Origin of the sequence: Pseudoalteromonas pernae (genome assembly GCF_039831865.1) — a bacterium.
GTDB lineage: Bacteria > Pseudomonadota > Gammaproteobacteria > Enterobacterales > Alteromonadaceae > Pseudoalteromonas > Pseudoalteromonas pernae.
This window is the reverse complement of record NZ_JBDODM010000004.1, coordinates 346,029-403,699: the sequence shown is the minus strand read 5'-3', so window position 1 is coordinate 403,699 and position 57,671 is coordinate 346,029. Positions and strand designations below refer to the sequence as shown.

The window sequence follows — 57,671 nt, the reverse complement described above, 5'->3', positions numbered from 1 at the left end:
CTCGCCTAAGTGCAAGGTAAACTGCGTAGCATTGGGGTGAAATGCACTTTGTTTAGTGCGAATGCGCAGTAAATTAAGCATGCCTTGATGCACTTTGTGGTGCAGGCTATTTTCATCTGCGAGCTTTTCTTCCAAACAATCGAGATGCCAACGATGGCGATTTATGGCGCGGTTGTGCTGAGTATTGTTAAAACGTTCTACATCATTCTCCGTGCCAACAAGGCTGTGTATATACAGCCCAGGGATCCCCTCTAACGCGAACATGATCGCGTGAGCGCACAAGAACCGTGCAAGCGTGTGCTTGTCCGGGCCATGCTCCGTACCTTGCATCGCATCAATCAGCGCAATATTTATTTCATAGGGTGACACGCTGCCGTCATTGTTACTACGCAGGCTAACTTTGGCACCAAAGCGCTGCATGCAGGCCACCAGCGAGTTAATCTGCCCCTCCGTTAGTAGCCCTTCAGCAGGGCGCAGACCAATACCGTCGTGCGATGCGATAAAGTTGAAATACGCTGTGCCATTTTGCGCTGGAGGCATGCCCATCATCCATTTTTTCAGTGCCGTACAATTGCCTGTTGTTAGGGTATGGAGCAGCAAGGGGGGCAAGGAGAAGTTATAAACGCAGTGCGCTTCATTAGCGTTACCAAAATAAGCCAGGTTTTGCTCATTAGGAATATTGGTCTCGGTAATGATGATAGCCGATGGCTCCACGTGCTCTATGAGGGTGCGAAGTAATCGCACCACTTCATGAGTTTGCGCAAGGTTAATGCAACTGGTACCGATCTCTTTCCATAAAAAGGCTACAGCATCAAGGCGAAATAGGCGCACGCCATTTTCTAAATAGAAGCGAATAATACGCACAAACTCAATGAGCACTTGCACATTGGTAAAGTCAAAATCAACCTGATCGTGGCTGAACGTACACCACACATGTTGCTCTCCCTGAGCCGTATCTACCTTTTGTAGTAGTGGCGATGTACGCGGACGCACCACTTGGGATAAATCACTATCAGGTGCAGCCGTTTTGAAATACCCTCGACCTGGGTCTTTGCCATGGATGAAGTTATCAAACCAGCGACTTTTAGAAGAGCAGTGATTGATGACCAGATCAGCCATCAACCGGTAATCTTTGGCAATGGCATTGATATGTTGCCAGCCACCCAGCGACTCATTCACTTGTACATAGTTCATTACCGCAAACCCCTCATCAGAAGAATACGGATAAAACGGTAAAATATGCACTGAGTTAATGACGCCTTGCGTGTATTCATCAAGGAAATACTTGAGCGTCAACAATGGCGGTTCAATGGCTAGAGTATGCGGCTCATAGTGAGCCGTTCTATTCACCGAATCACCATAGCAAATAAGCACAACATCACTCTCATCCCAGCGGTTTTTATGCGGTGTGGGATTGCGCACTCTGTCGCTGCGTAGCATCTCAGCTATCAACTCAGCGGCTAAGTCCTCTAATTCCTTACTGGTAAGGATATCACGATAGATATTAGCCAGCTGATGACTGACCCGAGCGTGCAGTTCAGTTTCAGACGCAGCCATAATTAGCCTGCCTTGCGCATCGACGCAGCAAATTCTTGGTTGTCGAGCTCAACGGCTTCTTTTAACCGGGCAAAGACATCCGGCTTAGCTGAAACCACGCGGTTCCAACTGGGCACAAAAGGCGTCTCCATTGGGTTTTCCAAAAAGTGCTGACCCGCATGCATGATGTTTTGTGCAAACATCTCCACCGCTTTTTCCTCTTGGTGAATATCTAAGCTCAACCCATTCATAAGTGCATCATTGTGATAGGTCTCAACGAAATCGAGGGCGATACGATAATAGGTCGCTTTGAGTGAACGAATCGTTTCTGTGGTAAACGTCTGCCCCTGTGTTGCCAACTTTCTAAACATGGCTTTCGTGATATCCACAGACATTTTTGATAGACCCGCATTTTTGTCATCCAATGATAAGTCTTGGTGTTTGTGGTCGTACGTTTGCGCAATATCAACCTGACACAAGCGGTTATGAGCATAGTTGCGATACATTTCTGAGAGCACACCAATCTCAAGTCCCCAGTCACTGGGGATACGAATATCATTGAGTACATCTCGACGGAAAGAGAACTCCCCTGCTAATGGGTAACGAAACGAGTCCATGTAGTCGAGGTAATCAGTTGTGCCCAGCACTGTTTTAAACGAACGCAGTAAAGGTGTAACAAGCAAACGAGATACTCGGCCGTTAATTTTCCCTTCAGCGGTACGAGCATAAAAGCCTTTGCAAAACTCGTAGTTAAAACGTGGGTGAGCAACGGGGTATATGAGTCGCGCCAACAATTGGCGGTCGTACGTTAGGATATCGCAATCATGAAGCGCGATTGATTCTACCTTTGACGCAGCCAACATATAGCCCATGCAGTACCAAACATTTCGGCCTTTGCCGAGTTCTTTAGGGGCAACGCCGAGTTCTTGCAACTCTTTATCTAGCGCCTGTAAACGCGGGCCATCGTTCCATAATATACGGTGTTTTTGTGGTAACTTTTTGAAAAACTCCAAGGCATAACGATACTGCGCTTCATCGGCTCTATCCAATCCGATGACAATCTCATCGAGATAAGGTACGTCACACAAATGATCAACAATATTTCCCAGAGCCGGTCCCTCAAGCTCAGAGAATAAAGACGGAAGAATCAATCCCATCGGCCGTTCTTTTGAGAACTGAACTAACTCACTTTCGAGCTCCTGCGTGGAACGTTGCGCTATGTTATGTAGCGTAGTTACTATGCCATTTTGATGAAAATCAGCCATATTCACGCACCTCCGATGCATTGATTTGATCTTTAATGAGCGCTAAGTTTTGCAGTGTTTCTCGCCAGCCACGCGGGCCAGTTTGTACACTGAAAATTGCGCACTCTCTACTGAGAATAGGGGTTTTGTGGGTTGGGTTGGCGATAACAATCGCGGTGTCTGCCACTTCGAGCATAGCCACATCATTGTGACTGTCTCCCAGGGCAATACTGTGTAACTGGCGGTTATATTGCTGCTTCATCAGCCCCATAAAATAACGCAGCGCCACACCTTTATCCGCACCTTGAGTTAGGTGCACAAAGCGCCCGCCTTTGAGGACGGTGAAGCCCAATGAGCGCGCCGCTAACGTAAATTCTCGCAATTGCGAAGTACTACCATGCCAATACAGTGGCTCTGAATACTCACGTGTTAAAGAATGCTCCAGGGCATCTCCACTGAGTCCCGTTAAACGCGCTACACCTTCGAGCCCTAAGTCAGTGAAACTCTCAAAGTAAGCACCAAATTGTTGCTTTAACACGTTGAGCACTTTGTGGATGGTCGTTTTACTCGGGCTAAACGGAATAACCCAGTAACTGCCCTCATTACGCGCTCCTTCTGGTGGGCTATCAAACCAGTTTTTAGGTATATACAGCACCGCCCCATTCTCAGCGATGAAAGGGTCATGAATATCGAGCTGCTGACAAATCGGAATAATTTCAGCGGCGGTTTTACTGCTGTTGATAATGACCGGCACCCCTGCCTGTGCCAACTTAGTCAGCAATTCCTGCGCTTCATCGCACTGGTAGGTATTGTGGTCAAGCAAAGTACCGTCAAGATCGGTGAAAATGACTGGTAGGGTACCGCCTTGTGCAGGTAACGCATTGTGATAGGCCGTGATGGTGCGTTGTGCGTCCAATTCAAAGACCACTTCGCACATATGCGGCAGCTTACACAAACTGTGTCGAGTCAAACGCTCAAAATAACTAATAAAATCTGCTATTTGATCCTTACTCATTGTTTGTGCGGTTTCGCCCACTTGCTCTATCAGCTTTTGCTCTTGTTGCCAGCGCCACGCCAACACCGTATCGAAACTGGGCGCCTTGAGCATGATGCGGATATCTGCGCGGTTAAATACATCTTGATATTCATTGGCCAAACAGGAATTAACGCATCGACGCCAACTTCCTTGCGTGTCTTGCTCTTGTTCCAGTTGATTGATGGGCTGCGCTAGTGCACTACTCCCTTGCGCCGGTGTACTGACACACCATCCTTCTAAGATAAAGATATCTATGGGCTTAGTGTGTTGCTGCCACTGCTCAGCACTGGCTCTGTCATCGTAGGCTTTATCAAAACGAGGAATGGCTACGGGAGATTTCCCCTGCGTAATTTTGTCTAACACTTGCTTCAACAGGCGTATATCGTGAGTACCTGGGACACCTCTGGTGGCAAATAAAGGGTGAACTTCTTTCGCTAACTCTAACCTTTTTGCTTTGGGATAGTAAAAGTCATCGATGGAGCAAGCGCAGGCATGATAGGAAGTTTCACTGCAAATATATTGCGCTAAGAATTCTGCCAATGTGCTTTTACCAGACCCCTGTGCACCATTGATTGTGACAAACAGTGCTTTGCCCTGTTGCTTATTTGCCAACACCTGTTTAGCGAGTGGCTCATAGTATTGGGCAATTTGCTGAGCATAGTGAGAACCCAACTTATGTCGCATTAAAAATGCATTGATGTCCATCATTCGACATCCCCCTTCTCATAGCGCTCCTAGTAACAAAGCTTATTGCATTAGCTAGGCCAAAAAGTTAAACGTAATAAAAACAATACGTTAAAAACCACAGATAATTTAAGCGCACTAAAATAGTGCAATTTTCAACCTGTCGTGCCCCAATATATAAATTCGGCCTTAGCGTCATAGCCAAATCCTTAGCCCACAACTAAGATTAAGCGACTGTTTCTAAAATAGTTGTACAGATGTTTTTGCATTCTTATGGAGAAGGTTTATGAAAAAAACATTACTGGCACTGAGTCTTTGTTTATCCACCAGTGCCCTAGCCCAGACTGAATTTGCTGATTCGATATATGTAGGTGGTGACATCATCACTGTCAATGATCAGCAACCTACCGTTGAAGCACTCGCTGTGAAGGAAGGAACTATTCTAGCTGTAGGTGATAAAGCAGATATCCTCAAGTTAAAAGATAACAACACGCAAATGGTCGACTTAGCTGGAAATACCCTTATTCCCGGTTTTATAGACGCTCATGGACACGTCTTTAATACGGGTATACAGGCACTTTCCGCAAACTTGCTCGCGCCACCGGATGGCAATGTTACTGCAATTGCTGGCGTTCAAGATGCATTAAAAGCATGGGCCAAATTGCCACAAAATGCACAACTCGATGTAATTATGGGTTTTGGTTATGATGATTCACAACTCAAAGAACAGCGCCACCCAACCCGCCAAGAGCTAGATGCAGTAGCAAAAGATGTTCCTGTGATTATCATCCACCAATCTGGGCACCTCGCTGCAGTCAATACCAAGGCACTAGAATTGGCGGGATTAACTGCCGAAAGTAAAGATCCTAGCGGCGGTAAGATTCGCCGTGAAAAAGATGGAGAAACCCCTAATGGCGTGCTTGAAGAAACGGCCTTCTTCGGGTTACTTATTCCTCTATTTTCGAAACTTGACGCACAAGACAATGAAATTATCTTCAACGCTGGTGTCGAGTTATATTCCCGCTTTGGCTATACAACCGCACAAGAAGGACGAGCGTCTAACGACGCCGTTACCACCATGTATAACGCGGCCAAAAAAGGCAAACTACTTATTGATGTGGCCGCTTATCCAGATATTCAAATCGCCCAAGACAGCTTAAAGCCTCCGTACTATTCAAAAGAGTATATGAATGGCTTTCGCGTTGCTGGTGCCAAGCTCAATTTGGATGGCTCGCCGCAAGGCAAAACCGCATGGCTAACTAAACCCTATTTAGTCCCCCCTGAAGGTCTTGACGCAGATTACACGGGTTACCCAAGCCTATCTGACGAAAAGGCAGCTGGATACATTGCGCTCGCACAACAGAATGGATGGCAATTACTTACCCATGTCAACGGTGACGCAGCGATAGATCAGCTCATCAAAGGTGTTAAAGCCAGCGAAGCAAAACATGGCGTGCCTGATCGTGGATTTGTGGCGATTCACGGACAAACCACGCGAAAAGACCAAGTTAAGTCCTTTAAAGAACTCGGCATATTCCCATCATTCTTCCCGATGCATACTTTCTATTGGGGGGATTGGCACATGGACTCAGTTCTCGGTGGCGAGCGAGCACAAAATATCTCACCAACAGGCTGGGCCAGAGAATTGGATATGATTTTCACCTCGCACCATGACTCTCCTGTGGCATTACCGAACTCGCTGCGTGTCTATTCGGCAACAGTAAATCGCGTCAGCCGTACTGGTAGAGAAATCGGCCCAGAGCAAAGAGTCTCAGCCCTTGAAGGGTTAAAGGCACAAACTTTATGGGCTGCAATTCAATATAAAGAAGAAGCAAATAAAGGCTCGCTCGAACCCGGTAAGCTAGCGGATATGGTGATCTTGTCAGATAACCCGCTGACCATTAAGCCAGAGGATATCGCTGATCTTGAGGTGCTTACCACTATCAAAGAAGGGCGCACTATTTATCAAAAAGATAAACATGAAGACGAAGCTACCGCAAATGCACAATGCATCCAGTCTGAGCGTTGCTCTAAAATTGCGACCAAGGCAATGGCGTCTGCCAACCTGCTCCACAGTCATCCTCAGTAGGTATGGAGGTAGCTAAACGCTACCTCTACTGCTATTGAGCATCTATTAAGCATTGCGATCACTACCTTTTCTCCAATAAATGCTCCACCCTAAAAGGAAATCATGTAAAATTAACCCTGCTTTTTAGCGGGTTATTTCGCTGTAATATTTACTTACTGATTTGCTTAGAGAAAATGGCTTTATTAATCAACGACAAATGCATCAACTGTGATATGTGTGAGCCTGAGTGCCCTAATGGCGCGATTTACATGGGTGAAGAGATTTATCAGATTGAGCCATCAAAATGCACCGAATGTGTGGGTCATTATGATAATCCGACCTGTGTCAGTGTGTGCCCTATCGACTGTATTAAGCCCGATCCAGAGCATAAAGAAAGCTTAGCTGAGCTCGCTGATAAATACGTGTCTCTCACACAATCGAGCTAACTCAGCTAAATAGCATCGCATATTACTTCGCTTTTTTAGTTGCTTGTTCAGGCACTGGCTTTGGCTGAGCCTTACTGTCTAAGACCCAATTCATCGCTGTCTCTTTTAGCGACTTTTTCTGTGATTCCACCAATTGCACCAACGCTTCTTGCGCAGCTTGTTTTACCGCGCCTTCAATTTCCTGAGTTAACGTTGCCGCTTGGCTCGCGGTGCTCATCATTAGTACGCCTGCAAATAAAGTGATGTAACGTGTTTTCATGTCTATATCCTTGATAATAAGTAAGTGTATTGAAACTACGTTATGTTTATATCAAGCTACGTGCCAAAAATTTAAATACAATAAAAACAATGATTTATATTGTTTTTAATTTTTCAGTGGGGTTTAAACCTGTCCGAGTTCGGACACTAAAGTGTCCATGGCCGGACAGGTTTTAGTAAAGAAGGATATAAAAAAGCCCAACAGAGTAATTGGGCTAAGCGGTTATGCGTTGCAAATAAGTGCCTTAAGTGAGTCTTGCTGTGCCACAACACTGCGATACAGGGCAAACTGATTTTTTGCTCTATCAAGATTATGACGAGGATGTTTAATCCCAAAGTAATTATCACCATCGAGATAATCAGTTAAGAAACGCACACCAATCATAAATGGCATCACTTGAGCGCCAAGCCAAAAGCTCGCCTTTTCTTGTGCGGTAATGTGCTCTTTTAGTGGCTCAATGTAACCTTCAACCAGTGCAGCGAAGATATCTTCACGCACTACAACTTTATCTAGGTTGGTACTGTCTTCAGCCTCTGGAGAACAAAAGGTGCGTACCATGTCGCCAAAATCAAAAAGCCACAACCCTGGCATGCAGGTGTCCAGATCAATCACGGCTTTGGCACTATTATCGCGGGTGCTAAAAAGCATGTTATTGATTTTGGTGTCGTTATGACATGGGCGCAAAGGGATAGAACCCTCCAATAGGGCCAACTCTTCGACTAAGTGCATTTGCTGACGGCAAAATGCCAGCTGCTCTTGCACTTCACTCACACGGCCAACCTTGTCTTCAGCCACGGCTTGCTCGAGCATATCCATGCGCATGGCTAAGTTATGAAAGTTCTTAATCACGGGGTACAGAGAATCTGCATCAAAGTCTTGCAGTGCGGCTGCGAACTGACCAAACGCACTGGCCGCTGTTTTCGCTTGCTCAGCACTTTGCACTACCTCTTCACTACGACTTTCACCGATGAATACAAGCGCCCGCCACGTATCACCATTAATATCCACACTGTATGTGTTATCTACACTGGGAATATGCTCAATGATTTCTAAGGCATAGTCACCGCTATTGCGCTTGTCTTTGAGGTGCTGCTCAATTTTACGCGCATTGGCCACTAGCTTGTCTGGCTCAGGAAACACTTGTGTGTTTAGCTTTTGCACCACAACGGCACCTTTGCTGTGTTTAAGCAACAAGGTGGTGTTGATGTGGCCATTACCAATAGGTTTGACGCTAACGCTGTGTGGCTCAAAGCCGTAATCTTGCGCTATAGCCTGCGCATAACTTTCTGTATTCATGTATTTATTCTTCGATGACGTGCTGTACGTCGGTCAGTCCCTTAAGTGCGGAAATCTTTTGAGCCAACACGGGAAGTTCATCTTTATAGGTCATACCCAGCCAAGGTTGCTGTGCAGGGTAAACGTCAACAGCGATACCCAGTGTATCGATACTGTATTGAATTTGATCAGGAAGATAATACTCCTTTTTGACACCGTTGTCATGAATTGACAAAAACTGGTAGAAATTTTGTTCCAATATAGTAAACAAACGTAAATCAATTCCCCAAAACGTCATAGACGCAAGGGCATGCTCATCTAATTCAACACGAGTTTGCTGTGCATTTGTTCCGACAAGAGTATTGCCTTCAAATTGTATATCGAGAATTTCGTCTACTCTAAGAAGTTGCTTCGCGTGGTTAAGAGCGCAAATCCCCCGATTTACACCTCCTTGTTCTGACAAGGTATTTAGCAATGGATATGCGACACAGCCCCAGTTTTCACTGCGACGAAAATGTTCAGTGATTTGTTGAAATGCAATGTCACCGTAATAGTCATCAGCTGTGATCACAATGGCTTTGTCACGTATCACAGATTTTGCGCACAATAGCGCGTGCCCTGTGCCCCAAGGCTTTGAGCGCTGCTGTGCCAAAGCAGCAAACTCGCTGGGCACATCGCTAATACGCTGCTCAACCAAGTCGACATCAAGGTCTGCGGGTAAATTTGGTAAGATTTGCTGCTCTATCGCATCACGCACCATGGCGTTAATAATAATAATAAGATGGCGCACGCCAGCATCGTATGCATCAGCGATACTTAATTCCATGATGGTGCTGTCAATACCCGGTAAACGGGCAATTTGTTTAGCTCCCCCAAAGCGTGAACCTAGGCCCCCTGCCAATATCACTAAGCTAATTTGCGGCTCCATAGCCCTCTTCCATTGTACAAAAACAGCAAGTTTACCTAGCCTCAGACTAATGTCCACTGACGAAAGAAGATATAGCACTTTGGCATGCATGAACTCATCAGACAATAAAAAAACCGCGGCTACTAGGCCGCGGTTTTCAGTGATTATGCGAAGTGCTTAGTGCTCTTCGTTAACGATATTTAGGTTGTATTTAGGGATTTCCACAACCAAATCTTCGTCAGCAATTTTTGCTTGGCAACCGAGGCGCGATTCAGCTTCAAGGCCCCACGCTTTATCAAGCATGTCATCTTCAAGTTCATCACTCTCCTCTAGAGAGTCAAAACCTTCACGAACAACGATGTGGCATGTTGTGCAGGCACATGATTTCTCACATGCATGAGGAATACTGATGCCATTTTTCAACGCTACATCAAGCACGGTCTCGCCAGACTTCGCTTCAATCGCAGCGCCTTCTGGACATAATTCTTCATGGGGTAAAAAGATGATTTGTGGCATTACTTAAACCTCATCAACAGACTGGCCTGTTAAGACCTTTTTAATAGATGCATCCATACGGCGTGCTGCGAAATCGCTACTTGCCGCATCCACTTTTTCAATTGCGTTCTTAATCTCTTGCGGCTCACTTGTTGTTTTGCTGATTTGTTTCAGCTCTGCCATAGCCTCACGCAAGGTAGTGAGCTCCTGCTCATCGAGTAAATCGCTGTCAGTCGCCAATGACGCTTCAAGCGCTTCATTTACTCGCAGCGCTTCAACTTGCTGCTCTTTGAGCATACGCGCTTGCATGTCTTCTTTAGCGTTCGACATTGACGCTCTGAGCATATCGGCAACTTGGTCATCAGACAAACCAAATGAAGGCTTCACTTGAATTTCGGCTTGCACACCTGTGGACTTCTCCATCGCCGTAACACTCAGTAAACCATCGGCATCGACATTAAAAGTAACGCGAATATGAGCAGCGCCCGCCGCCATTGGAGGGATACCTTTGAGGCTAAATTTAGCCAATGAGCGACAATCATCCACTAGCTCTCGTTCACCTTGAAGTACGTGTAACGACATGGCCGTTTGCCCGTCTTTAAAAGTAGTGAACTCTTGCGCTCGCGCGACAGGAATTGTGGTGTTACGCGGAATGATTTTCTCAACCAACCCACCCATGGTTTCTAAACCAAGAGACAAAGGCAACACGTCGAGTAGGAGCATGTCAGATTCTGGTTTATTGCCCACCAGAATATCCGCTTGAATTGCAGCACCGATGGCAACAACACGATCCGGGTCGATGCTTGTTAATGGTTCTTTTGCAAAGAACTCACCCACTTGCTCACGTACTATTGGCATGCGAGTAGAACCACCGACCATCACCACTTGTAGCACTTCTTCTGTGCTGATGCCCGCATCTTTAATAGCACGACGACAACTGCGCAGAGTTTTCTTAACTAGCGGTGCCGCCAATTGATCGAACAACTCTCGGGTGACTTCAACCATGTGTGATTGACCGTCAAATTCCAAACCCACATTGACTTTAGCATAGCTACTCAATGCTTCTTTACAGGCTCTGGCTTTGTTAATGAACAAACGCAAAGTATTGGCTGATAGAGCTTGCACTGCGGTTTGCTGTTTAAAGTACTCAACTAATAATGCGTCAAAATCATCACCGCCGAGCGCTGAGTCACCGCCTGTTGAAAGCACTTCGAACACGCCTTTATTCAAACGCAATATGGAGATATCGAAGGTACCGCCACCTAAATCGTAAACGGCAATCACGCCTTCTTGACCTGAATCCAGACCGTAAGCCACCGCTGCGGCTGTCGGCTCGTTCAATAAGCGTAATACTTTAATACCCGCAAGCTGCGCGGCATCTTTAGTGCTGTGGCGCTGGGCATCATCAAAGTACGCAGGCACTGTGATAACCGCACCCGTGATGTCGTCACCACCGAAACTTTGCTCTGCACGTTCGCGCAAGGCTTTAAGGATATCGCTTGATGCTTGTACTGGACTAATATCACCTTGACGAGTGCGAACACGCAAGCTGCCGTCAGTATCGGTGAAATCGTAAGGTAACTGGCCGTAGCTTGCTTCAATTTCAGCTTGCGTTTTGCCTAGAAAACGCTTCACAGAAACCAAGGTATTGTGCGGATCTTCAGCTGCTTTTGCCGCTGCCTCTTGACCTACCACATGCCCTTCTTCGAGGTAGCGTACGACCGATGGCAGCATGGCGTTGCCAAGCTCATCAGTTAGGGTGCGTGCTTCACCGCTTTGTACGGTTGCAACCAGAGAGTTAGTGGTACCTAAGTCGATACCCACTGCGAGTTTGTGTTCATGAGGTGCCGTGCTTTGCCCCGGCTCAGCGATTTGCAGTAATGCCATGTGTGTTATGAAACCTTTATGCTCAATGCTGTTCAGTCATCAAATAATTCGTCTTCAACGCGCTCTAGCTCATCTTTTAATTTATAGACAAACTTGAGTTTGCGCACGTGATCCGCTGCCTTTTGCCAATCATTTTCGTCGTTACTAGCTAACAAAGTACGTAGCTGGTCACTGTATTCGCTGTTTAATTCTTTAATATGCTGCTCGAGGTTGGCGATAGCGGCGTCAGGATCACTGCTGGATTTGATATCTTCAAGCTCCTCACGCAGCTCCATTTGCTGCATTAAGAACATAGGATCTTGCAATGTTTGTTGCTCACCACGAATTTCCACGCCCAACTCTGCGAGCATATACTCCGCGCGTTTTACGGGGTGCTTCAAAGTTTGTAATGCGTCGTTTATCTCAGCTGTTTTTTGCACTGCCAGCAGCTTGTCTCGCTCACTGCCGCCGCTGTGGCGATCAGGGTGTGCTGCACGTTGCAGTTCAAGATAATGGGCACTGACTTTTTGTAGGTCGATGTCATAATCCACAGGGATTGAGAACAATTCAAAATAACGCATAGAAAACCTTTATAACGAAAAGCCCTACCTAGGTAGGGCTTAAGCAAATACGAAACCTAATTTAGCGCAAGGCTCGCTCGATAAGTGCTTGTTAAACAGTAAAACTCTCGCCGCAACCACACTCGCCGCTTTGGTTCGGGTTGTTAAATTTAAACCCTTCGTTGAGGCCTTCTTTAGTGAAGTCCAGCTCAGTGCCGTCAATGTACACTAAGCTTTTTGCATCAACGATAACCTTTACACCCTTGTGCTCGAAGGTTTCATCACCTTCGCTAAGCTCATCAACAAACTCAAGGACGTAGGCAAGTCCAGAACAGCCAGTGGTTTTAATACCCACACGTAAACCCAACCCTTTACCGCGGTTGTCTAAAAACGCTTTTACGCGCTCTGCTGCTGCATCTGTTAATGTGATTGCCATACTACTACTGCCTTATTTTGCGTGTTTGCTCTTGTAATCTTTGATCGCTGCTTGAATCGCATCTTCTGCTAGGATTGAACAGTGAATTTTCACTGGCGGTAATTCTAGCTCTGCGCTGATATCAGTGTTTTTGATAGTCGCAGCTTCATCCAATGTCTTACCCTTCACCCACTCAGTTACAAGTGATGAAGAAGCAATCGCGCTACCACAACCATAAGTTTTGAACTTCGCATCTTCGATTACGCCGTCTTCAGAAACCTTGATCTGTAGTTTCATTACGTCACCACACGCTGGTGCACCCACCATACCTGTCGCTACGCTCGGATCATTCTTGTCTAAAGAACCAACGTTACGTGGGTTCTCTACGTGATCAATTACTTTATCGCTGTATGCCATAACCTTTACCTCGCTACCTTGTTACTACCAAGGCTTAATGATGTGCCCACTCAACCGACTCTAAATCGATGCCTTCTTGATGCATCTCCCAAAGAGGAGACATTTCACGTAGTCGGCCAATTGAGTCTTTAATTAGTTTGACGGTGTAGTCGATTTCTTCTTCCGTTGTGAAGCGACCGATGCTGAAACGAATTGAGCTATGTGCTAGCTCATCGTTGCGGCCCAGTGCACGCAGAACGTATGAAGGCTCAAGGCTTGCTGATGTACATGCCGAACCAGAAGAAACTGCGATGTCTTTCACCGCCATTAACAACGACTCACCTTCCACAAAGTTGAAGCTGATGTTGACGATGCCAGGCACTGAATGCTCAGGAGCACCGTTAAAATACACTTCGTCCATGTCCTTCATGATGCCGTTGATTAGACGCTCACGAAGCGCACTGATGTGTGCGTGATCTTTATCGAAATCTTGTTTAGCAACACGAAATGCTGCGCCCATGCCAACGATTTGGTGCGTCGCTAATGTACCAGAACGCATACCACGTTCGTGACCACCACCGTGCATTTGCGCCTCTAGACGAGCACGTGGCTTACGACGTACGTAAAGCGCACCGATACCTTTAGGGCCATATACTTTGTGACCAGAGAACGACATGAAATCAACTTTCAACTCTTGTAAGTCGATTTTTACTTTACCTGCGCTTTGCGCCGCATCTACGTGGAACATGATTTTGCGCTCGCGACACATTTCACCAATCGTCGCGATGTCTTGGATCACACCAAGCTCGTTGTTTACGTGCATTACGCTTACCAGCACAGTGTCATCGCGCATTGCTGCTTCAAGCTTTTTCAGATCAAGTAGGCCGTTTTCTTCAACGTCCATATAAGTTACTTCAAAACCTTGGCGCTCAAGTTCACGACAGGTGTCGATAACCGCTTTATGCTCAGTACGCACAGTAATAACGTGCTGACCTTTCTTCTTGTAGAAGTTTGCCGCACCTTTAATTGCAAGGTTGTTAGATTCTGTTGCGCCCGAAGTAAATACGATTTCACGTGGGTCAGCATTGATCAAGTCAGCGATATCGTGACGCGCTTGGTCAATCGACTCCTCGGCTTGCCAACCGAAACGGTGTGAACGTGATGCTGGGTTACCAAAGTTGCCATCCATTGTCAGGCACTGCATCATTTCTTCGGCAACACGCGGATCCACTGGTGTTGTTGCTGCATAATCTAAATAAATTGGTAACTTCATTACTCTCTCCGCTTCACGGCAACATCGACGTTGCTTACAATTGACAGCTAACTTCTATGTTTTCTAACTGGCTCAGGGCATCACTTAGGCTTTTATCTTGGCGTATTGCCACTTCTTTAATGTCGGATTTATTAACCAACTCAGCTAAGGTGATACCGTGTAAAAATTCTTCGATTCGTTGGCTTAACTCAGACCACAATGTGTGTGTTAAACAACGCATGCCACTTTGACATCCGCCGTTGGCACCATGACATCGCGTCGCATCAACCGACTCGTTCACAGCACTTATTACATCACCAACTGAAATGTCACTGGCTTGTTTTCCAAGCAGATATCCGCCACCAGGACCACGTACGGAGGTCACCAGACCTTGCTTACGTAGGCGTGCGAATAACTGTTCTAAATAAGACAACGAGATTTCTTGCCGTTCTGAAATATCGGCAAGGGGAACGGGCCCAACATCTGTGTGTAGAGCAACATCGAGCATCGCGGTTACCGCGTATCTGCCTTTAGATGTTAACTTCATAGCGCCCCCATTCTCATCAAGAGTGTGAATTTTAATTACCTGAGTATTAGAGTCAAGTATTTACTCGAAGTACTTGAGTAAAATACTCAGGTATTAGTTGCTATTGTAATTACCTGACTAATTTAGTCAAGTATTATCACTATTCACATAGGTGATGAAACGGGCTATTTGTCTGCTTTTGTGTGCTTATCCACCGAGGTCAGCATACCGCGCAAAATATTTAACTCTTGCTGCTCAGGACGAGCACGATTAAACAAGCGTTTAAGCTTTGTCATAACTTGCCCTGGATGCTGTTTGAGAATGAAGCCAGTGTCACCAAAGGTTTTCTCAAGATGCTCATAGAAACGTTGCATTTGCTCATTGGTGGGGTATTCAGCTTCATCGATTTCAGGTGCTTGTTCTTGACGATCAAGGAACTGCATGCGCGTTTCATAGCACAGAGTTTGGACCGCCATTGCCAGGTTCAATGAGCTGTATTCAGGGTTTGCAGGAATACACACATGGTAGTTACACAGTTGCAGTTCTTCGTTAGTGAGACCACTGTTCTCACGGCCAAAGACAAGCGCCACTGGACCTTGTTGTGATTCGGTCACGAGTTTGTCGCCACACCCTCGAGGGTCAACCATCGGCCAACTCAGGGTGCGTGAACGCGCACTCGTACCTATGGCTAGACTACAACCTTCTAGGGCTTGTTCTAGTGTCGAGACAATCGTTGCCTTACCGAGAATATCGGTTGCACCGGCAGCCAATGCACTTGCATGACTGTCAATTTCACAGGCTGGGTCTACCAAATAAAGGTTACTAAACCCCATTGTTTTCATAGCTCTAGCAGCAGAACCGATATTTCCTGAATGGGAAGTGTTCACCAGAACGATGCGAATGTTCTCTAACGCCATAGAAAGTGTTTACTCTATCAATAATCAAATTGGCGGATATTTTAGCACAAGCATTGCAGCGGTGGTGATCTTTGTCGTACACGCTTTGTTCACCAAAGGTCAGCGCCACAGTGAAATATCTTCATATAAAATCAGTGAGTAACAAAGGTGTACAAAAAAACACCGATTATTTTTTCGAACTTTATTTACTTTGTCGATAAAACCTTTAGAATACGCCCGCTCTGAATATTGTTCTTTTACAACCCAAAGGTAATGCTATGCATCCAATGTTAAACATTGCGATTCGCGCTGCGCGAAACGCAGGTAAGGTGATTTTGCGCGCCTGTGAAGATTTATCAAAAGTTGAAGCCACTCAAAAAGGCACCAACGACTTTGTTACTAGCGTCGACAAAGAGGCGGAAGCCGTTATTCGCGAGACCATCTTAAAAGCGTATCCAAACCACAGTATTGTGGGTGAAGAACTTGGTCAACATGAAGGTTCAGATGCAGATTACCTATGGGTTGTCGATCCGCTTGATGGCACAACCAACTTCATTCAAGACATTCCTCATTTCGCTGTTTCTATTGCTTTAAAAGTAAAGGGCCGCATCGAACAAGCTGTTGTTTATGACCCGATCCGTGGTGAACTATTCACTGCAAGCCGTGGTCAAGGCGCACAGCTAAACAGCAAACGTATCCGTGTTAGCAATGCAAAAGATTTGTCTGGCACTGTGATTGCAACGGGCTTCCCGTTCAAACAAAAGCACCACATGGATGCATACCTAGACGCATTTAAAGCGCTATTCGTACACACTTCTGATATTCGTCGTGCGGGCTCTGCTGCGCTGGATATGGCGTACGTTGCTGCGGGTCGTGTTGACGGCTTTTTCGAAATTGGCTTGAAGCCATGGGATACAGCTGCTGGCCAACTACTTGTTAAAGAAGCAGGCGGTTTGGTGATGGACTTTGCCGGTGGTGCAAACTTTGAGAAAAGTGGCAACATCGTGTGTGGTTCACCAAAACTAGCACAAGCACTTGTAAAAGAAATTCGTCCGGTACTGACTGAGTCATTGTTGAAATAATCACTGAGTCATCGGCAATAAAAAACGCGAGCCTTCTATATGAAGTAACTCGCGTTTTTTTATGTCTATTTAGCGCTAGGCTTAGAGCTCATAGCTAAAGCTGACACCCGCAACACGCGGCTCACCATATTGCACATAAGTTTGTGTTGCGTATTCATTCACTGGGTTATTGCCGAACTCGAAACCACGATTGTAGGTGTCTTCATCCAGAGCATTACGTACCCAGAAGTTCAAACCCCAGTAGTCTGCTTGATAGGCGATGCTTGCATTGAGCAAGTTCGCACTCGGCGCTTGGGAGTTATGGCTATCTGAGAAATAGTACTCATCCTTGCCTTCCATACCCACATTAACAGCCAAGGCATCAGTGATATTGAAACGGGCGTTCACAGCGTATTGATAATTTGGCGCTTGAGCTTGTTCACGGCCACTTTGGTCAATACCATCGGCGGTGAAAAAGCCATCAATTTCACTTTCTAGCAAACCAAGGCTGCCACTGAGGGTTAAACGTGGAGACAACGCGTATTCACCTTCAATTTCTAAACCGTAGTTTTCACCACTACTGCCGTTATCGAAGTAACCTGCAAACTGTTGCCCTTCAGTTTTCCACGCTTTCAATTGAATGTTGTCGCGATACATATAGAAGGCAGTAATGCGCAGATTCAAACGTTGATCAGCCGATTTACCTTTCACACCAAATTCGGCATTCCATAGATATTCAGGATCAAACGTACGATGGTTTAAGAAGAACTCTGCATCTTGGCTCAGCCCTTCATCATTCGCTTTGGCAATGGCTTCAGCATTGATGCCACCGGCTTTATAACCACGACTAACGCTAGTGTAAATCATGGTGCGAGGTACCACTTGGTACTCAAGCGCAACTTTACCACCGACCATAGTGTCTTCTACAGACTCATTAACGCCATAAATGTCGCTGTAGTCACCTTCATTACGCTCCACGCGTAAGCCCGTTACCAAACGTGTTTTATCACTAATGTGTGTTTCAATCTGCCCGTATAAAGCCAGGTTTTCACTTTCGTAGTTGGATTTAAAATCACCGTCATTCCACGTGTATTGACGCAGTAAATCAACGTCACGAGACTGATAATACAAACCCGTTACCCAGTTGCCACCTTTACTATCAAAGCGCAACTCTGCCGTGTTGTCTTGTCTGTCACGCTGATAACTATCCGTTGAGCTATAACCCCAAGGGTGCAGACCCGCTTTACACAATGCTGGCTGGTCTGGGTCGTTACATACCCAGTCTTCGTCGTAGCTGTACAGTAAATCTGCATCTAATGTGGACAGGTTTAGCTCAACGTCCGCAAAATCAAATCCAGTGAAGATATTGCTCAGGCTAAAGGCATTACTCTCTTGCTCATCTTTACCTGGCTGATCGGCGACACTGGTGCGGCTATTATCTAATGTGAAGGCATCATAACCATTGTCGATATCCATGAAATGAGCCACGAACTCAGTACGCCAATGCTCGGTTAACTGAGAGTGTAATTTAATACGTGCTACTTGCTCATCGATACCTTGGGTATCATCACGCCCAAGGTAGGCGTTTTTCATATAACCGTCTGATTTGTTTTGATAGAAGCTGGCGCGAACACTGCTTTTTTCGCCAAAACCAGTGGCAGCAGCAACACCTGCATCCCATGAGTTGTACGTGCCCATGCCCAACTTCACTTTGAGGCTTGGTTCAAGCGTTGGGTCAGCACTTTCCATGTGGATCATACCTGCTAGAGCATCGGCACCGAAGCGTGTGCCCTGCGGTCCACGATAGATTTCCACTTGGTCAACGTCGAACAACATAGCCGCGCCACCAAGACCTGAATAATTAATGCCATCAATGATCATGCCCACAGATGGATTAATTGGGTCAACAAATTGCGAACGCAGGCCAATACCACGCACTTGCACGAATCGGCCACGTGAGGCACCGGCGGTAAAGTTAACATTGGCAGCTTGGTTTAATAGTTCATCCAGATACTTGGCATCACGAGACGCGATTTCGGTATCAGAAAAAAGGCTAGCACTAGCGCTAAGCTCTTGAATAGATTCGCTTTTAAAATCACCTGTCACAATGATACGTTCAATATCGCTATCATCTGCGAAGGCGCTAAAACTCAGGCTTTGGGCAACAGCCGTTGCCAATAAACATAAACGTGCATTCATGCTGGGGGTGGTGTCCCTACTGGATTTAATTAGGACACTGAGTCTAGCAAAATCAAGTCACTAAATGAACAACTGCAGGCAAAGTGTTACGCATCCAGCTTAGAGCGTTTTCCTTTAAGGTATGCGCCTCGAAACGCAATAAAGTGTTCTTCCAGTTTGAGAGCAGCTTGATGTTCGCCCGCCAGAGCCAGCACCATAATGGCGACTTCAGCCGTACCCAGTTGATGAGCGTGTGGCGCAACGCGTAAACGGTAGTCTGATAAACGCTCAGGAGCGATTGATAACACAGGTAAACCATCAAGATAAGGCGATTTACGGATCATTTTTTTGGCTTCTCGCCACGTGCCATCTAAAAAGATAAACAAGGGCTTCTTGCCATCATGGCGCTCAACGCTCGTACACACTCGCAGAGGCTCAATTCCCTCGCTTGGGAAGACCACGAAAGGTTGATAATCTGGATTGGCAATCAGAGCTAATAATGCCTCGTCTGGATCTGTTCTATCCCAGCGAAAGGCATAGTTATCCGGCACAATATCGGCAATAAGGCGACCTGTATTGGAGGGCTTAAAACTTTCGTTGTGATACATCAGCATGCACACCGCCGATTCACATTGCGCCTGCTCCACACCATCACAGATGCACAAAGATTCAGCTAACAAACAGCTCTCGCAACGACTGAGTTTACTACCCCGCGCCTTATATTCACGCTTTGCCATTGCTATTTGTTGGGCCCGCAGTTTTAATACTGAATTCGTCACTCGCCTATTTCTCTGGTGTTGCACTTTGATAGGGGCGCGTATTGTAGAGCAAATAAGGAGCAAATCATATGATAACCATTACAGACAGTGACCGCTTAACCTATCGCCTGATGACCCTTGAAGACGGCGATTTATTTTACGAGCTAGATCAAGACCCCGCCGTGATGAAACACATCAATGGCGGTAAGGCTAGCACCCGAGAAGATATAGAGACTATCGCTTTACCGCGTCTTGCCAAATACCTTAACCCTGAAAAAGGCTGGGGCCTGTGGCAAGTAAACGAAAAGTCGACACAGCAGTTTCTTGGCTGGATTTTGGTTCGACCTTATCAGTTTTTCTCAGAGCAGCCACATTGGCACAACTTAGAGCTCGGCTGGCGCTTTAAACAAATTACTTGGGGCAAAGGATATGCAACAGAAGCAGCGCAACACATTCTAAACGCTCTCACAGAACAATCCGATGCCACCCATTTTTGCGCTATCGCTGAAGAGGCGAACCTTGGCTCGATAGCAGTAATGAAAAAGCTCGGCATGGAGTATGTACGAAGTTATACCCATCACGATCCTATGGGTGATTGGGAAGTCGTTTACTATGAAAAAAATGCTGCCCTTTGAGCATCTTATAAAATGTAATCTGATGTAATGTTCCTTTTTGGTTTCCTTGGACTACACTGTTAAAAGTTTGTAAATAAATTGTTTTACAAAAATTAACAATATAGTTTCAAGGAGCCCCTATGAAACGTTCCATTCTCAGTGCCGCCATCGTGTGCGCCTGTGCAGCAGCGGCATACTTAACTAATGCCAAGCAACCTCAAGTCGGCACTACCAGTTCGCTGAGTCCTATTCTTCCAGTAAATATCAACCCAGATGGAGGCTCTTTAGACGCGCTACAACATGCGTTCGATGTTTTCTCGTGGCAATCCTTTATTGCGTTAAATTGGCCAGCAACCGCAGATGGGCAAGCCGATTCCTCCAAAGTGATTGGCCAATCAGGCGATATGGTGGTGTGGCAACATTATAAAGAAAGTCGCGACATCTTCTTACCTCAAGGAAAAACGCCGCCTGCTTGGGGGGAGCATAATCCACCACCTAACGAATGCAATGCACCGAGTAATGCAATATTACTGTCTCAAGTAGGCAAAACCCCAAACGTACTAGATGAAAGCGGCGAGCCTTTCCAAACTGGGCCACTGATTGACCAAAACGGCATGTATACCCGCTTCGAGATACTCACCAACGAAGTGATGTTTAATTACATCGTTAATAACGCTTTGTATAACCAAGAAGGTCAAAGTAAATTTGCCAAAGAGGCTGACTTCCCACAAACAGCCACTGGCAAAGATGGCGCCATCATGATCAAAGCCGCATGGAAAATCATCGGCGCAGGCGATGAGGCTAGCACCTTTTACACCACTAAAGCGTATGTGTATGACAACCCACATGAGAATGCAGGAGTCAAAGCTCATTGTTCAGAACAAGTTGTGGGCTTAGTTGGTTTCCATATCGGCACAAAGATGGAAGATACACCACAGTGGGTATGGTCTACATTTGAACACATAGACAATGTACCGACTCAAGGCCAAACTGCGGATAAATCTCGCTACAACTATTACAAAGCCAATTGCGATGACTGCACCGCAGTGAATACACCACCGCCACGCCCTTGGAACCCGAGTAATAAAAATACGCCCCCCTCACAAATTGAGCGCGTTATAGCTATTGATGAAGCAACCACAGCCCTCAATGCAAAATACCATGCCATGCTACAACAAGCGCAAAGTGATTCGGTGTGGGTTAATTATGAGCTCGTCAGCACCCAATGGCCGACTGACGCAAACAGCACGACCGATCCCACAGGCGCACCCGCCCCTAAGTTCCTCGCTAACACCACGTTGGAAACATACATTCAGGGCAAGGTTAAACAAACATCCTCTAGCTGCATCAATTGCCACAACAATGCCACCATGACCAATGGCAAGCCCTCTGACTTCACCTATTTATTACAGCGAGCCCAAGCAAAAGGAGGCAACAATGAGTGATATTACTAACTTTGTCGAACTCAGCGCACTGCTCACTGGTTTTAATAAGAGCATCATTGCCCCCTCACTGGATGTTGACGACATGAAAACCGTGTATCTACAGGTGTGGCAAGAAAAAATCGACGCTCATCAGGCGGGGCTTACTAACGATATTCTCAGTGCCTATGAAGTACTCAGCAGCCAGGGGAAAACGCCAACACAAATTGGGGAGTATTTACTTGATGATGCACGTGGGTCTGATTTTATATTTGCCTGTCGGGCGCTTATCTATCTTTGGTATATGGGTGCATGGCCGACGGTAGCAGCGGACAACAGCCGCACTGATTTTGATCTTGTGTCAGCGACCTCTTATAGCAAAGCACTCGTTTGGCAAGTGATGCAAGCACACCCTATGGGAGATTCAGACCTGCGCTATGGCTATTGGGCACAAGCCCCGGCGCCACTGAGTGACTACACAGGAAATACCGATGATGATGAGGGAGCACAATCATGAGTAACACAGATTATGACGTGGTAATTGTTGGCGCAGGTATTGGTGGCGGCATTGTCGCCTATGAATTGGGTAAAGCAGGTAAAAAAGTACTGATCCTAGAAGGAGGTCCTGCTATACCCGCTGATCGCTCCAAGTACATGGACACCTTCTACAGAGCCGCAGCAAAAACACCCGAAAGCCCTTATCCGCCAGCCACTCAAGCAGCGGTGCCTAGCAGCGCTGATAACCCACTGGGGTTGCCAGATCCAGCAAAAGAAAACACGCCTCGTTACACTGTGTTGCAAGTGGGTTCGTGGCGCAAACCGACGCAGTGTTATTTCGATTATCCAGACCAGGACCCAGGTGTCACAGGTACGAGCCTCAATGCCAAATTTGCCTTCGCTAGTTCATATGAGCGTATCGGCGGTGGTACCACATGGCATTGGCTAGGCACTTGCTTGCGTTTATTCCCTCAAGACTTCGCTTTGCACACTCTATATAAACAGGGCGTTGATTGGCCCGGGGGAGAACAGTTTTATCAAGACCTTGTGCCTTTTTATGAAAAGGCCGTCAATGAAATCAACGTCGCTGGTGACAAAGTACAAATTGACAAACTGTACAGCCAATTTAATGTCGACCCTACGGGTCAGTATGGCGCGAACTACGACTACCCGATGCCGGGGATCACCCCTGCGATGCAAGATATGGCCTATCAGAATGCTGTTACCGGCTGGAGTTACGAAGGTAATCCTGTGTACGTAACACCCACCCCACAGGGACGCAACTCTCGCCCCGGCGAGCGTCGTCAATGCGCGGGCAACACCAACTGTATTCCGATTTGTCCCATTCAAGCTAAATATGATGCCACGGTGACACTGGCCAGAGCACAACAAACGGGCAATGTAGATATCTGGTATCAACATGTAGCGTGTAATATTCAACTCGACCCCAATACCCATCAAGTCAGTGCAATTGATTATCTGAGTTACACCGCAGCAAACGGCATTGCTACCGGCCAAGGCTCAATCACCGCGAAGCAATTCCTACTTGCAGCCCACGCAATAGAAACCCCTAAACTCTTGCTCATGTCGAACAAAAATCCTGGATTTGAATCCGGTGTGGCAAACAGCAGTGACCAAGTCGGCCGCAACCTGATGGACCACATAATGTATCTTGGCTGGGGATTAGCAAAAGAGCCCGTTTACCCCTACCGCGGCCCTCTCTCAACGGGTGGTGTCGAGTCTTTACGTGATGGTGAGTTTCGTCATCAACGTTCCGCTTACCGCATTGAAATAGGTAATGAAGGATGGCAATGGGCCGCAAATGATCCGGGCACTACCCTCGCCGATTTTGTGTTTGGACAAAATAATTCGCAACTTAATGGTGATTCAGTAAACGAGCAGGGTCAGCCATTGCGCTTTAATACCAAACTGCCTGCGAACGCCAAATTATTTGGCAAACAACTGGTGCAAACCCTTAATCAGGTATACACCCGCCAACTACGCTTGGGGTATTTAATTGAGCAGCTTCCGGATCCTGATAACCGCGTTGAGTTATCGGATACCCTCAAAGATAACCTTGGTTTGCCGCGCCCTAAAGTGACCTATCGATTAGCCTCGAATTATGAGCGTGAAGCTTTTGTATCGGCAAAGAAAATTACCACTGAAATTTTTAATAAGATGGGCGCTACCGAATACACCCAAGATCCTGGGGAGCCTGATCTCAGCAATACCCCAGATGCGACATCGAATAACTTTCAATATCGAGATACTACTGGCACCTTACACAACTTTAAGTTTTATGGTGCTGGGCATATTGTTGGTACCTACCGGATGGGTTCAGACCCCAAAACATCGGTGCTAAATCATCGCCAACAATCATGGGATCACAGCAATTTGTATATGGTTGGCAGCGGTGTATTTCCAACGATAGGCACTGGAAACCCAACACTCACCATTGCTGCTTTAGCATTTCAAGCTGCCAGCTACATGCTCGAAGATGCAAAAGGAGCATGCTAGTGATTAAAGGAGCGCGATTCATACTCGCTTGCTTTTTGGGGTGCGCCACTTTTGGCGCACACGCAAGCAACACTAAGCCACTGCAAGCGACTGATTCATTTAAAAGCCTCAGTGAGCAGGTCCTTGCATGGGGGAAGCCGACCAATACTCTGGTAGTGATGGACAATGACGACACCCTTACCATGATCGCCTGTCCCAACGCTAAGGACCCAAATAACTGCCAGTATTTAGGTGGCGCAGCCTGGTATTCATGGCAAAGTGATTTAATCAAAGTCGATGACCCTATGCGCATCGCCAATAACAGTGCTGATTTAATTGAAGCGTCCGACTTGCTCTTTGCACTCAACACTATGGTGTACACCAAAGACGATGTCCCTACGGTGCTTAAGTCGCTGGCTGAGATGGGGGTTCATCTTATGGTGGAAACGGCGCGCGGTAATCAAACTATTTCCGCAACAGAAGACCAATTTACTGAATTACACGTTGCTTCTGCATCCAACTTACTTTCTCATATTGATAAATATGCCCCTAAATTTGCAGGTTTAAGCAGTTTGGCCAGTCCTTACAGGTCGTGTGATTCAGGTTCTACGCGCAGTATTTCCTACCGCGCAGGTGTCATGTATCTCGCAGGTCAGGATAAAGGCAAAAATCTTGTGTGTTTTTTACAGCAATACAACCAAGGTAAAGCCGCCGATCAGCTCTTAAGCCACGTGGTGTTTATTGACGACACGTTAGAGAATGTCCAAAGTGTACATGAAGCCTTTGCATCACAAGATGAGTACACTCTAGCTGCTTATCACTACACTGCTTTGGCAGCGCACAAAAAAGCACTTACGCACGGTGACATGGCCTCTCGCTATCAAGCAAAAGCGACCGAGCGTTGGTGCAATATCATATCTGGTATGACGACAAACTTTTTATTGCCGAGTTACTCACATCCCTGTTCATAAAAATTAATTTGTAACTTTTTATGCCCAAATGAGATGCATCAAGTAATGCATCTCTTTCTTTTCGCTGTGCTTTGTCTGTTTCTCAACTGCTACCCCTTCCCCTTTGCGCCTCGCCTTTGTAATAGCCTGTAATAAACTCTTGGCAAATTTAGGCTATATTTTGAACTACCCACTTAAATTAACACAGGCTTAATGAGGGAATTGAAGCCATGAATAGAACCGATTGCTTTATGTCGCTAAGCAGCACGCTTTTGCAGTGCAATGCTAGCCAACCTATGCACTATTTAGACGATAGCGTCATTTGTTATGAATACATGCCAGTGTGGGTTGAGAACACAGAGCAAGAGCGCCAAGGTTTATCCGAGCGCGTTTTGAGTACATTTGAAGCACTGCAAGAAGTGAAGCCTAAGCTATCCGAGGAACAACTCAGTGATGCCATGTTATCTGAGAGAAATGGCTCAGACTTTGTCAAAGCGTGTCAACAATTGATGTACTTGTGCCAAAGAGGCTATTGGCCTTCGAATCGCCATCTTGGTTAGCTCTGGGCAAGAAAAGAGTCTCATAAAGTGCTTCACCAGCACACACAAAAAACCCGGTATCAAACCGGGTTTTTTATTCAGTGTGAAAAAGTAATTACTTTTTCTTTACTGCTTTTTTGTTTGGTAGGTCAGTGATTGAACCTTCAAAGATTTCCGCAGCTAGACCGATAGACTCGTTCAGCGTTGGGTGAGCGTGGATAGTTAGCGCGATGTCTTCACCGTCTGCGCCCATCTCAACTGCTAGGCCGATTTCGCCAAGCATTTCACCTGCGTTAATACCAACCATAGCACCACCAATGATACGACCTGTGTCTTTATCAAAGATAAGCTTAGTTTGACCTTCAGTACGCGCTGATGCGATTGCACGACCTGATGCCGCCCATGGGAATACCGCAGTTTCAATCTTCAAGCCTTGCTCTTTCGCTTCTTTCTCAGTAACACCAACCCATGCAATTTCTGGGTCTGTATACGCGATTGAAGGAATACACTTAGGATCGAAGAAGTGTTTCTGACCAGAGATAACCTCTGCAGCAACGTGACCTTCGTGAACCGCTTTGTGCGCTAGCATAGGCTGACCTACGATGTCACCGATTGCGAAGATGTGGTCTACGTTTGTCTTCATTTGCTTGTCAGTGTTGATGAAGCCACGCTCGTCAACATTAACGCCCGCTTTGTCAGCGTCAAGAAGCTTACCGTTAGGAGTACGGCCTACAGCAACGAGTACTTTGTCATAACGTACTGGCTCAGCTGGCGCGTTCTTACCTTCGAATGTTACGTATAGACCGTCATCTTTAGCGTCAACAGCAACAACTTTAGTAGAAAGCATTACGTTGAACTTGTCTTTTACGTAGCGTTGGTAAATCTTGATAACGTCTTTATCAGCCGCAGGTACTAGCTGGTCAGCAAATTCAACAACGTCGATTTGTGAACCTAGTGCACGATAAACAGTACCCATCTCAAGACCGATGATACCACCACCTAATACAAGTAGTTTCTCAGGAACATCTTTAAGCTCAAGAGCACCAGTTGAATCGATTACACGATCATCTTCTGGGATGAAAGGTAGGTTAACAGGCTGAGAACCCGCTGCGATAATAGCATTGTCAAACGTAATCGCTGTGCCATCAACGTCGATGGTGTTGCTGCCAGTGAATTTACCGTAGCCATTCACTACTTTCACTTTACGCATCTTCGCCATGCCGTCTAGACCACCAGTCAATTGACCGATTACAGACTCTTTCCAATCACGGATTTTGTCTAGGTCGATTTCAGGCTTGCCGAAAGATACACCGTGAGACGCCATTTCGCTTGCGTCATCAATAACTTTAGCAACGTGAAGTAGTGCTTTAGAAGGGATACAACCAACGTTCAAGCACACACCACCTAGCGTGTTGCGTGACTCAACTAGAGTTACTTCTAAACCTAAGTCTGCAGCGCGGAAAGCTGCAGAATAACCACCAGGACCACCGCCTAGTACAACGACTTGTGTTTTGATTTCGTTGCTCATGCTATTACCTTATTTTGTCCGAACGGGAAGCAATAACGAATAATTTCATTAAACGGTCATTGCTCACAAAAATTGTGCAAAGATTGTATCATTGCCATGTATAAAAATCCCAGTAAAAACCGTTTACTGGGATTAAAGATGTCTTACATTACCAAGTTGCGAATATCGCTTAGGTAATTTGCCAACGTCACAGTAAAGCGTGCTGCCAACGCACCGTCAATTACACGGTGGTCGTATGAACAGCTCAACGGCACCATTAGGCGCGGCTCGAACTCTTTACCGTTCCACTTCGGCTTAAAGTCAGACTTAGATACACCAAGAATAGCCACTTCAGGGGCATTCACGATAGGTGTAAACGCTGTACCACCGATGCCACCTAGGCTCGAAATGGTGAAACAGCCGCCTTGCATATCCGAAGACGTTAACTTGCCATCACGTGCTTTTGCAGAGATTTCCATCAGCTCGCGAGATAATTCAATGATGCCTTTTTTGTTTACATCACGAACTACTGGCACAACTAGACCGTTTGGCGTATCAACTGCAATACCAATGTGTACGTACTTTTTCAGGATCAGGCTTTCACCGTCTTCTGATAGCGACGAGTTAAAGGTTGGGAATTCTTCCAACGCTTTCGCTGCTGCCTTCATAACGAACACAAGAGGGGTAATTTTCACACCTAGCTTTTTCTTCTCAGCAAGCGCGTTTTGCTCTTTACGGAATGCTTCTAGGCTAGTGATATCAGCTTCATCGTATTGTGTAACGTGTGGGATATGCACCCAGTTACGATGCAGGTTTGCACCCGATAGTTTTTGGATACGTGAAAGTTTCTTCTCTTCCACCTCACCGAACTTGCTGAAGTCCACTTTCGGCCATGGAATAAGATCAACACCAGCACCGTTACCGCCTTTGCCAGCATTGCCTGATTCAACTTGCTTCACTAGCTCTTTCACATAGTTCTGCACGTCTTCTTTTATAACGCGGTTCTTACGGCCTGTGCCTTTTACTTTTGCAAGGTTAATACCGAATTCACGCGCAAGACGGCGAACAACTGGTGACGCGTGTGCATAGTCACTGTTCTCTACGAAGTCTTCACGTTTCGCTGGCGCTGGGCCACCTGCTTTTTGAGCAGGAGCTGGCGCCGCAGCCGCTGGTGCACTTGCTGGAGCTGCAGCCGCGGGTGCAGCCGCAGTCGCTGAGCCTTGTACTTCAAAGGTGAAGATAAGCGAACCTGTGCTTACTTTGTCGCCTACGTTCACTTTTACTTCTTTAACTGTACCAGAGAAAGGAGCCGGCACTTCCATTGATGCTTTGTCGCCTTCAACGTTCAGAATAGATTGCTCTTCTGACACGCTGTCACCAACACTGACCATCACTTCAGTCACTTCAACTTCGTCGCCACCGATATCAGGCACGACAACTTCTTTGATTTCAACACCACCACTTTGTGCTGGAGCAGCCGCTTCAGCTGCAGGTGCTTGCGCTGGCGCTGAGCCAGCAGTTTCAAAGACAAACACAAGCGAGCCGGTTTTCACTTTATCGCCTACGTTTACTTTGATTTCTTTAACAACACCCGCTTGTGGCGCTGGCACTTCCATTGAAGCTTTGTCGCCCTCAACACTCAGGATTGATTGCTCTTCTTCAACGGTATCACCAACACTTACCATGATTTCAGTGACTTCAACTTCATCATCACCGATATCTGGTACATTAATTTCAACACTCGCGCCGTCAGCCGCACTTGCAGCCGCACTTGCAGCTGGTGCTTCTTGTGCAGCTGGTGCAGGAGCAGCGTCTTGCGCTGCACCTTCAAAAATCATGATCAAGGTGCCCGTTGATACCGTGTCACCTTCAGCAATCTTGATTTCTTTAACTACACCCGCTTCGCTTGCAGGTACTTCCATAGAGGCCTTGTCGCCTTCCACAGTGATAAGCGATTGCTCAACTTCAACCTTGTCGCCAACAGCCACAAGAATTTCAGTAACTTCAACTTCATCGCCACCAATGTCTGGTACTTTAATTTCAATAGTCATTGCTAACCTCTTAAGCGTACAGCGGGTTAATCTTGTCTGCGTCGATGTCGAATTTCTTAATTGCATCTGCAATTACAGACTTCTCAACATCACCACGTTTAGCTAGCTCAGTCAGTGCAGCAACTACCACGTAACCTGCGTTCACTTCAAAGTGACGACGTAGATTTTCACGGCTATCCGAGCGACCGTAACCGTCTGTACCTAGTACGCGGTATGACTCAGCTGGGATGAAAGCACGAATTTGCTCTGCATAGTTCTTCATGTAGTCAGTCGCAGCAATTGCTGGTGCGTCGCCCAACACAGTTGCAAGGTAAGGAGCTTTTGCATCTGCTTCAGGGTGAAGCATGTTGTAACGATCTGCGTCTTGCGCATCACGCGTGATCTCATTGAACGACGTCACTGAGAATACGTCTGAAGCAATACCGTACTCGTCGCTAAGAATTTGCGCCGCTTTACGTACTTCATTCATGATAGTACCTGAGCTTAGAAGCTGTACTTGGCCTTTGCTGCCGGTATAACTTTCTAGCTTATAAATACCTTTACGAATACCTTCTTCAGCGCCTTCTGGCATTGCTGGTTGATGGTAGTTCTCGTTCATCAGAGTCAGGTAGTAGAACACGTTTTCTTGGTTCTCACCGTACATGCGACGGATACCGTCTTCGATGATTACTGCAACTTCGTAACCGAATGTTGGGTCGTAAGAAATACAGTTAGGCACTGTGTTTGCAAGAATATGGCTGTGACCATCTTCGTGCTGCAGACCTTCACCGTTAAGCGTAGTACGACCAGCCGTTGCACCTAGAAGGAAGCCACGTGCTTGTTGGTCACCTGCCATCCACGCCATGTCACCTACACGTTGGAAACCAAACATTGAGTAGTAGATATAGAACGGGATCATAGGTAGATCGTTGGTGCTGTATGATGTTGCAGCAGCAACCCATGAAGACATTGCACCTAACTCGTTGATACCTTCTTGCAGTACCTGACCACCTTGGTCTTCTTTATAGTAAGAAACGATGTCACGGTCTTCTGGGCTATAGTTCTGGCCGCGCGGGTTATAAATACCGATTTGACGGAACAGACCTTCCATACCGAATGTACGCGCTTCATCAGCAATGATTGGCACGATGTTTTTGCCAATGCCTTTGTCTTTTAACAATACATTTAATGTACGTACGAAAGACATGGTCGTTGAAACTTCACGCTTTTGCTCTTCAAGTAGTGGCTTGAATGCATCTAACTGAGGTAATGCCAGCTCTTCGCTAAAGTTAGGAAGACGCTGCGGTGTGTAACCGTGTAGAGCTTTACGACGGGCATGTAAGTATTCGTATTCTTTCGAACCTTCTTCGAGCGTTAGGTACGGAAGATTTGCTAAATCATCTTCAGATACCAAGTCATCAAGACCGAGACGACTGCGCAGGTGCGCTACGTGCGTCATGTCCATTTTCTTAACTTGGTGCGCGATGTTCTTACCTTCAGCCGCATCACCCATGCCGTAACCTTTTACTGTTTTCGCAAGGATTACAGTTGGACGACCTTTGGTTTCTTGCGCTGATTTGAACGCTGCGAATAGTTTCGAAGGCTCATGACCACCACGCTTAAGCGCGAAGATCTCTTCGTCTGTCATATCAGCAACAAGTGCTGCTGTTTCAGGATAACGACCGAAGAAGTGCTCACGTACATAGGCACCATCTTTGGCTTTATATGTTTGGTAGTCACCATCAACTGTTTCGTTCATCAGCTGTAGTAGCTTACCTGTTGTGTCTTTAGCAAGAAGTTTGTCCCAACCACTGCCCCACACAACTTTAATTACGTTCCAACCTGCACCTTTGAATAGACCTTCCAGCTCTTGGATGATCTTACCGTTACCCATTACTGGGCCGTCAAGTCGCTGCAAGTTACAGTTAACTAGGTAGCATAGGTTATCTAAGCCTTCACGAGCAGCGAAAGAAATCGCACCACGTGATTCTGGCTCATCCATCTCACCATCACCTAGGAATGCGTATACGCGTTGATTAGACGTGTCTTTAAGACCACGACCATCTAGGTATTTTAGGAAACGTGCTTGATAGATAGAAGCAATTGGACCAAGACCCATAGATACTGTTGGGAATTGCCAGAATTCAGGCATCAATTTCGGGTGTGGGTATGAAGGAAGACCTTTGCCATCCACTTCTTGACGGAAGTTATCTAGTTGCTCAGCAGTTAGACGACCCTCAACAAATGCACGGGCGTAGATACCCGGTGAAATGTGACCTTGGTAATAAACTAAATCACCGCCGTCTTGCTCATTAGGCGCACGGAAGAAATGGTTAAAACACACTTCGTAGAATGCTGCTGACGACTGGAAAGACGCCATGTGTCCACCTAAGTCAAGATCCTTCTTAGACGCACGCAGAACAATCATGATCGCGTTCCAACGGATGATAGAACGAATACGACGCTCAATGTTTACATCACCCGGGTACGCAGGTTCTTGGTCTGCTGGAATGGTATTAACGTAGTTAGTTGTTGTGCCAGTTGGCATGTCAACGCCATCTAAACGCGCTTGCTCTAACACTTGCTCAAGAATAAATTGCGCTCGCTCAACGCCTTCTTCACGCACTACAGACTCAAGGGCTTGTAACCACTCTTGGGTTTCAAATGCGTCTACGTCAACTTTATTGACTTCAGACATATGGAGTTTTCCTTATGTTTAAAATACGAATTTAAAATGCCAAAAAGCCCCCGTGCGAGCATGGCTCCACAGGGGCTTACAGCTTATTTTATTGTGCTCGGGTACGTCTAAGTGAACGCTCAATGCGTGAGTGTTCTCTGGTTGCTTCAAGCAATGCTTCTTCGATAAATGCTAAGTGAGCATTACTTGCTAGACGTGCCTCTTCAGGGTGCCCTTCAATGACGGCATCCATCAGCACTTGACGATGCTCAGCAAGTTGCTGTGACACCGCAGTTTTCTTCATCAGTACTTGCAAGTTTTGCAGTACATTTTGTTCTAGCAAAGCCTGCATGCCGCGCACTAGGTGCAGTAACACCACATTGTGTGATGCTTCGGCAATACAAAAATGAAATGCGTTGATGGCCTTGGCCTTCGCAGACAAATCATCACTGGCTTGTGCAATCTTGTCGAAACTTTCTTTGACCTTAACAAAGTCAGTTTGAGTACCACGCAAAGCTGCATAGTAGGCAGCGATCCCTTCGAGGGCATGACGGAACTCAAGTAAGTCAAATTGTGACTCAGGGTGTTTACTGATCAACTCAAACAGTGGATCACTCAACCCTTCTTCAAGTTGGTTCTTTACAAAAGTGCCACCACCTTGACGGCGTGTAACTAGCCCTTTTGCTTCCAACTTCTGAATAGCCTCACGCAGCGAAGGACGGGATACTTCGAATTGCTTGGCCAACTCACGCTCAGGAGGAAGCTTCTCTCCAGGCGCCAGTGACCCCTCCAGAATCATGTTCTCAAGTTGCGCTAGGATCACATCTGAAAGTTTCGCTGCTTTGACTTTTAATGACATTGTTATTTTTAGCTTTGGGTAAATTGGTCATACCAAAAAGTGCAGATAAGGTATCAGATTCGCCCTAGGCTGTCAAAAATGCCCATGAATGACTCAAAATTTGTTCACATCAGTATGGAATATATGGACAAAAATTAAAGTCTTTTTATTGCCATAGCAAATGGTCATACCAGTTAGTAAGTTTTCAACGAACATAAAAAAGCCCCCACAATCACATTGCAGAGGCTTTTTGTTGTTCTAGAACTGCGTCTAAAACAAGACTAACTAATTAATATAGTTAGCTTATTTATTCATGAAGTCGACACCTTCTTGGATGTCTTTGTTCAGAGTTGCAAGCATGTCGTCTTTTGCTTTTTGCTCAAACGCGCTTAGCTCACCGTAAGAAAGAAGTTCTTCAACACCATTCTTACCTAGGCGTACTGGCTGAGCGAAGAATTGTGCATCTTCACCGTTGCCTTCAACGTATGCGTACTCGATTACGTCTTCACCTTGTAGGCCTTTCACTAGTGATAGGCAGAAACGTGCTGCCGCCGCACCCATAGAAAGTGTAGCACTACCGCCACCCGCTTTAGCTTCAACAACTTCAGTACCCGCGTTTTGGATACGAGTAGTCAATGCAGCAATTTCTTCATCAGAGAAAGTCGCACCTTCAACTTGTGAAAGAAGTGGAAGAATAGTTGTACCTGAGTGACCACCGATCACTGGTACTTTTACCGCACTTACGTCTAGACCTTTAAGCTCAGCTACGAAAGTTTCAGCACGGATAACGTCAAGAGTCGTTACACCGAATACGCGAGCTGGGTCATAAGTACCCGCTTTTTTGAACACTTCAGCAACGATTGGCACAGTGCCGTTTACTGGGTTAGTGATCACACCTACCATCGCTTTAGGACAGTTTTTAGCAATGCCTTCAGCAAGAGCTTGCACGATGCTAGCGTTCACGTTGAACAAATCAGCACGGTCCATACCAGGCTTACGAGGCATACCCGCTGGAATTAAAACGATGTCACAACCGCTCAGAGCAGCATCTAGGTCTTCTTTACCGAAGCCTTTAACTGTAACAGCAGTTGGGATGTGTGATAGGTCTACAGCAACACCAGGAACAACAGGTGCTACGTCGTATAGCGAAAGCTCAGAACCTGCTGGAAGGCTATTTTTTAGTAGTAAAGACAGCGCTTGGCCGATACCACCGGCAGCACCTAAAACGGCAACTTTCATTTTAATTCTCCGTAAAAAACGAGACTAGTTAGTAGAGATTTGAGTCGTATGACTAATTGATGGCCATAAAGATAATGAAAATAGGCGCTAAAGACAAATTAATCGTCGTTATTTTGAGGATAATCTCGACCATAGTCGTAAACTTAACTGTAAAGTTTGACCTAAGATGAAATACACTGACTTCTTAGGTAGAATATTTACAACAATTTGCAAAGAAGAATGACATTATGCAAGCGCAAGAAAAACAAGAAGCTTTGGTAAAAGCCTTTAAGGCAATTCTTAAAGAGGAAAACTTTGGTTCACAAGGTGAGATTGTCGACGCTCTCAAGGAACAAGGTTTCGACAATATCAGCCAGAGCAAAGTATCGCGCATGCTGAGTAAATTTGGTGCGGTAAGAACCCGTAACGCCAAACAAGAAATGGTGTACTGCCTTCCTGCCGAACTCGCTGTGCCAACAGCCAAGTCGCCACTTCGCCAGCTGGTCATTGATATTGTTCACAACGAAATGATGATTATCATCACGACTAGCCCAGGTGCTGCGCAGTTGATTGCGCGTTTACTGGATTCATTAGGTAAAGCAGATGGCGTATTGGGCACTATCGCTGGTGACGATACAATTTTTATCGCCCCAGCAAAAGTATCAGAAATAGATATGACGCTGGAGCGCGTACGTAAGCTGTTCGATAACGTCTAGAACACGTTTATGTGTAGTGTGTAGAGATGAACGCTACACACTTTGGTCCTTTAGACTTCTCAAAAACTCTACAGAGGGAGCAAAAAATGCAGCTCCCATATCAGCTTGAGTAAAATCGAGCCACCCATCATAGTGGGCATGGTCACCTAACTGGCTTCGCAACATTTGTGCAAAGGCATTCCCTGTCGCAGAGCAGGTTACCGACAACAGACCTTGCTTGTTCATGGTGCCAAAAGGCATCCCTTGATGAAGTAATAGTGGCTGACCTTTTTCATCTTTGAGTTCAGTACACACGGCATGGCTATTAGCATTGAGCGGCATCAGCAACTCGCTATCTAGGCGCGTGCGCCCCATCACTATTTCTTGATCTTCAACCGGTAGCGCTTGCCAGGCACTGAGGTTATGAGTAAAGCGCTGCACATGCACATAACTGCCTTTAGCAAAATCAGGGTCATTGTCATCAACTAATGCGGTAAGCATTTTTTGGCGACCGTGGGGAGTGTCAGGCGCGTAAACAAAGCCGTTGAAGTCACGCCCATCGAGGAAGCGGAAACAGGTGATATCTTCCACAAGTTCTACATCAGGCGCTAACAACTGCAACACTCTTTGACCAAAGAGGTGATTCACGTCTTCTCGGTCTGAGCGAATTTGCACAAACAAATCAAATGGTTGCACGCCAATGCTGTGTTCTGAAGTCGAGACACTCGGGAAACTTGTTAGCTCATTGGGCATGGCTTGCGGATAAAAATGGGGCCAGTACTGTGCGCCAATCGCAACAAAGCTTGAGACCATGGCTTCTGAGAAACGGTCATCATACTCAGATTGCAATTCTACTAGCTGAGCTAATTTGCTTTTAACTGTCTCATCATGGCCATCAAGGACATTAAAAAACAGATGCAGGCCATGTAAGTTTGCCTGCGCACAAACGCCGGACTGCGCTTTGGGCATGTATGCAAAGTTCCTTTGGTTTTTATTGTTATGTGCCAAAAGCGCTTTCATAAGCGCTCTGAATGGGCGATTAATTGGTAAAGAAATTTACCGAATGTGAGGTAATTGTAATCGATAGCCTTTGTGTCGGCAAAAACTCTTGTTCAGGTTGGCTCACAGGCACTTCAATCTCTTGGTCAAACACGCGTACTCGATACACATATTCGGTGCCAACAAAGCGCTTCGAGATAACCGTCACCGGCCCATTATCGTCAGCAACGAGTCGCAACTCATGGGGGCGCACATAGAGCTGACCAGTACTTTGCTCACCGGCAATTGCAAGTTGCGACTTGACCACACCAAAGGGCGTTTCGAAGTGATAGTCATCTTGTTTTTGCGCATCAAGGTATAGGCCTTCACCCAAAAACTCTGCCACCACGCGAGAGCGAGGGTGATGAAACAATTCTTGCGGTGTGCCCTGTTGAGCAATTTGCCCTTTATGCATCACCGCTAGGGTATCAGCAAAGGCAAAAGCCTCTTCTTTCGAATGGGTCACAAAAATAGCGGACACTTGCTGATCTTTAATAATGTGGCGTATATCAGCTATGAGCTGGTATCGAACTTGATGGTCAATATTAGAGAATGGTTCATCCAGCAATAATAAGCTCGGCTTGTAAGCAAGCGCACGCGCAATAGCCACTCGCTGTTGTTGACCTCCCGATAACTGATGGGGGTAACGCCCTGCAAACTCCTCTAGGTGAACCAAGGCTAGCATTTCCTTTACGCGCTCGCTTTGTGCTTGTTTCGACATCCCCTGCAAACCAAAGGCAATGTTTTGCGCCACGTTCAGATGCGGAAATAACGCGTAGTCTTGGAACATCATACCTATGTTGCGATGCTGCGGCGCCACAAAGTTGTTGCTATCACACACGGTTTTATTGCCAAGGCGAATAACACCTGAGTGAGGACGCAACAAACCAGCAATGGCTTTGAGTGTCGTGGTTTTACCGCAACCGCTAGCTCCCAATAAACACAAAATTTCGTTGTCACCTAGATGCAAACTTAGTTCATTGACCACAGCACGTTCACCGTAGTTAAAGCTAATATTTTCCAAGTGTAATTGCGCTGACATTAGTGTTTATGTTCCATTGAGCGATTAATAAAATACAGCGGGATCAATCCCACAACAACTATAAAAACGGCCGCAACTGAGGCCAGTTCTAGTTGCTCGTCACTGACATACTGAAATACGTGGGTCGCCAGTGTTTCAAAGTTAAACGGCCTAAGCAACAAGGCTGCCGGCAACTCTTTCATACATTCGATAAACACCAATAGTGCTGCTGTAAGAATGCCACGACGTAATATCGGTATATGTACGCTGGTCAATGTTTGCCTAGGGCTGCGTCCCATGGATTGACTAGCCATATCTAAATTTGGGCTGATGCGACTAAAACTCGACTCAATGCTGCCGTGGGCGATAGCATAAAAACGTACTACATAAGCAAAGATAATAGCGAATAAAGTACCACTCAAAAATAAGCCTGGCTGCCAACTTGACGATTCAAGCCACTGATTGAGGTAGTCTTCAAATGTAGTTAGAGGTAACAATACGGCTATCGCTAATACCGTACCCGGTAGCGCGTAGCCCGTACTCCCAAGTCGCCCTGGCCAAAGGCTCAATTTACTTGGTGCTAAACGTTGCGAGTAAACCACAACAATACTCAAGAGTATGGTCACCAAACTGACCACAGCAGAGATTTTCAAGCTATGCCATGCGTAGACAAAGAACTCGTTATTCCACGCCTGATCGAAGTAATCGACGGCGTACTCTAAAAGCACGGCCACAGGAATAACAAACGCAATCAGGAGAATAAAGCTAGCAAATGCTGTTGCCGCCCACGCTTTAGTGCCAGATAACGTATACAAGGGCTCATTACTGAGTTGAGTTTGTCGCTCGTATACCGCCTGGTTTCTGCGTGAATAGCGCTCCACAACAATGGCAACAAACAAAATCAGCAACATGATCCCCGAGATTTTGGCCGCCGCAGTTAGTGAGTAATAACCAAACCAAGTATCGTAAACGGCCGTTGTTAAGGTGCTCACGGCGAAGTAACTGACCGTGGCGAAGTCAGCCATGGCTTCCATACTGATCAGCGCTATAGCTGCCGCAATCGCACCTCTTGCAAGGGGTAAACTGACCGTGAAAAAACTTTTAGTAGGACTGTGGCCCATAATTTGCGCCGCATGCACTAGTTTATGAGATTGCTCTTTCAGTGCGGTTTTAAAAATAAGGAAAAGATACGGGTAGAGCACTAAGGCTATCATCACTGTCGCACCACCCAAGGTACGAATATCGAAAAACCAATAGTCCTCTGGCGATTGCCAACCAAAATAATCACGCAGCGCAATTTGTACCGGCCCTGCGTAATCAAATAAGTCGGTGTACACATAAGCAATCAGGTAGGTAGGCATAGCCAAAGGCAACATAAGTGCCCATTCGAACTGTTTCTTTGCGGGAAAGTCGCAATAAGCCACCAGCCACCCCAGAGGCAAGGCGATTAAACAACTGAGAAAAGCAACGCCAATGATCAACAACACGGTATTGTTGATGTAATCCCACAGCACAGTATCCCACAGATGCGCAAACACCTCAGGATCACTTTGCAGAGATTCAAAAATAAGGAAGCATAACGGCAACGACAGGCCTAAGCCTGTCGTCCATGCAATCAGCTGCCACGATGACAGCGAAAATTTAAACTGCATTGATACCTATTAATTACAGGTCGAATTTAACCTCATCAAGCAGTCTTAACGCCGCGGCGCGGTGTTTGCTGATCTCAGACAATGGCAGAGTGTCTTCTTTGAACTTACCCCAAGAGGCAACAAGCTCAGACAATGGTACGCCCGGCTTAACCGGATATTCCATATTGACAGAGGCATACATATTTTGTGCCGTATTGTCGGTCATAAACTCGATCAGTTTCAAGGCATTTTCCTTGTTTTTGGCATGTTTGGTTAGCACCACACCAGAAACATTCACATGCGCACCTCGGTCTTGCTGATTAGGAAAATTAATAAATACCGAGTCGGCCCATGCTTTTTGTTGCTCATCTTCGATCATCTTGCCGAAGTAGTAGCTGTTACCGATAGCTACGTCACATAAACCTTCTTTAACCGCTTTAACTTGAGCTCGGTCATTACCTTGAGGTTTACGCGCTAGGTTTGCCTTTAGCCCTTCTAGCCAAGTTTTAGTCTGCGCTTCACCGTGGTGAGCAATCATAGACGCAACCAATCCTAGGTTGTATGGATGCTTGCCTGGGCGCATACACACCTTATTCTTGTATGCCTCTGTAGCTAAATCTTCATAACGTAGCGTATCGAGCTTACCGACACGGTCTTTTGATGAATAAACATTACGGACGCGTTTAGTGAGTGCTACCCACTGCCCTTGCGGATCGCGAAACCCAGCAGGAATATTAGCGTCAACCGTGTCACTGCTAATCGCTTGCGTAAGCGCCATGTCTTCAAGCTGCATTAGCGCGCTGAAATTAGAAGTCAGAACAAGGTCTGCCTGAGTGTGCTTGCCTTCGCGCTTTAAGCGCTCAATAAGGCCTTTTTTCGCAAACACGACATTAGCTTTAACACCCGTTTGCTCAGTAAATTTTTCTAAAATAGGCTCAATCAAAAAAGGTTGGCGGAAGGAATAAATATTGACCGTTTCCTCTGCAATAGCCGTCGTGGATGCTAATACCGAGATGACAGACGCTACAGCGAGTCCAAATGCTTTTTTCATTAAAGCCTCCAATTTAAATAAAAATAATTATCAAGCGCATCTTACTATTAAGAAGAGAAATGTACAGTGCAAAACTGACAGCGAGCTGAACAACTTCCACCTTCGCCATTTTTATTGTGAGATATATCTCACAAACGATCAGGTTATTGCGCTATCTGGTGCTTAAAAATGCAACTAAAAAAATCTAAAGTACTGATATTTATATGATTTACCTTTTATTTCAGTAATATGACTAACATTAGATTGCTGTTGATTGGCTGTTATCAGGTTTTCTATCCCATATACTTAGTCCATCGCTTGTGAGGGCATATGAGCGGTAAAGTTAAGGAAAACCGATGTTCAAGGAAGAGAGCATTCGAGCAGGACGCTAGGGACAAGGAAAGTAAATACGGACGTGTAAATAGACCTACACGCTACAAGGAAGTATTAAGGACAACGGGTTTGGTTCACCCAAGGAATGTCAACAGGGCGTTGATGCACAGGAAGTGAAGAATTGAACCTGGGTAGTGTGAATAAAAATGCCAACTACATTTAGTCCACATGACTCATTGACAGGCTGTCACAGGAAAAGGGGACAAGGATGAAACCGCAGCACATGCAGCGGCTGATCACTTCGTGATTACAGGGAATTGAACTTGCTTCAATACTGGCAGGATGCCGGAAAATTCCGTCAGCGCGACCTTTACGGTCGCGTATTTTTTTGCGCGCTTGGCAACTAGTCATCTAGCGCAGTAAATGCCGCTGCGAATATAGCGCACTCCAAACTTTGCCTCTTCTTGTCGAAATCTGCGATTCAAAATAATGCATCAGACGCCGTTTGTCGGCTGGCTCATCTTTTAAAGCCGCACCGATGAGAGAATGTGCAATATTTTCAAGGTTAATATCACCGTTATTAAAATAATGCGCCTGAACACAAAATGCGTGCGCAACAGAAATAATTTCCGCCGTTGACATGGTCGCGCCAGCAAGACGATCTGTTGTGAGCCCATCACATGTTTGTCCTGTGCGCAGTTCATGAAAAACTGTGGTGAGTACTTCAAAAATCTCATCATCAAGCACAACTGATAGTCCCGCATTAGCGTTCAACTTTCGAACCTCACGCATGACAACCAAGATCTCATCCTCGAGTCGCTTTATCGGACAAATATGTTCAAAGCTCATTCTCCTTTTTAGCGCAGCGCTCATATCCTTAATACCCACATCCAAATTATTGGCAGTAGCGATAATATTGAATCCCGCCTTGGCGTATAACAGACTCTGTTCGTGTGGAAGTTCAGGAATACTAATCACACGCTCCGACAATAAACTCAATATTGCATCTTGAATGGGCTGGTCACATCGAGAAATTTCTTCGAAGCGAACAACCTTACCTAGCTCCATCGCACGAAACAAAGGTGTAGGAACCAAAGACTCAATACAAAAGCCTTTCTCTGAAACACTATGCTGATTCCAAGTGTAGAGTAGCTGCCGCACCTCCTTGATAGCCCCTCCTTGAATTACATAGGAGGAATCCTTTGATATCGCGGCACTGAGTAATTCTGATAAGCGCGACTTTGCAGTTCCGGGCTCCCCTAGCAACAAACTACCTCTGCCAGAGGCAAGGCTAACAAGGACCCGAGAAACAACACCCGGTGGAGCAAAAAATTTGGTCTCAATTCCCAGTTTTTTATCACCGATTATGAACTTTTCAATAGTTGAAGGAGATAAATACCACCCAGGAGGAGGGCTGATTGGATCAAAATCGGCCAGACGATTTAACTCCTCCATAAACTCCTCTTCTGCGGGAATACGTTGCTGCTTAATTTCATTAATCATCAGTGCTTACTCCCCTCTTTTTTCTGGAGACATACGATCTTGGGGTAGTATTTTTTGCAGTTCGCTGAGCGCTATCTGCCCGCTAATAACATGTGCCAACGCACTGTCACGCATCGTAATTAAACCGGAATCCAGTGCAGTCAAACGTAATGACTCAACATCAGGCTTATTTGAAATAGCTTTGCGAATATCACTATTTGCATAAAGGTATTCAATCACCGCAATTCGGCCTTTTGTTCCGCGTTGGCCGCAGTGTTCACATCCCTTGCCTCGGTAGCATTTGAATTTTGTCGGCACTCCATCAGGAAATACTTCGCTGAGCAACTCCTCATTCGGGGAGTCTTCAATTTTGCAATGTGGGCAAATTCGCTTTGCCAAACGCTGTGCAATAACGGCGATTAATTCACTTGCTATAGAATTTGGATGAATTTGCAAGTCGTATAATCGCTGAAGTGCATCCACTGCGTCATTACTGTGCAGCGTTGATAACACAAGGTGGCCCGTTTGAGACGCCCTAATCGCCTCCAATGCTGTTTCGTAATCTCGAATTTCCCCCACTAAAATGACATCAGGGTCTTGTCGAACAAAAGCTCGCAGCGCCTGCGCAAACGTAAAGCCTATTTCCGGTCTAACATGGCTTTGCTGAACATTATCAATAGAGTATTCAATGGGATCTTCAATGGTTAAAACTTTTCGGGTGCCATCGTCTGCGAGTTGCTGCAAACCCGCGTATAACGTGGTTGATTTGCCTGACCCTGTAGGCCCGACGACTAACACTAAACCAACTGGGTTTTTGAGTAAGCGTCGATAGTAATCAGCGATTTTAGGAGACATTCCCAAACCTTCCATAGTCATCGCTCTGCCCGTGTGCTTTAGCAAACGAACAATAATATGCTCACCATGCAAAGTCGGCTGGGTTTGCACCCGCAGGTCATAATCTTCGCTACCGTATTTAAGCTTCGTTCTCCCTCCTTGAGGCAGGCGGCGCTCTGAAATATCTAGCTGCGAACGAATTTTAATGACATTGATCAACCCGTTGTAATCGTCTCCATGCAGTTGAATCCGAGTAAAGTCATGTAAATCACCATCAACTCTTAGTCTCACGCGGACATGACCACCATATATTTCTAGGTGAATGTCACTGGCACGCTCACCAATCGCTTCTATCAACAAATCTTCGTAAACTGAAACTAAATATGGATTGATAGTGGTGTCGATTTTCTCAAAGTCTTCTTGGGGAGTGGCTTCTTCATTCAACTCATGGAAAATTTCCGTTCCGCGAGAAACAACATCAAGATGAGACCAAAGTCGTTTGAAGTTTGCTGTGGGGATGACACGACAATCGACTTGTTTACAAGGATGCATTCTGCGCAAGTCATCATAGCTAATGTCTTCACTGTCCGTCACCAGAGTGATAACGTTATCACTCTCGTAAATAGGCAATATCCTGTGTATTTCTAAATAATTGCGTGAGTAATTATTTATCAGCTCAGGTTGCAACATCTCGTAAAGCTCATTGAGCGTTTTTTTATCTTCCACAGCACTAATAACAGGTTCACTTGAATTATCGTTAAGCCTCGGAATATCTATGACTAAATGGCTGTGAGTGCGAAAGTCGAGCTCACCTAGACAACCTCGATATTTAAGTTCGTTGCGCTCTTTTTGATAATGAAGAAGTTGTGGTGTATTAAATTCACCACTGAAATGAATAAGGCTCGCCCCCTCGGACATAAAGTTTAAAAGGCACTTCACGTCATCTAAAAAACACGTACAGATTACACACTGTACAGGCTTATCAAGGGTTGCAACATTCGCAATGTCATCGCTGATAACGCTCACATTTGCTTGATTGATAATTTGAAGGTTGCGCTTTGCTAACTCTGCTACTTGCACATTTCTCTCAACCGCCACGACAAAGTGACATAGCTTAGCTAACACAGCACTAAGGTAACCGGAGCCGGCTCCGATATGCATCACATCAATATCTTGCCCAACGTCGGGTAAGGCTTTCAATAGTTCTCGGATAATAGCCTCTGTTGGCAGGCCATGCCCCAGACCACGCTCATCTAAATCTTTTGAAATGATAAATTGCTCGCGGTCCAATATCTCAAGAGCAGCATCAATTTTATTTTGGCTAGCAAACGGCATAATTTCAGTAAAACTTATTAGCTTTACTCATAAATATAAGACAGATTTGAGACTTACGAGATTGATGTAGAACAGACTTTAGTGGAATTTAAATTCAGAAAGGAATTTGTACCTAGAAGATGGCTCATCTAGGTACAAGCTTAGATACCTACTTGTTTACGTTGACGATAACCCGCCCACGTATCTGTCCGTCCATGAGGGCTTGGGCTGTACTTACAACATCACCTAGACTCACTTCAACCGCTACATCAGCAAATACTGTTGGGTCGATAATATCGCCTAACTGTTGCCAAGCTTCGATTCTGTCCTCAATTGGTCGCATCACGCTATCGATGCCAACAAGCGTCACACCGCGTAAAATAAAGGGTGCCACGCTAGCCGGGAAATCCATACCTTGTGCCAAACCACACGCAGCTACCACGCCACCATATTGAGTACTCGCGCAGGCATTTGCTAGTGTGTGGCTACCCGCTGAGTCTATCACTCCAGCCCAACGCTCTTTCGCTAATGGGCGACCTGGCTCACTCAATGTCTGCCTATCAATAACCTCTGCAGCACCAAGTTTGTGTAAATAGGGAGATTCCTCAAGGCGACCTGTTGATGCCACCACGGTGTAACCTAATTTACTGAGAATATGAATGGCAAAACTGCCAACACCACCATTGGCACCCGTTACCAGTATTTCGCCTTTGTCCGGTGACACACCATTTTTCTGTAGTGCGATAACACACAACATAGCAGTATATCCGGCAGTGCCAATGGCCATGGCTTGGCTTGGAGAGAAAGCTTTTGGTAGCGGAATCAGCCAGTTGCTCTGTAATCGCGCTTTTTGCGCAAGTCCGCCACAATGCACTTCGCCTACGCCAAAGCCATTTAATAACACCTGATCGCCGACCTTGAATTGCGGACTGTCGCTTTGCTCAACCGTACCAACCAAATCAATACCAGGGATCATTGGAAATTGCCTGACCACTGGGCTTTTGCCTGTGATGGCAAGCGCATCTTTATAGTTGAGCGTACTGTACTCAACCTTGAGGGTAACGTCACCTTGCATCAGTACACTGTCATCAAGTTGCTTTACCTTTGCATGATAACCTTGCTCATCTTTTTCGATTAAAACGCCACTGAACATCGTGTTCTCCTGAAATTAGACCAATCGTCTACAAAAATACACAATGAATCCGCAAAACGGCCAAAGGCCCATACTACTTTGGCAAACTCATCATAAATTGAGAATAAAAACTCTCTAAAGGAGCTGAGCTTTTCACTAGCTTGGCGCGACTTACCGCCCCTTCCCAGCCAATCCAAAAATATTCGGCCAGCGCATCACATTGTGCCGAAGCGGCTAACTCACCATTGTGTTGGGCTGCATAAAAACACTGCGCCAGTTTTTGCTGCCAATTAGAAAAAACCTGTATTAGAGGTTGGCGAAAACTCTCGGGCAACAAATCGACCTCTTGACCTAGGTTACCGACTAAGCAACCGCGCTTAAATTCGTGTTTGGCCATTCCTTGCTGTGCGTCTATCACAAAGTTTCGCACACGCTCCAGTGGCGAGTGGGATTCATCCAGCAGAAATAAGTCCAATTTCTTTGCAAAGTAAGTAGCGTAGCTGTCGAGAACCGCCATGCCAAATGCCTCTTTACTGGCAAAATAGTGATAGAAAGACCCTTTGGGAACGCCCACCTTTTTCAAGATGCCATCAATTCCCGAAGCGGCGAAACCACTTTCGGTGAGCTGCTCTAAACCACTGCGAATAAGCGCAGTACGAGTGTCGTGCTCATTGCTGTGACTTTTGGGCGGACGACCTCTGCGAGGTTTGTTGATTGAAACTGTCATGACTCAATATTAGACCGATCGTCTATTAAATTACAAATAAAAAGTCTTGCCCATAAAAAAAGGAACCCTCAGGCTCCTATTTTCAGCACAATTGCGACTAACGCTCACCCCGTTTTTCTGCTCGCTTTTGCGCGTGACGCTCTTTGCGTTTCTCTTTCATTTCAACAAATTTCTGCTGTTGCTCTGTGCTCAGAATATTCCAAATTTGATGTTTGGCTTTCATATGCGCAATCTGACGCTCAAGATGATCCGCTTGCTTTGCAGCGATCATTGCACGTGCTGCATCTTCATCAAAGCTCTCAGAAGTCTGTGTCAGTGCGTCAAATTGCGATTTTTGTTCAGCTCTATCGCCTCGTTCAGGGCGTTGCTGCTTTTGCGCATCTCTAATTGCTTTGATTTGGTCTTGCTGCGCTTGTGATAGCTCTAGATATTGGCTCATACGCTCACCAAACATTTCACGCTCATGTTTATGGTGCTCACCTTTCCCCGCAATTGCTGCTGACGATGCGAGACCAATTGTAATCACTGCTGCTGTAAGTAACTTATTCAATTTCATAATGGACTCCTAAGTTGTCCTAGGTTGTGAACTATATTTGCTAACTAGCTTAGCGTGCGCAATGCAAAGCAACGTCAGCGCTATGTAAAGGTTGTGTAAAGGTGTCGCAATGGGGCAAAACATTCAGTTACTATGAAACGAATCGAGCGATATAAGACAGAGTAAACAATGAGAATTCTATTAGTTGATGATGATATTGAACTAGCAAACATGTTGAGTGAATACATCCAAAACCAAGGATTCGAGGTAGATTGTGCCCATGATGGTGAGCAAGGTCTCGAACTTGCACTAAGCAACAAATACGCATTGGTTTTGCTTGATGTCATGTTGCCGACTATTGATGGTTTTGAGGTACTCAAACGGTTACGAGCACAATCTTTGGTGCCTGTGATCATGCTCACCGCAAAAGGCGATGACTTTGACCGTATCTTCGGTCTTGAGCTTGGTGCAGACGACTATATTCCGAAACCCTTTAATCACAGAGAGCTGCTGGCGCGAATCAAAGCTATTACCCGCCGTATAGAGCACATTAATAACAGTCAGCCCAAAGCAGAACTCGCGTTCGCAGACTTGTCGGTGTGCATGCATAGCCGCAGTGCGCAGGTGGCTGGTGCTGCGCTCACCCTGACCGGCACTGAATTTGCGATTTTACATCTGTTGATGCAAGAGCCCAGCGCAATTGTTAGCAAAGAGCAAATCAGCGAGCAAGTACTGGGGCGTCGTCTTGCCCCTTACGACCGCTCCATCGACATGCATGTCAGTAACTTACGTAAAAAGGTTGCCGAACATATTGAAAATGAACGGATCCGCACAGTGCGTGGTGCTGGCTATGTACTTATTGGAGATGCCTAAGTGTTCAATAAGCTCTATGTAAAAATCTTTTTGTGGTTTTGGCTAACACTGGCAGCCACAGTGGCTTCATTAGCCGCTTTGAGTTCAGTGAGTTTTAGCGAAATTAGCTACGAGCCCCTGCGTGAACAAGATGCGCGCCAACTGCACCGCTTAGGCCGTGGACTGGAAGTTTCGGCGAAAAAATATGGTGCCACAGCGCAACAGGTTATAAACCGCTCAAGAATCAAAGGGCGTAAAAAGATTTACTTATACTCCCCAGAAAAAGACATCGCCTACAGTAATTTCACCGCGATTGATGAAGATGATTTAAGCCTACTCAACTTTCGTTTGGACATGCCGCCCCAAATTATCTTTCATGAACATTATCATGCCATTGGCCCGCTAGTAGTGGATTTGCCTGACGGCCAATTTCAATTGTATGAAATTAAACGCGGTGGCCCAGTGCCATGGATGTTCCGTCTCAAATTTATACCTCACTGGGTGAAGGTAACTGTCGCCATAGCGGCTTCTATGTTATTGAGTTTCCTGTTCACACGCACGCTGATAGGGCCTATTAACTCACTGCGCCAAGGCACGAATGCGATTGCCGAAGGTAAACTCGATACCCGTGTAAATATTACCTCTAATCGCAGTGATGAACTCGGTGATTTAGCGAAAGACTTTAACAGCATGGCGCAACGACTGGAGATCTTAGTAAATAGCCAGCGCTCACTATTAGGGGATATTTCCCATGAGCTACGTTCTCCATTAACACGTTTATCGTTGGCCTGCGCTTTGGCGCAAGATAATGCTGACGACAAAACCAATATGCAGTTGGTGCGTATCGAAAAAGAGGCGCAGCTATTGGACTCAATGATTGAGCGCATCTTGATGCTTTCACGCTTGGAGAACCGTCAACAAACGTTAAGAACCGAGACAATTCCCCTTACTCAGCTGTTAACGCCTGTGTTGAATGACGCTCAATTTGAAGCGCAGTCCTCGGATAAGCAAATTAACCTGCCTACAATCGGTGATGACCTAACATTGGATGTAGACCCGCAACTGATTGCCAGCGCAATCGAGAATCTATTACGCAACGCTATTAAATATGCACACTCCACCGTTGACGTAAGCTTAGCGCAACAAGCGAATGCCATAACCTTGCTTATTCGCGATGATGGCCCAGGTGTCGAAGAAAGTGAGCTCAAACATATAACCGAGCCCTTTTATCGTGTTGGCAGTGCCCGCACTCGCCAAAGCGGTGGCACGGGCCTAGGTTTAGCTATCGCAGCCAAGGCTATCGCGGCACACAAAGGGGTACTGGAGTTGCAAAATCATCCGCAAGGTGGTTTAGTAGCGAGCATCTATTTACCTACGAACTAATACTGAATGTTTTACTCCAGCGAAGCTTTGCTTTCTAAAAATGATGAAGCCATCGACCATTTTTGGCACCAAGATATGACTTCTGATTTTTTGGAAACTAAGCACGGTAAGTTATTTTACGCCTATCATTTACCGTATCGCGCTGATTATGCCATCGTCATTAGTTCTGGGCGCATCGAAGCTGCGCAAAAATACCAAGAGTTGTTATGGGAGCTCGCCCGTAACAACGTGGCTGTTTTTATCGTCGATCACCAAGGTCAAGGTCGTTCTTATCGCCATTTGCAAGACACTCACAAAGGGTATGTTGGTCATTTTGACGACTACAAGGCTGACCTTCATCAGTTCATTACCCAAGTGGTTAATCGCCATTGGCGAGGCAAAAAGATACTACTAGGGCATTCCATGGGAGGCGCTATCGCTCTCGATTATGTGTGTAGCTATCCTGAAGAGTTTGCTGGTATATTTTTGAGTGCGCCGATGCTTCAAATCCACACAGGGTCAACAAAACCCTGGCTCGCGAAACTCTGGGCTAGCACGGTATGCACCCTTACCAGCGGTGACAACTATGTACCCGGCCATGGCCCTTACGCCGAAGTGCCTTTCAGTGACAATGAGCTCACACACTCACAAGAGCGTTATCGTCGTTTTCGTGCTTTGTACAACAGTTACCCAGAATTACAGCTCGGCGGTGTCACCTTCAAATGGCTCAACGCCGCCTTTAAAGCGATTGATAAACTTAGAAAAAGTGAATGCCCTATCCCGTTATTTATTGCCGCAGCGGAAAAAGATACTGTGGTCGATACCTCGCCTTATGCGGATTTCATTCACGTGCAAAATTACGGCATTTTGAAAACATATCAAGGTGCTAAGCATGAGCTGCTTTGCGAACATGATGCTGTTCGCAAAGCCCTACTCAGAGACCTGCTCAATTTCAGTAATCAGTTATAGATACTTAGATAAGTACTTCTTGTACATAGGATCGGAGAGCGCTAACTCACGCTGTTCGGCAAGTATATCCTGAAGGATTTGTTTCGAGGTGAGCGGATTAGCTAACACCACACGAAATACCACTGTTGGTTGATATCCATAAGCTTTAGGCGTTAATCGTGTACGTGACACGAATGAGCGCCCCGCTTCACGCTGGCGCTTTTGCATACTCGCCGTGAAGCGATTCAGCGCAGCATAGATATCCAGCTTGGTTTGTTCATCAGCCGTTTTTAAACGCTCTTTGATTGCTTGTGGCACGTAGCGATAGGTAAGCAAACAAAGTTCAGGCTCTGAGATAAGTTCAAAATCCGGCTCTGCCTTAATTAAATCAGCAAAGTAACGGGCTTTTTCCAAACTTTTATCAATCAGCATTTCATAGCCTTTGCGGCCAATAATGCTCAAGCAAGCATGAACCAGCATTGCCATACCTGGGCGACTGCCTTCAAGCGTATGGCTACCTAAATCTTTAGAGCCTTTACGCAGAATGTACTCGGCGTGATGTTCAATAGCATCCGTCGCGCTTGGGTCTTTGAACAACACCACTCCCGCCCCCATAGGCACATACATTTGCTTATGCGCATCGATAGTGATGGAGTCAGCACGTTCAATCCCAGCCAGTAAGTGACGAGCATTGTTCGAAAGCAATGTAGCCCCCCCCCACGCTGCATCAACGTGGAAGTGACAATCAATTTCTTGTGCCAAGTCGGCCATGTCATTGAGCGGGTCAATATTGCCTGTTTCGGTCGTGCCAGCAACACCAACAATAGCCATGACTTTGATGCCTTGCGCTTGCAGCGCTAGCGCCTCTTTACGCATAGCTTCAACATCAACCTTATTGTCTTCACCCGTAGGGATAGAGATAAAGTTGTCACGGCCAATGCCGAGTAAATCAGCGGATTTACCTAAAGAGTAATGACCGCGCTCTGATACCAATACCGCTAAACCTTTATAGCCATAATGGAACATCGCCGCCACTAAACCTTGCGCACCGATACCTTTAAAGTCACCTTCCGGCTTAAGCAAGCGGTTACGCGCAATCCAAAGAGCGGTAATATTTGCCACGGTACCGCCAGAACAAAATGCCCCTAATGAGGTTTTAGCGCTGTGCATCCACTTGTTGTAGAATTCTTCATCACGATCGTAGGCCATGTGATGCAGCATGCCGATCACTTGGCGTTCGAGTGGTGTAAAAGCTTTAGAGGTTTCAATCTTTACCAGATTCTGGTTTAGACCCACCATCAATTTCGACAGGGGCAGCACAAAGTGCGGCAATGCCGACGTCATATGGCCAATAAAGCTCGGTGCAGCGGTATGCACAGAGTGGGCAACCAACTTTTCCATGATGTCTTGAGCATGAGCGCTGACAAACATTGGCTCTTCTGGGATCTGCGCAGATTCGAAGTCGCGCTCGATCTCATGCAGCGGTTTCTCAACTGCGGCGATATTTTCGTTCAGGAAGCCTGCCAAATTACTGGATATTTTGGCTTCTATTTTACTGAGCGTTGAGTCCGGAGCCTCAGGCACCGTAAAGACGCGCATCAAGCTTTGTTCTGATGCAACGGCAAAACGCTTTTCACTCATGACATACCTAATTGGGTTGGCTTGCATGCGGTAAATAATGGCATCAAGCGGTTCAATTTACTTGGGCTAACTTTATAGCAATCACCTAAAAAAGTCTTGCAGCTTTGGTCAAATTTAAGAAAGTTGCATGAATTTTTTACGACATTAACACCACAAATGGCGATGATGAGCCCATTTTTAGAACATCTCTGGGCTCACTGGTAATACCTATAAATCGACGACCAAGCGATAACTTTGTTGGCCACTGGCCCAATATTTACGCTCAAAAGGAGTGATTGCGATGTCACTTGCGTACTCGCTCACTTGTGTTGGATGACCAGCAAGTTGCAATGCGCGGGCAAATTCACGCACATAGATATCCCAGTTACTGCGCAGCTCGAGTTTACCGCCAAGTTGTACAATGCTGGGAAACACCGCTGCGCCATGCCAGCGACGTTGCAAATGCTTTGCCTTAGGCCACGGGTTTGGATACAGCAAGTAATGATGGGTTGGCTGCCATTTTGCTTGCACGGCTAAACGCCAGAAATCGTTTAAGTCCGCTTGCACCAACATATATTGCGCATCTTCGTCTTGACGATATTGCACATCGTGTTTATCCAAGCGATGCGCTGACTTATCGATACCAATGACCAAGGCTTCAGGGTGCAACTTAGCAAGGTTTGCCGTGCTTTCACCAACACCGCAGCATGAATCGAGAATAACAGGCCCAGCAAACGCTTTAACCTTCTCATTCACTTCATCAAATGCAGCTTGAGTATGCGCCGCGATTGGCTTTTTGAATTCGGCCTGTAAATGCTTATTAACCACTTCGTCGAGCTTGTCATGCAAGCTCGGCTGATTAGATACAATTGACCTTGAATTTGCTTCGCTCATCAGTGACGCAGCCCCACACCTTTGCGGATTAAAGTCAGTGCCACGGTGAACAGCACCGTAATAAATACCAGTAGCACACTAAATGCAAACCAGATATTCACATCTGAAACGCCTAAGAAACCGTAGCGGAAGGCGTTCACCATGTAGATGATTGGGTTAATTTGCGACACGCCCTGCCAAAAATCGGGTAACAAGGTGATTGAATAAAACACCCCACCTAAGTAGGTCAGCGGCGTTAATACGAAAGTCGGGATAATACTGATATCATCGAAACTGTTGGCATAAACCGCATTAATTAAGCCGCCTAAAGCAAATACTGCCGAGGTTAAAATCACCGTCGCTACAATCACAAAAATGTTGTGAATTTGAATATCCACAAAGAACAGCGACACCAGAGTTACAATTAAGCCCACCAGCATGCCTCGGGCCATACCGCCGCCCATGTACCCCAATACGATGATGTAGTTTGGCACCGGCGCGACCAAAAGCTCCTCAATGCTCTTTTGGAACTTGGTAGAATAGAAACTTGATGCCACGTTTGAGTATGAGTTGGTGATCACCGACATCATAATCAAACCCGGAACAATAAATTCCATGTAACTAAAGCCACCCATTTCGCCGATGCGTGAGCCAATCAAGCTACCGAAAATCACGAAATAAAGAGTCATAGTGATCGCAGGGGGTACTAAGGTTTGCACCCAAATTCGCAAAAAGCGAATACACTCTTTGATCCAAATACTTTTAAGCGCAACGCCATATTTCAACATTGGTTACTCCCCTCGCCCTTGATTCAACAAGCCAACGAATAATTCTTCTAAACGGTTTGCTTTGTTACGCATACTTAATACAGTGTTGCCTTGTTCAGTCAGTGCACTGAACACGCCATTCAAGCCTTGAGACTTAGCGACTTCGACTTCAAGCGTATGTTCGTCTGTAAGGGTAAACTGATAGCCTTCAAGGCTCACCGGTTGCACAGGTTGTTTTAAGTCCAACACAAAGGTCTCTTTATCTAACTTGGCGAGCAACGCTTTGATAGTGGTGTGCTCAACAATGATGCCTTTATCGATGATGGCGATGTTTTTACACAGCAATTCAGCTTCTTCTAGGTAGTGCGTAGTGAGGATAATGGTTACGCCTTGCTTGTTGATTTCACGTAAGAAATCCCACATAGAGCGACGTAACTCAATGTCTACGCCTGCGGTTGGCTCATCAAGAATCAACAACTTGGGCTCATGCATAAGCGCACGGGCAATCATCAAACGGCGTTTCATACCGCCGGATAACGTACGCGCTGCTTTGTCTTTTTTATCAAGCAAGCCAAGTTGGGCTAGGTATTTATCAGCACGTTTATGCGCTTCTGCACGCGGTACGCCGTAGTACCCAGCCTGGTTAACTAAGATTTGTTGCAGGGTTTCAAATTGACTGAAGTTAAATTCCTGCGGTACGAGCCCCAATTCAGATTTGGCCGCCTCAAGGTCGGTATCAATATCGTGGCCGAAGACTTCGACCTTGCCCGATGTTTTATTTACCAATGAAGAGATCACCCCGATAGTGGTGGATTTCCCCGCCCCATTGGGACCTAGCAAAGCAAAAAAGTCGCCTTGCTCAACTTGTAAATCAATACCCTTAACGGCTTCTACGCCGTTTTTGTAGGTTTTCTTTAACCCTTGAATATTCAATGCAATGGTCATTTATTTTTGCTCTCCATAACCCCAGCGAGAGGTAAGTGTTTGCGCGATCCCCAAATGGTCTAAGATGCGGGCGACCATAAAATTAACTAAGTCATCAATGGATTCAGGCTGATGATAAAAACCCGGTGCAGCAGGCATAATGGTCACGCCCATGCGCGCTAGTTTAAGCATGTTTTCAAGATGAATTTCACTGAACGGTGTTTCCCGTGGCACTAAAATCAGCTGGCCACGCTCTTTGATCACTACGTCGGCGGCACGCTCCATCAGGTTGTCTGAAGCACCGGTAGCAATCGCGGATACCGTGCCTGCGCTGCATGGACATACCACCATTTTTTTCGGCGCTGCGGAACCCGATGCGACAGGGCTAAACCAGTTGTCTTTACCAAACACCTTCAACTGGCCTTGTGCGGCACCCACCAATTCACTGAGTTGCTCAGTTGCTTTGTCTTCATTGCCTGAAAGCTTGATACCCGATTCGGTGTCGAATACGACACGTGCGGCACTGGAGATCAACACAAACACCTGATGACCTTGCTCAATCAGCACCTGTAACAGCTTTAAACCGTATGGTGCGCCCGAAGCACCACTAAACGCTAGGGTAATTGGCTCTTTGAATGTACTCATGAGGTTTCCTTTTGTGCTAGGGCATCAAGTAACTTTTGATGGATACCACCAAACCCGCCATTGCTCATCACTAACACATGGCTATTGGGTGTGGCTGTTGCAACTATCTCTGCGACCATGGCGTCAATATCGGTGTGACTGTGCGCTCCCGCTTGTTGCGCGCGTTCTTGCAGCGACCAGCCAAGATTCGCAGGCTCAAATACGAACACGTCATCGGCTGCCTGTAATGAATCAAGCAGAGTTTCTTGGTGTACGCCCATTTTCATGGTGTTTGAACGCGGCTCTAGCACTGCAATGATACGCTCATTGCCAACTTTAGCACGCAATCCAGCTAGGGTTGTGGCGATTGCAGTCGGGTGATGAGCAAAATCATCGTACACATCCACATTGGCCACCGTACCTTTATGTTCCATTCGGCGTTTAGGAGAAACGAATTCGGCCAACGCGGCGATGCTGCTGGAAACAGGAATGCCCACATGACGTGCTGCTGCAATGGTCATCAGTGCATTTTTCACGTTGTGCTCGCCAATGGCTTGCCAGCGCACAACACCTTGTGATTCACCCTCAAATAGAACGGTAAATTCGCTGCCATCAGCTTTTATTAATTCATAGTCCCATTGGGCCTCACCCAGAGTTTCTTGCTCACTCCAAAAGCCTTTATTGATAACCTCAACTAAGGCTTTATCATCGCTTGGGTAAATCGCTTTTCCACTTGCAGGCAAGGTGCGCAAAAGGTGATGAAATTGAGTTTGAATGGCACCAAGATCAGCGAAAATATCAGCGTGATCAAACTCTAAATTATTCAAAATTAGCGTCCGTGGCAGGTAGTGTACAAACTTGCTGCGCTTATCGAAAAAGGCAGTGTCGTATTCGTCTGCTTCAATGACGAAAAATGGTGTTTCACCCACACGAGCAGAAATACCAAAATTTTGCACTACGCCACCGATAAGGAAGCCAGGCTTCAATCCGGCATATTCCAACACCCACGCCAGCATACTTGCAGTGGTTGTTTTACCGTGAGTGCCGGCCACAGCGAGCACCCAGCTATCACGCAAAATATGTTCTTTAAGCCATTCAGGGCCTGACGTGTAACGCATCCCTTTTTCCAATACATACTCAACACATGGGTTGCCTCGGCTCATGGCATTACCAATGATCACCACATCTGGAGCGGGTTCAAGTTGTGCCGTGTCGTACCCCTGCACTAATTCAATACCGAGCTCTTCGAGTTGCGTACTCATCGGTGGATAAACATTCTGATCTGACCCGGTTACGTGGTGGCCCAACGCTTTCGCTATCGCTGCGATGCCGCCCATAAAGGTTCCACAAATGCCGAGAATATGTATGTGCATAATGACTTCCATTACTAAAAATAAAGCCGCCCAGAGCATGGCTCTAAGCGGCTGTATATGATGCCAAATTTAACCCTACCAAGCTAGGGCATGCGGCTAAATAGGTGAGCCCGGTGGCAAAGGTAAAGGCTTGAAACTTTGCTGCCAGTCGCCAGATTCAAGGAATTGATTAATCGCATCGGCAAGGTGTTGCTTAAATGCGCTTTCCCCTGAACTGACACTGCCTAGCAACTTGTTCTGACGATAATCATCAGCAACACGCTTTAGGTAAAATTTAAATTGTGCCTGCACTTCAGGAGCGACTTTATCGCTCGAAATCAAAGTAGCGAAATGCTGCGCCGTCAACCACTGTATACGATGCTGCACTTTTGCTTCCATCGCATCGCCGTGTTCATTATCAAAAATGCGTTCAACAATCGTCGCTAATAGTGAGTCTAAACTGTAAGCCTCGCTCGAGCGGGCACCTTGCTGCGCTAAACGATTTACACGTTGCGGGTGTAATAGCAAACCTAAACTGTGGTTTGCAGCCACCTCTGGTAACGCCATTGCATCTAGCGTGATACCGGTGCGACCAACAATGCTCTCGCGTGTAGTGTATTCACCATAAGCTTTAGGCGGGATTAACGCCAAAATAGATTCGGGCAATACCAGTTCCTTTGCATCCAAGGTGCGCATCATTGCCGCAATGGCCTGACGTTGAATATCGGCATCAACCACTTTTGCCCCTTGAACTTCACCATCGCCACGTACTTCGTAGCTGTAATCAACACCAGCAATCAATTTAACTGCCGCTTCAACTTGATAACGATGGAATAGGTAAAGAGGTACCAATACTTCTTCTAACTGAGATAGTGACGTACCCGCTTTGATATTCTCGATACCGAATTGGGCTAACGCTTTTTGACGCAGCGACATCACACGCTCTAGTTCTGCACTTGGGTTTTCACCGTTATCCCAAAGATGACCGGTTGGGTGTGCACCACCTTGCGCCCGTGCATCTCTGTCAGAAATGAACTCAAGACCTAGTTCATCATTCTCTCGCAGGATCTTATTCAGTGCTTGTTGTTCGTTTTGTTTGCCGAAATCACTGTAGCCGTATTTTATCACTTGCTCGTCCCACACCCCCATACCAGAGGCATAGCCTTTGGAGGTGTCTAGTTGGCCTTGGTCATTCAAGCTCACAAGTGGATGTGGATAATCCATCACCGATGCGCGCGCTTTTGGTGAGGCCGCAAAGTTATGGGCAATCCCAAGGGTATGGCCAATTTCATGGGCACTTAACTGGCGAATACGATCTAGTGCCATAGCTTGCAACTCAGCGGTCACCTCATCACCTTTTTTGTAAGGCGCGGCCAGCGCTTCTGCAATTAGAATGTCTTGGCGTACGCGGAGCGACCCTAACGTCACATGACCTTTGATAATCTCTCCCGTGCGCGGGTCAATCACCGAACTGCCATACGACCAACCACGGGTTGCACGGTGCACCCACTGAATAACGTTGTAACGCACATCCATAGGATCTGCGTGCTCTGGTAATACTTTGACCTGAAAGGCATTTTTGTATCCTGCTTTTTCAAAGGCCTTATTCCACCAGCGCGCACCATCTAAAAGTGCAGTACGAACAGGCTCAGGCACGCCTGGGTCTAAGTAATAAACGATTGGCTTTACCGGCTCACTTACGGCTTGCTCAGGGTTTTTCTTAGCTAGGCGGTGGCGCGGGATGTAACGTACAAACATGCTCTCACCAAGCGGTGCCGAGTAGTCTTTGTGCTCAATACTCCAGTAGCCTGATTGAGGGTGGAACGCACGCGGGGTGTAGTTATCGTCAGGTAATTCAACCAGCGAATGATGCATATTTACACTGATAGCATACGGGTCTGCACTGACTTGCTTCACATATTCACCGGGATTATTGCCCGTAAATGTGAGTACTGCTTCCAGTTCAGTGTTTTTTACAAATGACTTAGTGCGCGCCATATTGACCGCACTGCGGCTAACATCGACACTAAAATTGCCTTGCTTACGAGCACTCAAAGTACGACTGACACCGTGTACGTCAGTTAGCAAGTACGGTGTGTAATCAATCAGTACACGGGAATCGGTACCTGCTTTAACCTCAAAACCGAACAAAATACTCGAAGCAAATGCCTCGTTAACACTTTGCTGCTCAGCTTTATTAGTGCTAGAAGCGCGGTAATACGTATTCAACGCGCGCAACATTACTTTGTTGCCCATACGTTCAAATTGCACCATATAAGTACCGCCAAGCTGACCCCTATCTAAACCGATGTCATTTGAACCAACACCATAAGGTAAACTTTGTTGTAGCAAGAATGGTGCTCTAAGCTTATCTACTTCAAGGTAAAGTTTGCCTTCATCATTGGCATAGTAGAAGGTGAAATAGCCAGGAT

General features: G+C 46.2%; 50 protein-coding genes (2 of these 50 cut by a window edge). 13 read left to right on the top strand and 37 right to left on the bottom strand.

Annotated features, from left to right (window positions below; all coding sequences use genetic code 11):
* The 3 genes in view from V1358_RS12120 to V1358_RS12110 are tightly spaced (at most 2 nt apart) and all read right to left on the bottom strand, a layout consistent with a single transcriptional unit that may run on beyond the window.
* Positions 1-1,557 carry the 5' portion of a sugar phosphorylase gene (locus V1358_RS12120; protein ID WP_440589888.1) on the bottom strand. The gene continues 225 nt to the left of window position 1, outside the view, so the window shows 1,557 of its 1,782 coding nt (coding positions 1-1,557); it begins with the start codon at positions 1,555-1,557; its stop codon lies off the left edge, out of view.
* A gap of 2 nt (positions 1,558-1,559) precedes the next feature.
* Positions 1,560-2,801 carry a glycosyltransferase family protein gene (locus V1358_RS12115; protein WP_347391589.1) on the bottom strand — a complete coding sequence of 414 codons (1,242 nt, stop codon included), beginning with the start codon at positions 2,799-2,801 and terminating at the stop codon, positions 1,560-1,562.
* The gene (locus V1358_RS12110) at positions 2,794-4,524 is read right to left on the bottom strand and encodes an HAD-IIB family hydrolase (RefSeq protein ID WP_347393692.1); all 1,731 of its coding nucleotides are present in this window, start codon (positions 4,522-4,524) and stop codon (positions 2,794-2,796) included. Before V1358_RS12110 ends, V1358_RS12115 begins: the two co-directional genes overlap by 8 nt.
* Before the next feature lie 262 nt (positions 4,525-4,786).
* On the opposite strand from V1358_RS12110, the gene V1358_RS12105 reads away from it, so the two are divergent.
* Positions 4,787-6,589: an amidohydrolase gene (locus tag V1358_RS12105; protein ID WP_347393691.1), complete on the top strand. Its 1,803-nt coding sequence runs from the start codon at positions 4,787-4,789 to the stop codon at positions 6,587-6,589.
* A 173-nt stretch (positions 6,590-6,762) separates the two neighbouring features.
* Positions 6,763-7,014, top strand: coding sequence for a YfhL family 4Fe-4S dicluster ferredoxin (locus V1358_RS12100; RefSeq protein WP_347391592.1), 252 nt, complete (start codon positions 6,763-6,765; stop codon positions 7,012-7,014).
* Between the two features lie 22 nt (positions 7,015-7,036).
* Here the strand turns inward: V1358_RS12100 and V1358_RS12095 are convergent, their stop codons facing one another.
* The 11 genes from V1358_RS12095 to trmJ all read right to left on the bottom strand — a co-directional run bounded on the left by V1358_RS12095 (position 7,037) and on the right by trmJ (position 15,882).
* Positions 7,037-7,273 carry a hypothetical protein gene (locus tag V1358_RS12095; RefSeq protein WP_347393690.1) on the bottom strand — a complete coding sequence of 79 codons (237 nt, stop codon included), beginning with the start codon at positions 7,271-7,273 and terminating at the stop codon, positions 7,037-7,039.
* Between the two features lie 222 nt (positions 7,274-7,495).
* Positions 7,496-8,569 (bottom strand): phosphotransferase enzyme family protein, encoded by a 1,074-nt coding sequence (locus V1358_RS12090; protein ID WP_347393689.1) that lies wholly within the window; start codon positions 8,567-8,569, stop codon positions 7,496-7,498.
* A 4-nt stretch (positions 8,570-8,573) separates the two neighbouring features.
* On the bottom strand, positions 8,574-9,476 hold the full coding sequence (locus V1358_RS12085) for an NTP transferase domain-containing protein (RefSeq protein ID WP_347391595.1): 903 nt from the start codon (positions 9,474-9,476) through the stop codon (positions 8,574-8,576).
* Between the two features lie 156 nt (positions 9,477-9,632).
* Positions 9,633-9,971, bottom strand: coding sequence for an ISC system 2Fe-2S type ferredoxin (gene fdx / locus V1358_RS12080; RefSeq protein WP_347391596.1), 339 nt, complete (start codon positions 9,969-9,971; stop codon positions 9,633-9,635).
* A 3-nt stretch (positions 9,972-9,974) separates the two neighbouring features.
* Positions 9,975-11,837 carry a Fe-S protein assembly chaperone HscA gene (gene hscA, locus V1358_RS12075; protein ID WP_347393688.1) on the bottom strand — a complete coding sequence of 621 codons (1,863 nt, stop codon included), beginning with the start codon at positions 11,835-11,837 and terminating at the stop codon, positions 9,975-9,977.
* A 32-nt stretch (positions 11,838-11,869) separates the two neighbouring features.
* Positions 11,870-12,397, bottom strand: coding sequence for a co-chaperone HscB (gene hscB, locus V1358_RS12070; RefSeq protein WP_347391598.1), 528 nt, complete (start codon positions 12,395-12,397; stop codon positions 11,870-11,872).
* 91 nt (positions 12,398-12,488) lie between these two features.
* Complete coding sequence (iscA, locus tag V1358_RS12065) at positions 12,489-12,812, bottom strand: iron-sulfur cluster assembly protein IscA (RefSeq protein WP_347391599.1); 324 nt, start codon at positions 12,810-12,812, stop codon at positions 12,489-12,491.
* Between the two features lie 12 nt (positions 12,813-12,824).
* Positions 12,825-13,208 carry a Fe-S cluster assembly scaffold IscU gene (gene iscU / locus V1358_RS12060; RefSeq protein ID WP_347391600.1) on the bottom strand — a complete coding sequence of 128 codons (384 nt, stop codon included), beginning with the start codon at positions 13,206-13,208 and terminating at the stop codon, positions 12,825-12,827.
* 34 nt (positions 13,209-13,242) lie between these two features.
* The gene (locus tag V1358_RS12055; RefSeq protein WP_347391601.1) at positions 13,243-14,460 is read right to left on the bottom strand and encodes an IscS subfamily cysteine desulfurase; all 1,218 of its coding nucleotides are present in this window, start codon (positions 14,458-14,460) and stop codon (positions 13,243-13,245) included.
* 34 nt (positions 14,461-14,494) lie between these two features.
* Entirely contained in the window at positions 14,495-14,986 is a 492-nt protein-coding gene (gene iscR, locus V1358_RS12050) for a Fe-S cluster assembly transcriptional regulator IscR (protein ID WP_347391602.1), read from the bottom strand.
* Between the two features lie 164 nt (positions 14,987-15,150).
* Positions 15,151-15,882, bottom strand: a complete 732-nt coding sequence (gene trmJ, locus V1358_RS12045; RefSeq protein ID WP_347391603.1) for a tRNA (cytosine(32)/uridine(32)-2'-O)-methyltransferase TrmJ — start codon at positions 15,880-15,882, stop codon at positions 15,151-15,153.
* 257 nt (positions 15,883-16,139) lie between these two features.
* On the opposite strand from trmJ, the gene suhB reads away from it, so the two are divergent.
* Positions 16,140-16,943: an inositol-1-monophosphatase gene (gene suhB / locus V1358_RS12040; RefSeq protein ID WP_347391604.1), complete on the top strand. Its 804-nt coding sequence runs from the start codon at positions 16,140-16,142 to the stop codon at positions 16,941-16,943.
* Between the two features lie 81 nt (positions 16,944-17,024).
* Here suhB and V1358_RS12035 read toward each other — a convergent pair whose 3' ends face one another.
* Complete coding sequence (locus V1358_RS12035) at positions 17,025-19,121, bottom strand: TonB-dependent receptor (RefSeq protein ID WP_347393687.1); 2,097 nt, start codon at positions 19,119-19,121, stop codon at positions 17,025-17,027.
* A gap of 86 nt (positions 19,122-19,207) precedes the next feature.
* Positions 19,208-19,879 (bottom strand): tRNA-uridine aminocarboxypropyltransferase, encoded by a 672-nt coding sequence (locus V1358_RS12030; protein ID WP_347393686.1) that lies wholly within the window; start codon positions 19,877-19,879, stop codon positions 19,208-19,210.
* 68 nt (positions 19,880-19,947) lie between these two features.
* Here V1358_RS12030 and V1358_RS12025 point away from each other — a divergent pair, with 68 nt between their 5' ends.
* The 6 genes from V1358_RS12025 (at position 19,948) to V1358_RS12000 (ending at position 25,896) form a co-directional block, all read left to right on the top strand.
* Positions 19,948-20,493, top strand: coding sequence for a GNAT family N-acetyltransferase (locus V1358_RS12025; protein ID WP_347391607.1), 546 nt, complete (start codon positions 19,948-19,950; stop codon positions 20,491-20,493).
* 119 nt (positions 20,494-20,612) lie between these two features.
* Positions 20,613-21,917 carry a hypothetical protein gene (locus V1358_RS12020; protein WP_347393685.1) on the top strand — a complete coding sequence of 435 codons (1,305 nt, stop codon included), beginning with the start codon at positions 20,613-20,615 and terminating at the stop codon, positions 21,915-21,917.
* Positions 21,910-22,410 (top strand): hypothetical protein, encoded by a 501-nt coding sequence (locus V1358_RS12015; protein ID WP_347391609.1) that lies wholly within the window; start codon positions 21,910-21,912, stop codon positions 22,408-22,410. Before V1358_RS12020 ends, V1358_RS12015 begins: the two co-directional genes overlap by 8 nt.
* Complete coding sequence (locus V1358_RS12010; RefSeq protein WP_347391610.1) at positions 22,407-24,407, top strand: GMC family oxidoreductase; 2,001 nt, start codon at positions 22,407-22,409, stop codon at positions 24,405-24,407. Before V1358_RS12015 ends, V1358_RS12010 begins: the two co-directional genes overlap by 4 nt.
* Positions 24,407-25,357, top strand: a complete 951-nt coding sequence (locus V1358_RS12005; RefSeq protein ID WP_347393684.1) for a DUF2608 domain-containing protein — start codon at positions 24,407-24,409, stop codon at positions 25,355-25,357. Before V1358_RS12010 ends, V1358_RS12005 begins: the two co-directional genes overlap by 1 nt.
* A gap of 209 nt (positions 25,358-25,566) precedes the next feature.
* Positions 25,567-25,896: a hypothetical protein gene (locus V1358_RS12000; protein ID WP_347391612.1), complete on the top strand. Its 330-nt coding sequence runs from the start codon at positions 25,567-25,569 to the stop codon at positions 25,894-25,896.
* Between the two features lie 94 nt (positions 25,897-25,990).
* On the opposite strand, the gene lpdA is transcribed toward V1358_RS12000, so the two are convergent.
* From lpdA to mdh, 5 genes are all read right to left on the bottom strand, one after another.
* Positions 25,991-27,403 (bottom strand): dihydrolipoyl dehydrogenase, encoded by a 1,413-nt coding sequence (gene lpdA / locus V1358_RS11995; protein ID WP_347393683.1) that lies wholly within the window; start codon positions 27,401-27,403, stop codon positions 25,991-25,993.
* Positions 27,404-27,546: 143 nt separating this feature from the next.
* Positions 27,547-29,433 (bottom strand): pyruvate dehydrogenase complex dihydrolipoyllysine-residue acetyltransferase, encoded by a 1,887-nt coding sequence (aceF, locus tag V1358_RS11990; protein ID WP_347393682.1) that lies wholly within the window; start codon positions 29,431-29,433, stop codon positions 27,547-27,549.
* A 10-nt stretch (positions 29,434-29,443) separates the two neighbouring features.
* Complete coding sequence (gene aceE / locus V1358_RS11985) at positions 29,444-32,110, bottom strand: pyruvate dehydrogenase (acetyl-transferring), homodimeric type (protein ID WP_347393681.1); 2,667 nt, start codon at positions 32,108-32,110, stop codon at positions 29,444-29,446.
* An 88-nt stretch (positions 32,111-32,198) separates the two neighbouring features.
* Positions 32,199-32,948 (bottom strand): pyruvate dehydrogenase complex transcriptional repressor PdhR, encoded by a 750-nt coding sequence (gene pdhR / locus V1358_RS11980; RefSeq protein ID WP_347391616.1) that lies wholly within the window; start codon positions 32,946-32,948, stop codon positions 32,199-32,201.
* Between the two features lie 282 nt (positions 32,949-33,230).
* Positions 33,231-34,166 (bottom strand): malate dehydrogenase, encoded by a 936-nt coding sequence (mdh, locus tag V1358_RS11975; protein WP_347391617.1) that lies wholly within the window; start codon positions 34,164-34,166, stop codon positions 33,231-33,233.
* A gap of 227 nt (positions 34,167-34,393) precedes the next feature.
* Here mdh and argR point away from each other — a divergent pair, with 227 nt between their 5' ends.
* The gene (argR, locus tag V1358_RS11970) at positions 34,394-34,861 is read left to right on the top strand and encodes a transcriptional regulator ArgR (RefSeq protein WP_347391618.1); all 468 of its coding nucleotides are present in this window, start codon (positions 34,394-34,396) and stop codon (positions 34,859-34,861) included.
* 33 nt (positions 34,862-34,894) lie between these two features.
* Here argR and V1358_RS11965 read toward each other — a convergent pair whose 3' ends face one another.
* From V1358_RS11965 to V1358_RS11925, 9 genes are all read right to left on the bottom strand, one after another.
* Positions 34,895-35,809, bottom strand: a complete 915-nt coding sequence (locus tag V1358_RS11965) for a Dyp-type peroxidase (protein WP_347393680.1) — start codon at positions 35,807-35,809, stop codon at positions 34,895-34,897.
* A 70-nt stretch (positions 35,810-35,879) separates the two neighbouring features.
* Positions 35,880-36,920, bottom strand: coding sequence for an ABC transporter ATP-binding protein (locus V1358_RS11960; RefSeq protein ID WP_347393679.1), 1,041 nt, complete (start codon positions 36,918-36,920; stop codon positions 35,880-35,882).
* Entirely contained in the window at positions 36,920-38,551 is a 1,632-nt protein-coding gene (locus V1358_RS11955; RefSeq protein WP_347393678.1) for an ABC transporter permease, read from the bottom strand. Before V1358_RS11955 ends, V1358_RS11960 begins: the two co-directional genes overlap by 1 nt.
* Before the next feature lie 13 nt (positions 38,552-38,564).
* Positions 38,565-39,581, bottom strand: a complete 1,017-nt coding sequence (locus tag V1358_RS11950) for a Fe(3+) ABC transporter substrate-binding protein (RefSeq protein WP_347393677.1) — start codon at positions 39,579-39,581, stop codon at positions 38,565-38,567.
* Between the two features lie 723 nt (positions 39,582-40,304).
* A complete protein-coding gene (locus V1358_RS11945; RefSeq protein ID WP_347393676.1) occupies positions 40,305-41,396 on the bottom strand; it encodes an ATP-binding protein in 1,092 nt (363 codons plus the stop codon).
* Positions 41,397-41,402: 6 nt separating this feature from the next.
* Complete coding sequence (locus tag V1358_RS11940; protein ID WP_347393675.1) at positions 41,403-43,544, bottom strand: ATPase, T2SS/T4P/T4SS family; 2,142 nt, start codon at positions 43,542-43,544, stop codon at positions 41,403-41,405.
* A gap of 148 nt (positions 43,545-43,692) precedes the next feature.
* A complete protein-coding gene (gene acuI, locus V1358_RS11935; protein WP_347393674.1) occupies positions 43,693-44,676 on the bottom strand; it encodes an acrylyl-CoA reductase (NADPH) in 984 nt (327 codons plus the stop codon).
* A 73-nt stretch (positions 44,677-44,749) separates the two neighbouring features.
* Positions 44,750-45,382, bottom strand: a complete 633-nt coding sequence (acuR, locus tag V1358_RS11930; RefSeq protein ID WP_347393673.1) for an acrylate utilization transcriptional regulator AcuR — start codon at positions 45,380-45,382, stop codon at positions 44,750-44,752.
* A 97-nt stretch (positions 45,383-45,479) separates the two neighbouring features.
* Positions 45,480-45,938, bottom strand: a complete 459-nt coding sequence (locus V1358_RS11925; RefSeq protein ID WP_347393672.1) for a Spy/CpxP family protein refolding chaperone — start codon at positions 45,936-45,938, stop codon at positions 45,480-45,482.
* A gap of 168 nt (positions 45,939-46,106) precedes the next feature.
* Between V1358_RS11925 and V1358_RS11920 the strand changes: the two genes are divergently transcribed.
* The 3 genes from V1358_RS11920 to V1358_RS11910 are packed head-to-tail and all read left to right on the top strand — an operon-like array spanning position 46,107 to position 49,100.
* Positions 46,107-46,790, top strand: coding sequence for a response regulator (locus V1358_RS11920; protein ID WP_347393671.1), 684 nt, complete (start codon positions 46,107-46,109; stop codon positions 46,788-46,790).
* Complete coding sequence (locus V1358_RS11915) at positions 46,791-48,152, top strand: ATP-binding protein (RefSeq protein WP_347393670.1); 1,362 nt, start codon at positions 46,791-46,793, stop codon at positions 48,150-48,152.
* A gap of 6 nt (positions 48,153-48,158) precedes the next feature.
* Positions 48,159-49,100: an alpha/beta fold hydrolase gene (locus tag V1358_RS11910; RefSeq protein ID WP_347393669.1), complete on the top strand. Its 942-nt coding sequence runs from the start codon at positions 48,159-48,161 to the stop codon at positions 49,098-49,100.
* Here V1358_RS11910 and panP read toward each other — a convergent pair.
* The 7 genes from panP to V1358_RS11875 form a co-directional block, all read right to left on the bottom strand.
* Positions 49,095-50,720: a pyridoxal-dependent aspartate 1-decarboxylase PanP gene (gene panP, locus V1358_RS11905; protein WP_347393668.1), complete on the bottom strand. Its 1,626-nt coding sequence runs from the start codon at positions 50,718-50,720 to the stop codon at positions 49,095-49,097. The two genes, V1358_RS11910 and panP, sit on opposite strands and share 6 nt — an antisense overlap.
* A 207-nt stretch (positions 50,721-50,927) precedes the next feature.
* Complete coding sequence (trmB, locus tag V1358_RS11900) at positions 50,928-51,593, bottom strand: tRNA (guanine(46)-N(7))-methyltransferase TrmB (RefSeq protein ID WP_347391632.1); 666 nt, start codon at positions 51,591-51,593, stop codon at positions 50,928-50,930.
* Positions 51,593-52,360 (bottom strand): ABC transporter permease, encoded by a 768-nt coding sequence (locus V1358_RS11895; RefSeq protein WP_347391633.1) that lies wholly within the window; start codon positions 52,358-52,360, stop codon positions 51,593-51,595. Before V1358_RS11895 ends, trmB begins: the two co-directional genes overlap by 1 nt.
* Before the next feature lie 3 nt (positions 52,361-52,363).
* On the bottom strand, positions 52,364-53,284 hold the full coding sequence (locus V1358_RS11890; protein WP_347393667.1) for an ABC transporter ATP-binding protein: 921 nt from the start codon (positions 53,282-53,284) through the stop codon (positions 52,364-52,366).
* Positions 53,285-53,908 (bottom strand): flavin prenyltransferase UbiX, encoded by a 624-nt coding sequence (locus tag V1358_RS11885; protein WP_347391635.1) that lies wholly within the window; start codon positions 53,906-53,908, stop codon positions 53,285-53,287.
* Positions 53,905-55,260 (bottom strand): UDP-N-acetylmuramate:L-alanyl-gamma-D-glutamyl-meso-diaminopimelate ligase, encoded by a 1,356-nt coding sequence (mpl, locus tag V1358_RS11880; protein WP_347393666.1) that lies wholly within the window; start codon positions 55,258-55,260, stop codon positions 53,905-53,907. The genes V1358_RS11885 and mpl overlap by 4 nt, the downstream gene beginning before the upstream one ends.
* Before the next feature lie 96 nt (positions 55,261-55,356).
* A protein-coding gene (locus tag V1358_RS11875; protein ID WP_347393665.1) for a zinc-dependent metalloprotease crosses the window boundary here: on the bottom strand, positions 55,357-57,671 show its 3' portion. Its footprint extends 115 nt past the window's final position; 2,315 of the gene's 2,430 nt are visible here — the last part of the coding sequence; its start codon lies beyond the right edge, outside the window — the gene reads right to left on this strand; its stop codon occupies positions 55,357-55,359.

Excerpts from the sequence above, each read along its gene's own strand:
- V1358_RS12115 (WP_347391589.1), bottom strand. The coding sequence starts at position 2,801 with ATGGCTGATTTTCATCAAAATGGCATAGTAACTACGCTACATAACATA.
- V1358_RS12110 (WP_347393692.1), bottom strand. The coding sequence starts at position 4,524 with ATGATGGACATCAATGCATTTTTAATGCGACATAAGTTGGGTTCTCAC.
- V1358_RS12105 (WP_347393691.1), top strand. The coding sequence starts at position 4,787 with ATGAAAAAAACATTACTGGCACTGAGTCTTTGTTTATCCACCAGTGCC.
- V1358_RS12100 (WP_347391592.1), top strand. The coding sequence starts at position 6,763 with ATGGCTTTATTAATCAACGACAAATGCATCAACTGTGATATGTGTGAG.
- V1358_RS12095 (WP_347393690.1), bottom strand. The coding sequence starts at position 7,273 with ATGAAAACACGTTACATCACTTTATTTGCAGGCGTACTAATGATGAGC.
- V1358_RS12090 (WP_347393689.1), bottom strand. The coding sequence starts at position 8,569 with ATGAATACAGAAAGTTATGCGCAGGCTATAGCGCAAGATTACGGCTTT.
- V1358_RS12085 (WP_347391595.1), bottom strand. The coding sequence starts at position 9,476 with ATGGAGCCGCAAATTAGCTTAGTGATATTGGCAGGGGGCCTAGGTTCA.
- fdx (WP_347391596.1), bottom strand. The coding sequence starts at position 9,971 with ATGCCACAAATCATCTTTTTACCCCATGAAGAATTATGTCCAGAAGGC.
- hscA (WP_347393688.1), bottom strand. The coding sequence starts at position 11,837 with ATGGCATTACTGCAAATCGCTGAGCCGGGGCAAAGCACGGCACCTCAT.
- hscB (WP_347391598.1), bottom strand. The coding sequence starts at position 12,397 with ATGCGTTATTTTGAATTGTTCTCAATCCCTGTGGATTATGACATCGAC.
- iscA (WP_347391599.1), bottom strand. The coding sequence starts at position 12,812 with ATGGCAATCACATTAACAGATGCAGCAGCAGAGCGCGTAAAAGCGTTT.
- iscU (WP_347391600.1), bottom strand. The coding sequence starts at position 13,208 with ATGGCATACAGCGATAAAGTAATTGATCACGTAGAGAACCCACGTAAC.
- V1358_RS12055 (WP_347391601.1), bottom strand. The coding sequence starts at position 14,460 with ATGAAGTTACCAATTTATTTAGATTATGCAGCAACAACACCAGTGGAT.
- iscR (WP_347391602.1), bottom strand. The coding sequence starts at position 14,986 with ATGAAGTTAACATCTAAAGGCAGATACGCGGTAACCGCGATGCTCGAT.
- trmJ (WP_347391603.1), bottom strand. The coding sequence starts at position 15,882 with ATGGCGTTAGAGAACATTCGCATCGTTCTGGTGAACACTTCCCATTCA.
- suhB (WP_347391604.1), top strand. The coding sequence starts at position 16,140 with ATGCATCCAATGTTAAACATTGCGATTCGCGCTGCGCGAAACGCAGGT.
- V1358_RS12035 (WP_347393687.1), bottom strand. The coding sequence starts at position 19,121 with ATGAATGCACGTTTATGTTTATTGGCAACGGCTGTTGCCCAAAGCCTG.
- V1358_RS12025 (WP_347391607.1), top strand. The coding sequence starts at position 19,948 with ATGATAACCATTACAGACAGTGACCGCTTAACCTATCGCCTGATGACC.
- V1358_RS12020 (WP_347393685.1), top strand. The coding sequence starts at position 20,613 with ATGAAACGTTCCATTCTCAGTGCCGCCATCGTGTGCGCCTGTGCAGCA.
- V1358_RS12015 (WP_347391609.1), top strand. The coding sequence starts at position 21,910 with ATGAGTGATATTACTAACTTTGTCGAACTCAGCGCACTGCTCACTGGT.
- V1358_RS12010 (WP_347391610.1), top strand. The coding sequence starts at position 22,407 with ATGAGTAACACAGATTATGACGTGGTAATTGTTGGCGCAGGTATTGGT.
- V1358_RS12000 (WP_347391612.1), top strand. The coding sequence starts at position 25,567 with ATGAATAGAACCGATTGCTTTATGTCGCTAAGCAGCACGCTTTTGCAG.
- lpdA (WP_347393683.1), bottom strand. The coding sequence starts at position 27,403 with ATGAGCAACGAAATCAAAACACAAGTCGTTGTACTAGGCGGTGGTCCT.
- aceF (WP_347393682.1), bottom strand. The coding sequence starts at position 29,433 with ATGACTATTGAAATTAAAGTACCAGACATTGGTGGCGATGAAGTTGAA.
- aceE (WP_347393681.1), bottom strand. The coding sequence starts at position 32,110 with ATGTCTGAAGTCAATAAAGTTGACGTAGACGCATTTGAAACCCAAGAG.
- pdhR (WP_347391616.1), bottom strand. The coding sequence starts at position 32,948 with ATGTCATTAAAAGTCAAAGCAGCGAAACTTTCAGATGTGATCCTAGCG.
- mdh (WP_347391617.1), bottom strand. The coding sequence starts at position 34,166 with ATGAAAGTTGCCGTTTTAGGTGCTGCCGGTGGTATCGGCCAAGCGCTG.
- argR (WP_347391618.1), top strand. The coding sequence starts at position 34,394 with ATGCAAGCGCAAGAAAAACAAGAAGCTTTGGTAAAAGCCTTTAAGGCA.
- V1358_RS11965 (WP_347393680.1), bottom strand. The coding sequence starts at position 35,809 with ATGCCCAAAGCGCAGTCCGGCGTTTGTGCGCAGGCAAACTTACATGGC.
- V1358_RS11960 (WP_347393679.1), bottom strand. The coding sequence starts at position 36,920 with ATGTCAGCGCAATTACACTTGGAAAATATTAGCTTTAACTACGGTGAA.
- V1358_RS11955 (WP_347393678.1), bottom strand. The coding sequence starts at position 38,551 with ATGCAGTTTAAATTTTCGCTGTCATCGTGGCAGCTGATTGCATGGACG.
- V1358_RS11950 (WP_347393677.1), bottom strand. The coding sequence starts at position 39,581 with ATGAAAAAAGCATTTGGACTCGCTGTAGCGTCTGTCATCTCGGTATTA.
- V1358_RS11945 (WP_347393676.1), bottom strand. The coding sequence starts at position 41,396 with ATGATTAATGAAATTAAGCAGCAACGTATTCCCGCAGAAGAGGAGTTT.
- V1358_RS11940 (WP_347393675.1), bottom strand. The coding sequence starts at position 43,544 with ATGCCGTTTGCTAGCCAAAATAAAATTGATGCTGCTCTTGAGATATTG.
- acuI (WP_347393674.1), bottom strand. The coding sequence starts at position 44,676 with ATGTTCAGTGGCGTTTTAATCGAAAAAGATGAGCAAGGTTATCATGCA.
- acuR (WP_347393673.1), bottom strand. The coding sequence starts at position 45,382 with ATGACAGTTTCAATCAACAAACCTCGCAGAGGTCGTCCGCCCAAAAGT.
- V1358_RS11925 (WP_347393672.1), bottom strand. The coding sequence starts at position 45,938 with ATGAAATTGAATAAGTTACTTACAGCAGCAGTGATTACAATTGGTCTC.
- V1358_RS11920 (WP_347393671.1), top strand. The coding sequence starts at position 46,107 with ATGAGAATTCTATTAGTTGATGATGATATTGAACTAGCAAACATGTTG.
- V1358_RS11910 (WP_347393669.1), top strand. The coding sequence starts at position 48,159 with ATGTTTTACTCCAGCGAAGCTTTGCTTTCTAAAAATGATGAAGCCATC.
- panP (WP_347393668.1), bottom strand. The coding sequence starts at position 50,720 with ATGAGTGAAAAGCGTTTTGCCGTTGCATCAGAACAAAGCTTGATGCGC.
- trmB (WP_347391632.1), bottom strand. The coding sequence starts at position 51,593 with ATGAGCGAAGCAAATTCAAGGTCAATTGTATCTAATCAGCCGAGCTTG.
- V1358_RS11895 (WP_347391633.1), bottom strand. The coding sequence starts at position 52,360 with ATGTTGAAATATGGCGTTGCGCTTAAAAGTATTTGGATCAAAGAGTGT.
- V1358_RS11890 (WP_347393667.1), bottom strand. The coding sequence starts at position 53,284 with ATGACCATTGCATTGAATATTCAAGGGTTAAAGAAAACCTACAAAAAC.
- V1358_RS11885 (WP_347391635.1), bottom strand. The coding sequence starts at position 53,908 with ATGAGTACATTCAAAGAGCCAATTACCCTAGCGTTTAGTGGTGCTTCG.
- mpl (WP_347393666.1), bottom strand. The coding sequence starts at position 55,260 with ATGCACATACATATTCTCGGCATTTGTGGAACCTTTATGGGCGGCATC.